49 protein-coding genes and 1 tRNA gene (2 of these 50 running past the window's edge) are annotated in these 57671 nt (G+C 64.9%); 22 read left to right on the top strand and 28 right to left on the bottom strand.

The genetic code is table 11. From position 1 onward, the window contains the following. Together U1738_RS06980 and U1738_RS06975 are read right to left on the bottom strand one after the other, a co-directional pair. Positions 1-1404, bottom strand: partial view of an AMP-binding protein gene (locus U1738_RS06980; protein ID WP_332788562.1) — the 5' portion only. 171 nt of this gene lie to the left of the window's left edge; the window shows 1404 of its 1575 coding nt (coding positions 1-1404); the start codon lies at positions 1402-1404; the stop codon falls past the left edge of the window. A gap of 12 nt (positions 1405-1416) precedes the next feature. Then, positions 1417-2181 carry an enoyl-CoA hydratase/isomerase family protein gene (locus U1738_RS06975; RefSeq protein WP_332788326.1) on the bottom strand — a complete coding sequence of 255 codons (765 nt, stop codon included), beginning with the start codon at positions 2179-2181 and terminating at the stop codon, positions 1417-1419. A 191-nt stretch (positions 2182-2372) separates the two neighbouring features. Between U1738_RS06975 and U1738_RS06970 the strand changes: the two genes are divergently transcribed. Beyond that, positions 2373-3131, top strand: coding sequence for an SDR family NAD(P)-dependent oxidoreductase (locus U1738_RS06970; RefSeq protein ID WP_332788325.1), 759 nt, complete (start codon positions 2373-2375; stop codon positions 3129-3131). Positions 3132-3138: 7 nt separating this feature from the next. Here U1738_RS06970 and U1738_RS06965 read toward each other — a convergent pair whose 3' ends face one another. The 8 genes from U1738_RS06965 to flhA all read right to left on the bottom strand — a co-directional run bounded on the left by U1738_RS06965 (position 3139) and on the right by flhA (position 14345). Further along, the gene (locus U1738_RS06965) at positions 3139-3660 is read right to left on the bottom strand and encodes a nuclear transport factor 2 family protein (RefSeq protein WP_332788324.1); all 522 of its coding nucleotides are present in this window, start codon (positions 3658-3660) and stop codon (positions 3139-3141) included. After that, entirely contained in the window at positions 3657-4787 is a 1131-nt protein-coding gene (locus tag U1738_RS06960; RefSeq protein ID WP_332788323.1) for an acyl-CoA dehydrogenase family protein, read from the bottom strand. Before U1738_RS06960 ends, U1738_RS06965 begins: the two co-directional genes overlap by 4 nt. A 9-nt stretch (positions 4788-4796) precedes the next feature. After that, positions 4797-5975, bottom strand: coding sequence for an acyl-CoA dehydrogenase family protein (locus U1738_RS06955; RefSeq protein WP_332788322.1), 1179 nt, complete (start codon positions 5973-5975; stop codon positions 4797-4799). Next, positions 5972-6859: an SMP-30/gluconolactonase/LRE family protein gene (locus tag U1738_RS06950; RefSeq protein WP_332788321.1), complete on the bottom strand. Its 888-nt coding sequence runs from the start codon at positions 6857-6859 to the stop codon at positions 5972-5974. Before U1738_RS06950 ends, U1738_RS06955 begins: the two co-directional genes overlap by 4 nt. Positions 6860-7028: 169 nt before the next feature. Next, positions 7029-7790: an IclR family transcriptional regulator gene (locus tag U1738_RS06945; RefSeq protein ID WP_332788320.1), complete on the bottom strand. Its 762-nt coding sequence runs from the start codon at positions 7788-7790 to the stop codon at positions 7029-7031. 155 nt (positions 7791-7945) lie between these two features. Then, positions 7946-9997 carry a M3 family metallopeptidase gene (locus U1738_RS06940; RefSeq protein ID WP_332788319.1) on the bottom strand — a complete coding sequence of 684 codons (2052 nt, stop codon included), beginning with the start codon at positions 9995-9997 and terminating at the stop codon, positions 7946-7948. 91 nt (positions 9998-10088) lie between these two features. Continuing rightward, the gene (locus U1738_RS06935) at positions 10089-12290 is read right to left on the bottom strand and encodes a flagellar hook capping FlgD N-terminal domain-containing protein (RefSeq protein ID WP_332788318.1); all 2202 of its coding nucleotides are present in this window, start codon (positions 12288-12290) and stop codon (positions 10089-10091) included. A gap of 75 nt (positions 12291-12365) precedes the next feature. Then, positions 12366-14345 carry a flagellar biosynthesis protein FlhA gene (gene flhA, locus U1738_RS06930; RefSeq protein WP_332788317.1) on the bottom strand — a complete coding sequence of 660 codons (1980 nt, stop codon included), beginning with the start codon at positions 14343-14345 and terminating at the stop codon, positions 12366-12368. A gap of 19 nt (positions 14346-14364) precedes the next feature. Between flhA and U1738_RS06925 the strand changes: the two genes are divergently transcribed. Then, a complete protein-coding gene (locus U1738_RS06925; RefSeq protein ID WP_332788316.1) occupies positions 14365-16233 on the top strand; it encodes a hypothetical protein in 1869 nt (622 codons plus the stop codon). 35 nt (positions 16234-16268) lie between these two features. Here the strand turns inward: U1738_RS06925 and U1738_RS06920 are convergent, their stop codons facing one another. Together U1738_RS06920 and U1738_RS06915 are read right to left on the bottom strand one after the other, a co-directional pair. Then, a complete protein-coding gene (locus U1738_RS06920) occupies positions 16269-17045 on the bottom strand; it encodes an L-fucose dehydrogenase (RefSeq protein ID WP_332788315.1) in 777 nt (258 codons plus the stop codon). Further along, positions 17042-17893, bottom strand: coding sequence for an amidohydrolase family protein (locus tag U1738_RS06915; RefSeq protein WP_332788314.1), 852 nt, complete (start codon positions 17891-17893; stop codon positions 17042-17044). The genes U1738_RS06920 and U1738_RS06915 overlap by 4 nt, the downstream gene beginning before the upstream one ends. A gap of 113 nt (positions 17894-18006) precedes the next feature. Between U1738_RS06915 and U1738_RS06910 the strand changes: the two genes are divergently transcribed. Genes U1738_RS06910 through lldD form a run of 5 tightly spaced genes read left to right on the top strand, consistent with a single transcriptional unit; the run spans position 18007 to position 22333 of the window. Then, positions 18007-18267, top strand: coding sequence for a hypothetical protein (locus U1738_RS06910; RefSeq protein WP_332788578.1), 261 nt, complete (start codon positions 18007-18009; stop codon positions 18265-18267). Then, positions 18261-19004 (top strand): SDR family oxidoreductase, encoded by a 744-nt coding sequence (locus U1738_RS06905; protein WP_332788561.1) that lies wholly within the window; start codon positions 18261-18263, stop codon positions 19002-19004. Before U1738_RS06910 ends, U1738_RS06905 begins: the two co-directional genes overlap by 7 nt. 32 nt (positions 19005-19036) lie before the next feature. Further along, the gene (locus U1738_RS06900; protein ID WP_332788313.1) at positions 19037-19885 is read left to right on the top strand and encodes a fumarylacetoacetate hydrolase family protein; all 849 of its coding nucleotides are present in this window, start codon (positions 19037-19039) and stop codon (positions 19883-19885) included. After that, the gene (locus tag U1738_RS06895; RefSeq protein ID WP_332788312.1) at positions 19882-21171 is read left to right on the top strand and encodes an L-fuconate dehydratase; all 1290 of its coding nucleotides are present in this window, start codon (positions 19882-19884) and stop codon (positions 21169-21171) included. The genes U1738_RS06900 and U1738_RS06895 overlap by 4 nt, the downstream gene beginning before the upstream one ends. Positions 21172-21178: 7 nt before the next feature. After that, on the top strand, positions 21179-22333 hold the full coding sequence (gene lldD / locus U1738_RS06890) for an FMN-dependent L-lactate dehydrogenase LldD (RefSeq protein ID WP_332788311.1): 1155 nt from the start codon (positions 21179-21181) through the stop codon (positions 22331-22333). A gap of 38 nt (positions 22334-22371) precedes the next feature. Here the strand turns inward: lldD and U1738_RS06885 are convergent. Beyond that, positions 22372-22446 (bottom strand) — tRNA-Glu (locus tag U1738_RS06885). Between the two features lie 171 nt (positions 22447-22617). Here U1738_RS06885 and U1738_RS06880 point away from each other — a divergent pair. Beyond that, positions 22618-22767 (top strand): lmo0937 family membrane protein, encoded by a 150-nt coding sequence (locus U1738_RS06880; protein ID WP_332788310.1) that lies wholly within the window; start codon positions 22618-22620, stop codon positions 22765-22767. A gap of 3 nt (positions 22768-22770) precedes the next feature. Here the strand turns inward: U1738_RS06880 and U1738_RS06875 are convergent, their stop codons facing one another. From U1738_RS06875 to rpoB, 7 genes are all read right to left on the bottom strand, one after another. Further along, a complete protein-coding gene (locus U1738_RS06875) occupies positions 22771-24150 on the bottom strand; it encodes a DUF1501 domain-containing protein (protein ID WP_332788309.1) in 1380 nt (459 codons plus the stop codon). A gap of 11 nt (positions 24151-24161) precedes the next feature. After that, positions 24162-25850: a DUF1800 domain-containing protein gene (locus tag U1738_RS06870; protein WP_332788308.1), complete on the bottom strand. Its 1689-nt coding sequence runs from the start codon at positions 25848-25850 to the stop codon at positions 24162-24164. A 111-nt stretch (positions 25851-25961) separates the two neighbouring features. Next, positions 25962-27548, bottom strand: a complete 1587-nt coding sequence (locus tag U1738_RS06865; protein WP_332788307.1) for a class II 3-deoxy-7-phosphoheptulonate synthase — start codon at positions 27546-27548, stop codon at positions 25962-25964. Between the two features lie 179 nt (positions 27549-27727). Continuing rightward, positions 27728-28663: a D-2-hydroxyacid dehydrogenase gene (locus tag U1738_RS06860; protein ID WP_332788306.1), complete on the bottom strand. Its 936-nt coding sequence runs from the start codon at positions 28661-28663 to the stop codon at positions 27728-27730. Positions 28664-28830: 167 nt separating this feature from the next. Further along, positions 28831-29556: a hypothetical protein gene (locus tag U1738_RS06855; RefSeq protein ID WP_332788305.1), complete on the bottom strand. Its 726-nt coding sequence runs from the start codon at positions 29554-29556 to the stop codon at positions 28831-28833. Positions 29557-29861: 305 nt separating this feature from the next. Beyond that, positions 29862-34148: a DNA-directed RNA polymerase subunit beta' gene (rpoC, locus tag U1738_RS06850; RefSeq protein ID WP_332788304.1), complete on the bottom strand. Its 4287-nt coding sequence runs from the start codon at positions 34146-34148 to the stop codon at positions 29862-29864. 125 nt (positions 34149-34273) lie between these two features. Beyond that, positions 34274-38428 (bottom strand): DNA-directed RNA polymerase subunit beta, encoded by a 4155-nt coding sequence (gene rpoB / locus U1738_RS06845; RefSeq protein WP_332788303.1) that lies wholly within the window; start codon positions 38426-38428, stop codon positions 34274-34276. Between the two features lie 471 nt (positions 38429-38899). Here rpoB and U1738_RS06840 point away from each other — a divergent pair, with 471 nt between their 5' ends. The 7 genes from U1738_RS06840 (at position 38900) to U1738_RS06810 (ending at position 45442) form a co-directional block, all read left to right on the top strand. Then, a complete protein-coding gene (locus tag U1738_RS06840) occupies positions 38900-40270 on the top strand; it encodes a hypothetical protein (RefSeq protein ID WP_332788302.1) in 1371 nt (456 codons plus the stop codon). Positions 40271-40850: 580 nt separating this feature from the next. Beyond that, complete coding sequence (locus U1738_RS06835; protein WP_332788301.1) at positions 40851-41516, top strand: hypothetical protein; 666 nt, start codon at positions 40851-40853, stop codon at positions 41514-41516. Positions 41517-41593: 77 nt separating this feature from the next. Then, positions 41594-43549 carry a CocE/NonD family hydrolase gene (locus U1738_RS06830; protein WP_332788300.1) on the top strand — a complete coding sequence of 652 codons (1956 nt, stop codon included), beginning with the start codon at positions 41594-41596 and terminating at the stop codon, positions 43547-43549. A gap of 90 nt (positions 43550-43639) precedes the next feature. Next, positions 43640-44155 carry a DUF2975 domain-containing protein gene (locus U1738_RS06825; protein ID WP_332788299.1) on the top strand — a complete coding sequence of 172 codons (516 nt, stop codon included), beginning with the start codon at positions 43640-43642 and terminating at the stop codon, positions 44153-44155. Continuing rightward, the gene (locus tag U1738_RS06820; protein ID WP_332788298.1) at positions 44155-44367 is read left to right on the top strand and encodes a helix-turn-helix domain-containing protein; all 213 of its coding nucleotides are present in this window, start codon (positions 44155-44157) and stop codon (positions 44365-44367) included. Before U1738_RS06825 ends, U1738_RS06820 begins: the two co-directional genes overlap by 1 nt. After that, positions 44364-45134 carry a hypothetical protein gene (locus U1738_RS06815; RefSeq protein WP_332788297.1) on the top strand — a complete coding sequence of 257 codons (771 nt, stop codon included), beginning with the start codon at positions 44364-44366 and terminating at the stop codon, positions 45132-45134. Before U1738_RS06820 ends, U1738_RS06815 begins: the two co-directional genes overlap by 4 nt. Next, positions 45131-45442, top strand: coding sequence for a hypothetical protein (locus U1738_RS06810; protein WP_332788296.1), 312 nt, complete (start codon positions 45131-45133; stop codon positions 45440-45442). Before U1738_RS06815 ends, U1738_RS06810 begins: the two co-directional genes overlap by 4 nt. Positions 45443-45718: 276 nt before the next feature. Here the strand turns inward: U1738_RS06810 and rplL are convergent, their stop codons facing one another. From rplL to U1738_RS06795, 3 genes are all read right to left on the bottom strand, one after another. Further along, on the bottom strand, positions 45719-46096 hold the full coding sequence (rplL, locus tag U1738_RS06805; protein ID WP_332788295.1) for a 50S ribosomal protein L7/L12: 378 nt from the start codon (positions 46094-46096) through the stop codon (positions 45719-45721). Between the two features lie 103 nt (positions 46097-46199). After that, entirely contained in the window at positions 46200-46715 is a 516-nt protein-coding gene (gene rplJ, locus U1738_RS06800; protein WP_332788294.1) for a 50S ribosomal protein L10, read from the bottom strand. A 436-nt stretch (positions 46716-47151) separates the two neighbouring features. After that, positions 47152-47298 (bottom strand): type II toxin-antitoxin system VapB family antitoxin, encoded by a 147-nt coding sequence (locus U1738_RS06795; RefSeq protein WP_332788293.1) that lies wholly within the window; start codon positions 47296-47298, stop codon positions 47152-47154. Between the two features lie 352 nt (positions 47299-47650). Here U1738_RS06795 and U1738_RS06790 point away from each other — a divergent pair, with 352 nt between their 5' ends. Further along, positions 47651-50146 carry a PhoX family protein gene (locus tag U1738_RS06790; RefSeq protein WP_332788292.1) on the top strand — a complete coding sequence of 832 codons (2496 nt, stop codon included), beginning with the start codon at positions 47651-47653 and terminating at the stop codon, positions 50144-50146. 309 nt (positions 50147-50455) lie between these two features. Continuing rightward, a complete protein-coding gene (locus U1738_RS06785) occupies positions 50456-51457 on the top strand; it encodes a hypothetical protein (protein ID WP_332788291.1) in 1002 nt (333 codons plus the stop codon). 60 nt (positions 51458-51517) lie between these two features. Here U1738_RS06785 and rplA read toward each other — a convergent pair whose 3' ends face one another. Beyond that, positions 51518-52210, bottom strand: a complete 693-nt coding sequence (gene rplA, locus U1738_RS06780; protein ID WP_332788290.1) for a 50S ribosomal protein L1 — start codon at positions 52208-52210, stop codon at positions 51518-51520. Between the two features lie 4 nt (positions 52211-52214). After that, positions 52215-52646 (bottom strand): 50S ribosomal protein L11, encoded by a 432-nt coding sequence (gene rplK, locus U1738_RS06775; protein WP_295666767.1) that lies wholly within the window; start codon positions 52644-52646, stop codon positions 52215-52217. A gap of 201 nt (positions 52647-52847) precedes the next feature. Between rplK and U1738_RS06770 the strand changes: the two genes are divergently transcribed. The 3 genes from U1738_RS06770 to arsB are packed head-to-tail and all read left to right on the top strand — an operon-like array spanning position 52848 to position 54702. After that, on the top strand, positions 52848-53180 hold the full coding sequence (locus U1738_RS06770) for an ArsR/SmtB family transcription factor (protein ID WP_332788289.1): 333 nt from the start codon (positions 52848-52850) through the stop codon (positions 53178-53180). Between the two features lie 11 nt (positions 53181-53191). Continuing rightward, on the top strand, positions 53192-53638 hold the full coding sequence (gene arsC / locus U1738_RS06765) for an arsenate reductase (glutaredoxin) (protein WP_332788288.1): 447 nt from the start codon (positions 53192-53194) through the stop codon (positions 53636-53638). Beyond that, complete coding sequence (arsB, locus tag U1738_RS06760) at positions 53638-54702, top strand: ACR3 family arsenite efflux transporter (RefSeq protein WP_332788287.1); 1065 nt, start codon at positions 53638-53640, stop codon at positions 54700-54702. The genes arsC and arsB overlap by 1 nt, the downstream gene beginning before the upstream one ends. A gap of 237 nt (positions 54703-54939) precedes the next feature. Here arsB and U1738_RS06755 read toward each other — a convergent pair whose 3' ends face one another. The 3 genes from U1738_RS06755 to U1738_RS06745 all read right to left on the bottom strand — a co-directional run bounded on the left by U1738_RS06755 (position 54940) and on the right by U1738_RS06745 (position 56697). Then, entirely contained in the window at positions 54940-55554 is a 615-nt protein-coding gene (locus U1738_RS06755; RefSeq protein ID WP_332788286.1) for a hypothetical protein, read from the bottom strand. Positions 55555-55669: 115 nt separating this feature from the next. Continuing rightward, a complete protein-coding gene (locus U1738_RS06750) occupies positions 55670-56227 on the bottom strand; it encodes a cysteine hydrolase family protein (RefSeq protein ID WP_332788285.1) in 558 nt (185 codons plus the stop codon). Beyond that, positions 56224-56697, bottom strand: a complete 474-nt coding sequence (locus U1738_RS06745; protein ID WP_332788284.1) for a GNAT family N-acetyltransferase — start codon at positions 56695-56697, stop codon at positions 56224-56226. The genes U1738_RS06750 and U1738_RS06745 overlap by 4 nt, the downstream gene beginning before the upstream one ends. Before the next feature lie 282 nt (positions 56698-56979). Between U1738_RS06745 and U1738_RS06740 the strand changes: the two genes are divergently transcribed. Both U1738_RS06740 and U1738_RS06735 read left to right on the top strand, forming a co-directional pair. Continuing rightward, a complete protein-coding gene (locus tag U1738_RS06740; protein ID WP_332788283.1) occupies positions 56980-57504 on the top strand; it encodes a hypothetical protein in 525 nt (174 codons plus the stop codon). Continuing rightward, a protein-coding gene (locus U1738_RS06735; protein ID WP_332788282.1) for a hypothetical protein crosses the window boundary here: on the top strand, positions 57474-57671 show its 5' end (the start). Its footprint extends 219 nt past the window's final position; the window shows 198 of its 417 coding nt (coding positions 1-198); its start codon is at positions 57474-57476; the stop codon falls past the right edge of the window. The genes U1738_RS06740 and U1738_RS06735 overlap by 31 nt, the downstream gene beginning before the upstream one ends.

Here is a 57671-nt window from a genome sequence, read left to right as displayed (position 1 = left end):
CAGCGCGACGATCACCTTGCCCCAGGTCGCATCGGGCACGCCGACGACCATTGCATCGTCGATGCCCGGAGCGCGCTTCAAGGCCTCCTCGACCTCTTCGGCGAACACCTTCTCGCCACCGGTGTTGATCACCTGACTGCCGCGCCCGACCAGCCGCAGGCGGCCATCGGGTTCGCGGATCGCCATGTCGCCGGGGATCGCGTAGCGGATGCCATGGACCACGCGGTAGGTCGCGGCGGTCTTGGCCGGGTCGCCATGATAGCCGACCGCGAAAGGCGGGCGGCGCGCCAGCCAGCCTTGGCCGGGTTCGTCGTCGGCGAGGATGCGATCCGTCTCCACATCGATGATCACGGTGCCGGGGCCGGGTTCGAAATAGCCGGTCGGCGTTTCGCGCGTCGCGTTGGTGATGGCGTAGCCGAAGCCGGACGCTTCCGATGCACCGAGAATATCGATCAACGTCACCTGCGGGAGCGCGGCGACGAGCGCCTGCTTCATCTCGCGGCTCCACATCAGGCCAGAGGAGGAGATGACGCGCAGGGTCGACAGATCCCAGCGACCGGCCCCGCGCTCCAGCGCCTGCACCATCGGCCGCGCGAACACGTCGCCGACGATCAGCACGCGGGTGACGCCGAGGCGCGCGACTTCGCCCCACAATTCGTCGGCGTCGAAGCGATCGCTCGGCATCAGGACGGCGGTGCCGCCGCTGACCAGTTCGGCCATCGAACTATTGAGGCCCGCGCCGTGCATCAGCGGGCAGGCGGGCATGACGCGGCCCGGCGCGACATTGGCCGTGATCATGGCGACATGATCGGCCATGGATAGCGGCACCGTCTTGATCGTCGGCGATTCGAGCTGCGTGGCGCGGGCATCGGCCGAGCGCCACACCACGCCCTTGGGCCGCCCGGTGGTGCCGCCGGTGTAGAGCAGATAGCCGTCGTCGCCGGAGCGTTTGATGGCGAGCGGCGATGCATCGCCCGCATCCACCAGTGCATCGTAACCGCCGCCATCGCCGATCATGACGCCGAATGTCAGTTGCTTCTGGGTGCCGAACAAAGGTGCGACGACATTGGCGAATTCCGCCTGATAGAAGATCGCCACCGCCTGACAGTCGCCCAGCACGTAATCGATCTCGGCCGTCGTATAGCGATAGTTGATGTTGACGCTGGACAGGCGCGCCTTGAACGCGGCGGCGGCGACCTCGACATATTCGGGGATGTTGCGCGCCAGAATGGCGACGCGCGCGCCGGTTTCCAGCCCCGACGCCAGCATCGCGCGGGCAAGGCGATTGGTGCGCGCATCGAACTCGGCCCAGGTGATGACCCGCTCGCCCCGGATCAGCGCCGGCCGGTCGCCGGGCACGTTCGCGGCGGTCGCATCGAGCAGGTCGCCGAAATTCCACTGCATGGCCGTCACCGGTCAGCGCCCCTCGAACACGGGCGCGCGTTTCTCGACAAAGGCACGCACTGCCTCCGCCGCATCGTGCGAGGTCGAGAGCTTGGCGGTATTGCCCTGTTCGTAGACATAGCCGTCACGCAAGGTCATGTTTTCGATCGTGCGCATGCTGTCCTTGGCGTAGCGCGTTGCCAGCGGGCTCTTCGATGCGATCTGGCGCGCGAGATCCATTGCCCAGGGCATCAGTTCGTCGTGCGGCAACGCCGCCTCGATGATGCCGCGACGATAGGCTTCCTCGGCAGGCACGCGGTAGCCGGTCAGCATCATGCGGCGGACCAGCGAGTGCGGGAACAGCCGCGCGGCATGCTTGCCGCCACCCATCAGCCCGACATCGATCTCGGGCAGGCCGAACACCGCGCGTTCCGATGCGACGATGATATCGCAACTGGCGACCAGCCCGAGCCCGGCGCCGAGCGCGGGGCCGTTGACCGCCGCGATCGTCGGCTTGGCATTGTCGGCGATGGTATAGGCGACCTCGCGCACCAGCCGGTTGCGGCGCGCGCGGGTTCCGGGGATCGAGAAATCAGGGCGCTGCTTCAGATCGGCACCGCCGGAAAAGGCCCGGCCTTCGCCGGTCAGCACGACGACACGGACATCGTCGCGATCGTTGAACGTATCGAAGATGTCGGTGAGTTCCTGGACGGTCTCCATCGGCAGCGCGTTGACCGGCGGATTGTCCAGCGTGACCACGGCCACATAGTCGGCCACATCGAGGCGGATCATGCTCATCGAACGTCTCTCCTGTTTTTTCGCCTTCTAGCCGTGGCCGCGCGGTTCGCGCGCGGCGACGCACGTTCGCGCCGCTTAATCGCATACGGGATATGCCGCCGTCGGACGGCACCGGAGCGTGTCACCGGTGCGCGATCGGGGCAGGATATCGGCAACGGGGCGATCGACGCCGCGATTGCGGGAGAGGATCGATGGGCGAACTGGACGGGCGCGTGGCGCTGGTGACGGGCGCATCGCGCGGGCTGGGCCGGGGCATTGCGGAACGGCTGGCGCGCGAAGGGGCCAAGGTCGCGGTGATCGACCTGAAGCAGCCCTGGGCGCAGGCGACGCTGGATGCGATCGTCGCGGCGGGCGGGCAGGGGATCGCGCTGGCGGCCGACGTATCGGATCGCGAGACCGTGCATTCCGCCGTGGCGGAGACGGTGGCGGCGCTAGGCGGGCTCGACATCCTCGTCAACAACGCGATGTGGAACAGCTACGGTCCGATCGACGCGATCACGCCGGCGACGTTCAAACGCATGGCGGGCGTCGGCATGGCGGGTGTCGCCTGGGGCATCCAGGCTGCGGCGCCGGCGATGCGGGCGCGGGGCGGCGGATCGATCGTCACGATCGGGTCGATGGCCGGGCGGCTGGGGATGGCGGGCGCGATGCTGTATTGCGGGGTGAAGGGCGCGGTGGATGCGATGACGCGCTCCGCCTCGGTCGAACTTGGGCCGGACGGCATCCGCGTGAATGCGGTCGCGCCCTCGACCGTCGCGACCGAAGGCGTCCGCGCGATCCTGAGCGAAGCGACGTTCGCCAGGCGCGTCGCCGACACGCCGATGCGGCGGCTGGGCGAGGTGGAGGACATCGCCGAGGCGGTGCTGTGGCTAGTGTCCGACCGATCGCGCTTCGTCACCGGCCAGTCGATCGCGGTCGATGGCGGGATCGGCCACGCCTTTCCGCGATGAGCGTGGCCTATTCTAAGAAGGCGTAGAGCGGATCGTCGGGGAAGCGCCCGCCGATCGGGGTGCGGCCGCCGAAACGCTCCGCTTCGGTGCCCGGTGGCAATGGCATCAGTTCGGCCCAGTCGAACACGACGACGCGACTTTGCACGCGCCATTCGTCGCCGCGCTTCGTGAACCGGTCGAGATAGCGGCCCTTCATGTCCCATTGCGTCATCGTGCCGTTGGCATCCGGTTCGCGCTGGAACGCGCTGAACTGGCTTTCGACGCGCGCGCATTGTCCGTCATCCTCGAACGCGATCAGCACGTTGTGCACCTCGTGGATCGATCGCTCGGCGCGGCGCAGGCGCGGCATGGCCATGTCGATGAAGCCGCTCGCGCTGCCTTTATAGGGTCCGTGATCGTCGGTCGCGTCGGGCCAATAGGATGCGCGCAGCGCCGCCTCGTCGGCGCGATCGATGCCGCGGCAGTAGAGATAGAGGCAGTCGCGGATCGCCTCGCGGTCGAGCAATTGCCGTAGCTGCGGATCGGTCATCGCGTTTCCTCATGATGTGACAGTGCGGCGTAGCGCGCGCGGTGATGATCGGGCGCGCCATGCGCCAGATCGAGCATCATCAGGCGGCGCAGATGGTGGCTGACGATCAGTTCGTCGCTAAAGCCGACGCCGCCGTGCAACTGCACCGCCTGCTGCCCGACATAGAGGCCGCTCTGCCCGACTCGGACCTTGCCGGCGGACACCGCGCGGCGGCGCTCGTCGGGGTCGCGACCGAGACTGAGCGTGGCGTGATAGGTCATCGCGCGCGCTTCCTCACAGGCGATGGTCATGTCGACCATGCGGTGCTGGAGCACCTGAAAGCTGCCGATCGGGGCGCCGAACTGCTGGCGCGTGCGCAGATAGTCGAGCGTCGCGGCGGCGGCGGCCTCCATCGATCCGGTCGCCTCGGCCAGGTACGCGCAGATTGCGCGGTCGATTGCCGCTTCGATCACCGGCAGCGCATCGCTGGGATCGCCGATCGCGATCGCGCGCGCCGCATCGAGCGTGAGGCGCGCGTGGCGATGCGCGTCGATCGCGCGGAAGCCTTCGACCGTCAGGCCGGGCGTGTCGCGCGCCAGCAGGAACAGGCCGATCCCCGAAGGGTCGCCCGCCGCGCCTGCCGTTCGCGCCGAGACGACGAACCAGTCGGCATCGGCGCCATCCTCGACCTGCGGTTTGAGGCCGGTCAGCCGCCAGCCGTCGCCATCACGTTCGGCGCGGGTCTCGACCCAGGACGGATCGTCGCCGCCGTCCGCATCGATCAACGCCGCCGCCGCCAGTGCATCGCCCGCACCGATCGCCGTCAGCAGATCCGCCGCCGCCGGATCGCCGCCGATCAGCGCGGGAACGAGGACGCACGAGGAGACATAGGGCGCGGCGATCAGGTGGCGGCCGAAGCTTTCCATCACCGCCATCACCTCGACCGCGCCGCCGCCAAGGCCACCGTCGCGCTCGGCGATCGGCAGCATCAGCCAGCCGAGGCCCGCCATTGCGCACCAACGCCGGCGCGCGCCGTCAGATCCTTGAGCGAGGATCTTCAGGCGGTCGGCGGCGGGCCATTCGTCCTGCCCGTACCGATCGACGCTGTCGCGCAGCATCGCCTGTTCGTCGCTATAGGCGAAATCCATCGTCTTCCCTCAGAGCCCGAGCGCGCGGCGCGCGATGATGTTGTGCTGGATCTCGCTGGTTCCGCCATAGATCGAGGTGACGCGCGAATAGAGCGCGCCCTGCAATGCGTAGGGCATGTCGGCAGGCAGGGACGCGCCGTCGAGCCCCGCGAAATGCGCCGCCTCCGACCCCAGCGCCTCGACCCACAAAGCGGTGCCGGCCTGTAGCAATTGCGACCAGCGCAGCTTGACCATCGATCCGCGCGGCCCGGAATCCGCGCCGCGCGCGGCATCGTCGAGCAGCCGCAGTACCATCGTCTGCAACGCGGTGACCTCGATCTCGTATTGCGCGAGCTTGGCGGCGAAACCCGACGTCTCGATCAGGGGCACGCCACGTACCCGCCGCCGCCGGGCCGCCGCCACGATGCCGCGCACCGTCTGCGTCAGGAAGATCGCGGTCGCCGCCGTCACCATCCGCTCGCGATCGAGCAGGACCTTGCCGTAGGCCCAGCCTTGTCCTTCCTCGCCCACCAGATTGGCGACGGGGACGCGGGCATCGTCCATGAACAGTTCGTTGGTGTGATATTTCTCGTCCATCGTCGGGATCGGCGCGATGCGGAAACCCGGCGTGTTCATGGGCGCGAGGATCAGCGAGATGCCCTGTTGCCGCCGCGCCTCGGCCGAGGTGCGTGCGAGCAGGAAGACGTGGCTGGCGACGTGCGCATAGCTGGTCCACATCTTCTGCCCGTTCAGGACGTAATCGTCGCCGTCGCGATCGGCACGGCTGCGCAGGGCGGCGAGATCGGATCCGGCACCCGGCTCCGAATAACCCTGGCACCACCAGTCGTCGGACTGAATGATGCGCGGCAGATATCGCGCCTTCTGTTCCGGCGTGCCGTAGGTGAAGATGATCGGGCCGATCAGTTCGAGGCCCTGATGGAATTGGTGCGGTGCATCGGCGCGCGCCGCCTCCGACCAGAAGATGTAGAGCTGGGTGGGCGACCAGCCGGTGCCGCCATGCTCGACCGGCCAGGTGGGAGCACCCCAGCCGCGATCGGCCAGGCGCTTCTGGTGCGCGACCAGATCGGCCGGGTCGATGCGCAGCCCGGCGCGGATCTTGGTGCGCCAGGCGTCGGGAACGCCGGTAGAGAAGAATTCCCGGACCTCGTCCCGGAAGGCGAGATCGGCGGCGTCGAAGTCGAGGTTCATGCGTCGATTCCGGGAAGAGGGGCGTAGGGCGTCTCGGCCAGCCCGGTCGCGCCGAGGCCGGTGATCTTGAGGATACGCCCGGCATCGGGGTGGTCGCTGACGAGCGCATGCCCCGAATTGCTGATCGTCGTGACGTAGAGCGTGGCCAGATCGTCGCCACCGAAAGCGGGGCAGGACGGATAGGGGATCGGCACATGGATCGTCCGCAGCAGCGCGCCGTCCGTCGCGAAGCAGGCGATTTTCTGCGCGAGCACCAGCGCGACCCAGATATTGCCGTCCGCATCGACCGTCGCGCCATCCGCGCCGGAGCCGTGGACGCGGCAATCGACCAGATTCTCGCGCGGGCCGATCATGCCCGTCTCACCGTCATAGCGATAGCGCCGCAACATGCCGTCGAGGCTGTCGGCGACATAGAGCGTGCCGCCGTCCGGCGAGAAGCAGATCGCGTTGGTGATGCCCAGTCCGTCGATCAGCCTGTGCGCGGTGCGATCGCCATCGAGCCGCCAGAGTTCGCCGGCGGTGCCGCCGGCGGGGTGCATATGGCCGCTGAGGAAGCGTCCGAACCGGTCCGCCTTGCCGTCGTTCAGTCGGGCACCCGGCGCGGGCTGTGCGACCGGGGCGATCAGGTTGGCCGCGCCGGTGACGATATCGATGTGGTGGAAGCCATCGGCGAGTGCCGCGACCAGCCCGTCCTCAGCCGGCGCGATGCTGCCGACCGGCTGGTCGTAGTGCCAGTCGATGAGTTGCGCGCCATCGGCATCGGCCGCCCGGATCGCGTTCGCCGCGGCATCCACCCACCACAGCCTTTGCCGTGCCGAGTCCCACACGGGACTCTCGCCGAGCAGGTTGCGACCGTCGCCGAGGAATTCGACGCGCGCGGTCACGATCGGCGATGCCGCAAATGCTGCTGGTGCGCTCCGGCCATGTCGTCCTCTCCGCTTTTATCGCGCGAGCCTTGGTCGGGGCGCGGCGTGGAGCAAGCGGTTCGCATCCGCCGCCGCGCAAATCACCCATGAGATGACGCGAGGCCGGTGTGCGGCGGCGAGGATCGTTTCAGCCGGTTTCCGACTCCATCTCGCGGCGTCGCGATTCGTTGAAGTCGGTGATCACCTCGCGCAGCGCGGTGAGGATCGGCAGCTTGTTGCGCTCGATCCGATCCGCCATCCCGCCTACGCCGAGTGCGAGGGGAATGCCGTGCAGATCGGCGTCCAGCGCCATCGCGATCGCCGACACGTCGGGCGTCGGGCGCTTGGGGGAATAGGCATAGCCGACCTGCCGGATCCAGCGGATCTCGCGCATCATCTCGTCGAGCGACACGCGGTCGCTGCCGGCCATTTCGTAATAATTGGTGTAGCGGCAGATCGTGTCGATCTGGCGGTCGCTCATCCGGCTGATCAGCGCCAGCCCGCCGCACGCATCGACCAGCATGCGCATGCCGCCGTCGATCGGCGGACGCTTAAATTCGTGATCCGGCGCTTTGACGAACAGATATTGGATGAACAGGTCGTTCTGCGTCATCAACACGGCGGTCTCGTCGGTCCGCCGTTGCAGCGTCTCGACCAGTTCGCGATACCGGCCATCGGCATGGGTGTAGCTGGCGACCCAGCTGCCCAGCGCATTGACGCGCATCGTCGGCAGATACGTGCGCGTGGCGCGATTGTAATTGAGGTATCCGAGCAGCGCCATGCTCTTGAGAAGATTGGTCGTGCTCGACTGGGGATAGCCGAGCGCGAGGTAGATCTCGTTGAGGTGCAGCGGCTGACGACGTTCGGCGAACAGCTCCAGCACCTCGAACGTCCGAAGGGCGGACTTCACCGCACGTCTTTGCATCCTCGCCTCCTGCACCGGCGATGGGGCCGGCATCGTCGTTCGTTTTGCCACATCCTCATGCTGGATCGGCACCGAGGCAATGGCGGAGGGGACTATCTCATATGTGATGACGACCGTCAGGCGGATTCAGCGGAACGCCCTCATCCCTCCACCTCGGCCAGCCCGTGCCGGCGCAACATCGCCGCCGGATCGGGATCGCGACCACGGAATGCGCGGAAGCTGTCGGCGGCAGGACGGGTGGCACCGCGCGCGAGCACTTCGTCACGGAAACGATCACCGGTCGCGCGATCGACCAGCCCGGCCTCGACAAACGCCATGAAGCCATCGGCTGCGAGCAGTTCGGCCCATAGATAGCTGTAATAGCCCGCCGCATAGCCGCCCGAGAAGATGTGGCCGAAGGCATGCGGGAAACGGTTCCATGCCGGCGGGCGGATCACCGCCACCTCGTCGCGCACCGCCTCGATCACCTCCATCGGATCGGAGCCCATCGTGCCGAGATGGAGCAGCAGATCGAACAAGGCGAACTCGACCTGGCGGACGATGAACAGGCCGGCCTGGAACCGCCGCGCATTCACCAGCCGGTCGAACAGATCGGCGGGCAGGCGTTCGCCGGTCTTGTAATGCCCGGACATGCCGGTCAGCACGCCCCGGTCCCACGCGAAATCCTCCATCAACTGGCTCGGCAGTTCGACCGCGTCCCATTCGAACCCGCTGGTGCCGGCGATCGAGGGCCGGTTCACGCGGGTGAAGAGGTGATGGAGGCCGTGGCCGGTCTCGTGCAACAACGTGGTCACGTCGTCATGGCTGAGCAGAGCGGGCGCGGCGCCCTCCGCGCCGTCGGCCGGCTTCGGCGCGAAATTGCAGACCAGATAGGCGACCGGCACGCGCACCGCATTGCAGTCGTTGAGGCGCGGGCGGGCCTGCGCCATCCATGCGCCGCCACGCTTGCCGGGGCGGGCGTGGAGATCGAGATACAGGCCGGAGACCACCACGCCACCCTCGTCGATCACATCGAAGAAACGTGCATCGGGATGGGCCAGCGCGACGTCATGCCGCTCGACCAGGCGGATGCCGAACAGGCGGGTGAGCAAAGCCTGCCACCCCTCCATCACGCGATCGACCGGGAAGTAGGCGCGTACGGCCTGTTCGTCGATCGCATAGCGTTCCTGTCGCAACCGGTTCGAGGCGAAGGCCACGTCCCATGGTTGGAGGTCTGCTATTCCGAGGCTTTCGGCGGCGAATGCGGTCAGCTCGGCCAGGTCGCGTTCGGCGGCGGGTTTGGCGCGCCGCGCGAGATCGCGCAGGAAGGCGAGCACTTCACCGGCATTGGGCGCCATCTTAGTCGCCAGCGACCGGGCGACCGGATCGGCGAAGCCCAGCAAAGCCGCCGCTTCGTGGCGCAGTTCCAGGATGCGGGCGATGCGGCCCGAATTATCGAATGTGCCGGCGTTCGGCCCCTGATCCGAAGCGCGCGTGGCGTTGGCATGATAGACGCGCGCGCGCAGATCGCGATCGTGCGCGAAGGTCAGGATCGCGCCGACGCTCGGCTGCTGCAAAGTGATGCGCCAGCCCTCCGCGCCCTTCGCTTTGGCGGCCTCGCGGAACATCGCCTTGTCCGCGTCCGAGATGCCGGCGAGTGCTGTCTCGTCGGTGACTATCTCGTCCCATGCCTCGGTAGCGTCGAGCACGGCGCTGCCGAACGCTGTCGACAGGCCCGACAGTTCGATCGAGATTTCCTTGAACCGCGCGCGCTGGTCTTCATCGAGGGCAACACCCGACAGCGTGAAATCGCGGATCGCATGCTCCACCGCGACGCGATCGGCGACGGCCAAGTCGGCGAACTCGGGCGATACCGACAGCGCGACGAACACGTCGTAAAGGTCGCGATTCTGCTCCACCTTCATGCTGTTCTCGACCAGCCGCTTCTGCCCTTCGGCATGCGCGGCGCGAAGCTCCGGCGTGTCGGCGACGCCGTGCAGATGCGACACGGCCGACCACAAGGCGTCGAGTGCATTGTCGGCGCGCTCGAACGGCAGCCATGCTTCGGCGAACCCGGCCGACCGGGTCGCGGTGAGCATCGCCACCACCGCCTCATGCTCTGCGATCGCAATATCGAGCGCCGGCAGGATCGCCTCGGGCGTGATCTCCGCGAAATTCGGCAAAGACAGCGGGTCGAGCAGGGCGGCGGTCATCGGAATCCTCTTCTTTGATGCTCCGATGCGATATGCGTGTGGGCGCCTTACGGCAATCGCCTGTCTGATCGCCGCGCCGCGCCGAAAGCGCTTAGCCCTGCAACTTGAGCAGCTTGGCCATCGGGATCTGCACGCCGTTGACGCCGAGCGTTACCGTGCCGCTGCTACCGATCACCTCGTCGACCCGGCCGCTCGTGGTGATCGCGATCGGCACCGTGGCGCCGGTGTCGGTCGTGCCGCTCAAGGCCAGCGTATAGGCACCGGCCGGGGCCTGCGTACCGTTCGCCAGTTTGCCGTCCCAGCTGAAGTCGCCCTTCTGATCCGGCGTGATCGTGCTGGTGGACATGACGCGCCCGGCGGAATCGGTAACCTTGGCGGTCAGCGCGGTGATCGGGGCGGTCGCGCTGTAGCTCCACTGCGCCGGCTTGTCGGCGGACAGGCCCGCGACGGCGGAATCGAACTGCGCGGTCTTGCCGATGAAGCTGGAGGCCTGGGCCACGTTCTGCGTCGACAATTGCGCGAGGATCTCGTCCAGCGTGCCGGACTGTTTCACCGTCTGCTGCACCTGCGTGAACTGCGCGAGCTGCTGGGTATATTCGGTCGAATCCATCGGCTTCAACGGATCCTGGTTCTGCATCTGCGTGGTGAGCAGTTTCAGGAACAGATCGAAATCGACTGCCGTCTGCTTCGCCGCGACGCTGCTGGCGGTCGTGGCGGTGGTGGCCGTCGTGGCGGTCGTTGCTGTGGTCGTGGTCATGTCAGTCTCCTCAGGCGACCATGTCGATCCCGCCGCGGGTGCGCAGCGGGCGATAGGGGGCGATGATGTCGTCGGTGGTATCGGCGGTGTCGTTCGACTGGCGCTGCCACGGCGGGCGGTCGTCGCCCCGGTGCCGCTCTGGCCGCCATGCTGGCCCGCATGCTGGCCGGGGCCGGACCTGGTGTCGAAGCGCAAGGTCTGGGCGTCGGCGCGCACTCCGGCATCGGTCAGCGCGCGGCCAAGATCGGCACCGTCGCGGCGCAGCATGTCGAGTGCGGCGGGATTGTCCGCGGACACCACCGCACGCAGCGTGCCGCTATCGTCGAACGACAGCTTCACCTCGATCCGCCCCATATCGACCGGATTGAGCCGCAGCGTGATCGTCTCGCCACCGCCGGTCGCGGCGTTGCCGCCCGAGACATGGTGCGCGATGGCGACGCCCAGTTCCTGGCCGATCCGCCCCGGTTGGGCGGTGATCGTGGCGATCGGAGCCCTGGCGATCTCGGCGATCGGCGTAGCGGCAGCGGCTGACGCGACCGTGGCCGGCGTGAAGGATGGGCTCGCCTCGCGCGCGGTGGCGCTCTCGGCGGTCTTGCCGGCCAGTGCGGCGTGGCGTGGCGTGGACGGTTTGTTGTCGCCCGAGCCGGCGTCGGATTTGCCGCCATGGCCCTCGACCGGGATCACCTGCTCACGCGCCGGAGCGATCGGGCCGGCGGAGGCCGGAAGCTGCGGACTGGCTTTGCGGGCGGCGGAGGTTGGTTCCGTCTTTGCTTCGGGGGCGGACACCGGCTGATCGGTCGAGACGGTCGGCATTGCGGGCGCGGCAGGTGGCATGACGCTGGCCGGCAGGACGAGGATCGCGGGCAGGTCGGCCTTGGCCGTCGGCGGCGCGTCGTCTTCCACGGGATCGAGCTTCGGTGCGTCCGCTTTCGATTTCTCCGCTTTCGCCTCCTCCGCGGCACGCGCGCTCGTATCGTCGGTCGACTCCGGTGCTGCTGGCGCGAGGGTGCTGATGATCGGTGGGGTTTCGGGTTTGCGGTTGCCAGGCAGCGGCGGCGAAGTATCCTTTGTCGCGCCCTTGGCCGGTTCGGTTGGAGCCTCGGGCGCGGCGGGGCATTCGGTCGGCGGCACGTCGGGCGCTTCTGTGATCACCGTCTGCGGCTGTGCGGTCGGGGTTTTGGATATCGGGCCCGCCAAGGGGGCTGGCTGAACGACGAGGATATCCGGGGCCGGATCCGTCGCCGTGATCGGCGTCGGGATCGGCTGGTCCCCAAGTGCGGCGGGTGCCGCAACCGATGTTGGGATCGGCTGGTTCGCGGGGGACGCGACCGACGCCGTCGCCAGCAAAGATGCCAGCGCGTTGACCGGTAATTTCAGCTCGCTCGTCGGCGTGGCGGTCGCAGTGGATGGCACGGTCGAGGCGATACCCACCATCGCACCGAACGCATCGGTATCCGGCTGCGCGGCCACATTACTGCCACCGGGTGACGGCGATGTCGTGAACGATGCGAACACGCTGGCGGCGACCGAGGTCATGCAATTCCTTTCCGGGCGAATGCGCGCAGGCATGCCGTTCCATTATAGGGGATATTCGTATCGTGGGGGCGGCGATCAGCCGATCGTGCCGAGCGAGCGAATGCGCGCGCGGGCGTGAATTTCGTTTTGCGACAGCACCACCGTCGCCGGGCGTACGCGCTCGATGATCGAGCGGACGAACGGGCGGATCGACGGGTTGGTGAGCAGGCAGGGGATTTCGCCTTCGCCCGCCAGCCGGTCCAGCGTCTCGCGCACCGCCGCCAGGAAGCTTTGCAGGGCGGACGGGGCCATGGCCAGTTGCCGGTCCTCGCCCTCGCCGACGATGCTGGTCGCGAACGCCTCGTCCCACGCACCCGACAAGGTGATGATCGGAATCGCCCCGTCGCGGGCCTGTTGCGCGGAAATCTGCCGCGCGAGGGGACCACGGACGTGCTCGGTGATCTGCGTCAGGCTGTGCGTCAGCGGGGCGGCCTCGGCGATGCCCTCCAGGATGGTCGGCACGTCGCGGATCGAGATGCCTTCGGACAGCAGATTCTGCAGAATGCGCTGCACGCCCGAGACGCTGATCTTGGCGGGAATGATGTCCGCGACCAGCTTCTCCGACTCCTTGTGCACCTCGTTCAGCAGCTTCTGCGTCTCGGTATAGCTCAGGAAATCGGCGATATTGTCCTTCACCAACTCGGTCAGGTGCGTGGTGATGATCGTGCCGCAATCGACCACGGTCAGGCCGCGCAGGCCGGCCTCGTCGCGCAGTTCGCGGTCGATCCACAAGGCGGGCAGGTTGAACACCGGCTCGCGCGTTTCCTCGCCCGGCAAGGCGAGCGGGCCGCCTTCGGGATTGATGACGAGCAGCCGGTCGAGCCGGATTTCGCCGCGCGCCGCCTCGGTCTCCTTGACGAACACGACATATTCGCTGGGTTTCAGCCCCATATTGTCGATGATCCGCACCGAGGGCAGCACGAAGCCGTAATCGGTCGCCATCTGGCGGCGCAGCGCGCGGACCTGATCGTCCAGGCGTGGTTCGCGCTGCGCGTCGTTGATGATCGGCAGCAATCCGTACCCGATCTCGATCCGGATCGCGTCGATCGCGAGCGTGCGGGAGATCGGTTCCTCGGCGACCGGTTCCTCGGCGATCGCGATCGCTTCGTCCGCCGCCGCCTTGGCGATCCTGTCCGCCGCGGTCTTGCTCAGATGCCAGGCGGCCCAGCCGCTTAGGCCCGAGAAGATCGCGAACGGCCAGAACGGCAGCCCAGGCAGCAGCGCCAGCGCGCCCATCAACGCCGAGACCATGCCGAACGCCTTGGGATAGCGGCCGAGCTGTTCGCCCAAAGCCGCGCCGGTCTTGCCGGCGACGCCACCCTTGGACACCATCAGGCCGGCGGCGGTGGAGACGATCAGCGCGGGGATCTGGCTGACCATGCCGTCGCCGACCGTCAGCAGGGTGTAGGTGTGGAACGCTTCGGCGAACGGCACGCCATGTTCGGCCACGCCGATGATCAGGCCGACCAGCACGTTGATCGCGGTGATGAGCAAGGCGGCAACCGCATCGCCCTTCACGAACTTGGAGGCACCGTCCATCGCGCCGTAGAAGCCGCTCTCGGCCTCGACGTCGGCGCGGCGGGCCTTGGCCTGCGCTTCGTCGATCGTGCCGGCGCTCAGATCGGCATCGATCGCCATCTGCTTGCCGGGCATGGAATCGAGGCTGAAGCGTGCCGCGACCTCGGCGATGCGGCCCGCGCCCTTGGTGATGACGACGAAGTTGATGACGATCAGGATCGCGAAGATCGTGAGGCCGATGACGGTATCGCCGCCGATCAGGAATTCGCCGAACGCCGCGATCACGCCGCCCGCCGCCTCCGGCCCCTCATGCCCATGGCCGAGGATCAGGCGGGTCGAGGCGAGGTTGAGGCCGAGCCGCAGCATCGTCGAGATCAGCAGGATCGTCGGGAAGGCGGAGAGTTGCAGCGGCTTTTCGATGAACAATGCCGTCATCAGGATCATCACCGAAAGGGTGATCGACAAGGCCAGGCCGAGATCGAGCATCCAGCCCGGCATCGGCAAAATGAGCCTTATGATGAGCGCGGTTCTGGCCGCGGCGTCCGCAGGGGGCGCCGCATCGCCGCCGCCGTCTGCTCCGCATTCGCCCCCGCCTGGTCATTCGGCTCCGTCCGCGCCTTCGCCAGCGCCGTCGATCCCGCCCGCGTCGGAGTCCGTCGCGCGGCCCGCGCCGTTCGCCCGTATTCCGGGGTTCGCGGCCTGGCTGGCCGACCAGCCGATCGAGACGGCGTTCGACGCGTGGCGCGCGATGCCCGATCTGGATGCCTGGCATGCCATTGCCGCCGCTACGCCTGCCGATTTGCAGGCGGCGCGATGGCTCTACGTCAAGAGCCTGATCGCCACGGCGCGCGGTACGGATGCGATCGGGGTGCTCGAGGTGATGATCGCGGACGATCCGGATCTGGCGCTGGTGCCGGCATGGCAACGCGCGAACGGCGTCGCGCAGATTCAGGCATGGCATCTGCCCGGCGGCATTGCGGCGTTGCGTCAGCCGGGGCTGGCGGACGATCCCGAAGCGTGTCTCTGGCGCATGAAAGCGCTTTCCGATCGGGGTGAAGCGCAGGCTGCGCTGGCCGATTTCAATTGTGCGGTGCCGGCCCTGAATGCGCGTCGGGGCGTCGCGCGCACCCCATTCATCCTGGCTGCAGCCCGTGCCGCCACCGGTGCCGGTCGCCATCAGGTGGCGCTCCAATGGCTGGCCCTGTTGCCGGATCAGAACACGACGGCCAACCTGTTGCGCGGCAAGGCCGATCTTGGGCTGGGTCTGGCGCAGGAGGGGCGGTTGCGGCTCGCCCGCGTCGATCTTTCCGGCAGCCCGGAAGAGCGCGCCGATGCCATTTTGACGACAATCGAGGATGGCCTGGCGAAGCGCACGCTGCCGGTCGCCGAAGCGCTGAAGCGCCTCGACATCCTCCTGATCGGCTGGCGTGGTGGTATGATCGAGCGTCGCGCTTTGTCGCTATCGATGCGGCTGGGCAATGAAACGCACGATGCGACCCGCGAATTGGGGGCGGGGTCGATCCTCACGCGCTATTTCGATCTGGGGGCCGAAGCAGGGCCGCTGGTCGAGACGCTGCGGGCACGGCTGGCCGTTTTGCTGGCACCCGGATCGGCCTTGCCGCTGACGCGGGCGGTGGGCCTGTTCTGGGACTATCGCGATTTCGCCCCCGGCGGGATCGAAGGCCTGCGGCTGGCCGAGATGCTGGTCACGCGGTTACAGGCGGCAGGCCTGTACGCCCGCGCCGCCGATCTGCTCGATCACCGTCTTTCCACCGCCGCCACCCGCGACGTCGAGCAGGGGCCGCTGTCGATCCGGATCGCCGGCCTGCGCATCCTTGCCGGTGATCCGGCGGCCGCGATCCGCGCGATCCGGGATACCGACGATGTCGCCTATCCTGCCGATCTGGATGCGCAGCGCGGGCGGCTCGAAGCGGTCGGGCTGACGTTGCTCGGCAAGAGCCGCGAGGCGCTGGCGGTGCTGGACGACGTGCCCGATGGGGTCGCGATCAGTGCGGAAATCTATTGGCGGGCGCATGATTGGGCGCGCTTGGAGGCGGTCGGCACGGCGCTGTTGCCGCCACCGGGGCGATTGACCGAAGTGGGGCAGGCGATCGTCCTGCGCCAGGCGATCAGTTCTGCGATGCTCGGCCACACCGATGCGCTGGTCCGCCTGCACCGGCGCTATGCCAGTGGGTTTGCGGGCCTCCCCGCCGGGGCCGCGTTCGAACTGCTGGCGGGCAATCCCGACAAGGTCGATCCCGCGGCGCTGACCCGGGCGATGGGGGCGATGCCGACGGCCAGCCCGATCGGGGCGATCGGCGACATGATGGATGCCGGCCAGGCGGCGATGGCATCGCGAACCGAGGGGGCGGCGGTGGCGGGGTAGGCGGGATCGCCCCGCGGCTCGTGGCCGCCGTCACATCACGTGAGCGTGCGGTCAAGATGCGTATAGCCGCCATCGGGCACGATCCATTGCCCCGTGGTGTGCGAGGAGCGGGGGGACAGCAGGAACACGACCGTATCGGCGATCTCGCGTGCCGTGGTCATGCGGCGGCCGAGCGGGATCTTGGCGCTGATCTCGGCCAGTTTGGCGTCGGGATCGTCGAAACTGTCGATCCAGGTGCGATATAGCGGCGTCATCACTTCGGCGGGCAGCACCGCATTGACCCGCACGCCTTCGTCGATCAGGGCCGCCGCCCATTCGCGCGTCAGCCCGAGTTGCGCGGCTTTCGCGGCGACATAACCGCTGGTCTGGCCTTGGCCGGTGAGCGCGGTCTTGGACGAAATGTTGACGATCGCGCCACGGCTGGCTTTCAGATGCGGCAGGCAATGGTGTGCCATGCCGTAATAATGCCCGAGATTGGCGCTGAGCGAGGCAAGGAATGCCGCGGTGCCGGCCTCCAGCCCGACATTGTCGTTGGCCCCGGCATTGTTGACGAGACCGTGGATGCCGTGCCCCTCGGCGACGATCCGCGCCACCGCCTGCGCGCAGGCGGCATCGTCGGTCATCTCGGTTTGGATGAAGATCGCTTTGGGTTGCAGCTCGCGAAGACGGGCCTCGAACGCGGGGGCTAGCGGACTGCGCCCGAGGATCGCGGGGATCGCGCCCTCTTCCGCCAGCACGGTCGAGATCGCGCCGCCGATCCCGGCACCGCCGCCGGTGACGATCACCACCTTGTCGTCGAGTTCCAACTTCACGAACCACTCTCCCCGAACCTGCCGCGCGCATAGACGCGGCGCGCGGTGTCGCCGAAGATCGCCGCGCGATGATCGGGGCAGGCGCGCGCGACGAACGTCTCGATCAGATCCACCACGCGGGCATAGTCCGCCGCGAGGAGGCATACCGGCCAGTCGGACCCGAACATCAACCGATCGGGTCCGAAACAGGCGAGCAGGTGATCGAGATAGCGCGCGATATCATCCGCCCGCCATGCGCCGTGATCGGCCTCGGTGACCAGTCCCGAAAGCTTGCAAACGACATCGGGACAGGCGGCGATCGTGGCGATCGAGCGCGCCCAGCATTGCCATTCGCCGCCGGCGATATCGGGCTTGCCGCCATGATCGAGTACCAGCGCGCCCGGGCCCATGGCGGCGACCATTTCGGGCACGAGATCCAGTTGCGCCGCCCCGCGCACGAGGATGTCATAGGCCAGGCCGCGCGCGAGAATTGCCTGCACGCCGCGGATCACATCGGCGCGTAACAGATAGCGCGGATCGGGTTCGTCCTGCGCGATATGGCGGATACCGACGAGCAGCTGCCCCGCGTATCGATCGAGCCGTACCGCAATATCCTCCGCCGTCAGATCGACCCAGCCGACGACGCCGAAAATCCAGCGATGCTCCTGCGCCAGCGCCAGCAGCCAATCGGTTTCCGCTGCATTATGTTGCGCCTGAACCGCGATGCAGCCGTCCAGCCGTGCGGTAGCGAGCGCAGGCAGAACATGGTCGGGAAACCGGTCGCGCGCCAATGCGCTGCCCGGCGCGATCCAGCCGAAATCGTCGGCGTTGTAGCGCCAGAAATGCTGGTGCGCGTCGATCCTCTCCATGGACGGGCGGTTTGCGTTCCCTTGCATCGTTAAATCACCTGTGACATAGATTTTCATATATGCAAGTTCGGCTGCGCGGTGCAGTGCCGTGCGCACGCGACGAGGAGGAGGCCGTGACGGGATTTGCGACCATCGTGTCGCCCGATGCATCGCCGACACGCGTGACGGAGGTTGCCGAAAGCCTGGCTCGTCTTGTCGTCATCCTCGGCTCGATGTTCATCGCCATCCTCTCGATCGTCATGCTGTTCGCCTTCTGGGCGATCGCCATCGGCCTTGGCGACCTTCTTATCCGCTGGCCCCGGAAAGCGCGCGATCTGATCGCGCGCACTGCCAGCGACCTCCCGCTTTCCTCGACAATAAGGACGATATCGTGAGATTGAATGGCAAACGCGCTCTGGTGACCGCCGCGGCACAGGGCATCGGCCGCGCGATCGTCGATGCCTATGTCGCGGAAGGGGCGACGGTGTTCGCCGCCGACCTCAACGGCGAGCTGCTGGCGGGCATAGCCGGCGTGACGCCCGTGGTGCTCGACGTGACCGACGCGGCGGCGGTCGCTGCGTTGCCGGCGCAGATCGGTGGAATCGATATCCTGCTCAACGGTGCCGGCTACGTCCATGCCGGTGACATCCTGGCGTGCGATGAAGACGCCTTCGCTTTCTCGATCAATCTCAACGTGACCGCGATGTACCGGCTGGCCCGCGCGTTCCTGCCGGGCATGCTGGCGCAAGGCGGCGGATCGATCGTCAACATCGCCTCGGTCGCGTCGAGCATCAAGGGCGTGCCGAACCGGTTCGCGTACGGCACGACCAAGGCGGCGGTGATCGGGCTGACCAAGGCGATCGCGGCGGATTATGTCGCGCGCGGCGTGCGCTGCAACGCGATCTGCCCGGGCACGATCGATTCCCCGTCGCTGCGCCAGCGGGTCGCCGAACAGGCGGTGGCGTCGGGCATCCCGCTCGCCGATGCGACCGCCGCCTTCGTCGCGCGCCAGCCGGTCGGCCGCCTCGGCCTGCCCGAGGAGATCGCCGCCTTGGCCGTCTATCTCGCCTCGGACGAGAGCGGCTTCACCACCGGGACCACGCACGTGATCGACGGCGGCTGGATCAACTGACGCTTTCTGCTTTTCGATAAGGACCTGTCTTCGTGAAACTCCTCCGCTACGGCCCGTTGGGCCATGAAAAGCCCGGTATCCTCGACGCCGACGGTGCAATCCGCGATCTTTCCGGCATCGTGCGGGATATTGCCGGCGAGACGCTGACCCCGGCGGGGCTGGCCGCGCTGGCCGCGATCGATCCGGCCACGCTGCCGCTGGTCGAGGGCAATCCCCGCTACGGCGCATGTGTCGGCGCGGTCGGCAAGTTCGTCTGCATCGGCCTGAACTATAGCGACCATGCCGCCGAAAGCGGGATGGACGTGCCGAGCGAGCCGGTGATCTTCAACAAATGGACCAGCGCGATCTGCGGCCCGAACGACGATGTGGAAATGCCACGCGGTTCGACCAAGCTCGACTGGGAAGTCGAACTGGGCGTCGTGATCGGCAAGCCCGGCCGCTATATCGACCAGGCCGACGCGCTGGATCACGTCGCCGGCTATTGCGTCATCAACGATGTCAGCGAGCGCGAATATCAGCTCGAACGCGGCGGCACGTGGGACAAGGGCAAAGGTTGCGACACCTTCGGTCCGATCGGGCCGTGGCTGGTCACCGCGGACGAGGTGGCAGACCCGCAGGCGCTGCGCCTGTGGCTCGACGTGGGCGATCACCGTTTTCAGGACGGCAGCACCGCGACGATGGTGTTCGGCGTGGCCGAAATCGTGTCGTACCTCAGCCGCTTCATGAGCCTGCAACCCGGCGATGTCATTTCAACCGGCACGCCGCCCGGCGTCGGCCTGGGCCAGAAGCCACCGCGCTATCTGGCGGTGGGCGAGGTCATGCGTGTCGGCATCGAGGGCCTGGGCGAACAGACCCAGCGCGTGGTGGAGGCTCGCGCGTGACGCGGATCACGGGCCTGCGCATTCGCGACGTTCGTTTCCCGACCAGCCTGTCGCTCGACGGATCGGACGCGATGAATCCCGATCCGGATTATTCCGCCGCCTATGTCGTGCTGGAAACCGACACGCCGGGTCTGGAGGGGCACGGCCTGACCTTCACGATCGGGCGCGGCAACGAGATCTGCGTCGCCGCGATCGGCGCGCTGCGCGATCGCGTGATCGGGCTGGACCTGGATTGGGTCGCCGAGGATGCCGGCCGCTTCTGGCGGCACGTCACCAGCGACAGCCAGTTGCGCTGGATCGGCCCGGACAAGGGCGCGATCCATCTCGCGACGGGCGCAGTGGTCAACGCGGTATGGGATCTGTGGGCGAAGAGCGTCGGCAAGCCGGTATGGCAGTTAGTCGCCGACATGACCCCGGAGGAATTGGTCCGCACGATCGATTTCCGCTACATCACCGATTGCATCACGCCGGACGAGGCGCTGGCACTGCTCACCGCGCGCGCAGAGGGCAAGGCGGAGCGGATCGCGACGCTGAAGGCGGAGGGCTTCCCCTGTTATACCACGTCGGCGGGCTGGCTCGGCTATTCGGACGAGAAGCTCTATCGGCTGGCGCGCGAGGCGGTCGATGCCGGGTTCGATCATATCAAGCTGAAGGTCGGGCGCGATCTCGACGACGATATCCGCCGCCTGCGCATCGCGCGCGAGGCGATCGGGCCGGACGCCAAGTTGATGATCGACGCCAACCAGATATGGGAGGTCGATCAGGCGATCGAATGGGTCAACGCGCTCGCCTTCGCCAAGCCGTGGTTCATCGAGGAACCGACCAGCCCCGACGACGTGTTGGGCCACGCCAAGATCCGAAGCGCGATCGGTGACGTGAAGGTCGCGACCGGCGAGATGTGCCAGAACCGCATCCTGTTCAAACAGTTCATGGCGGCGGGTGCGATCGACGTGGTGCAGATCGACGCGTGCCGGCTGGGCGGTGTCAACGAGGTGCTCGCCGTGCTGCTGATGGCGGCCAAGTATGGCCTGCCGGTGTGCCCGCACGCCGGCGGCGTGGGCCTGTGCGAATATGTCCAGCACCTGTCGATGATCGACTATCTCTGTTTCTCCGGCACGCGCGAGGGCAGGGTGATCGAATATGTCGATCATCTCCACGAGCATTTCGTCGATCCCTGCGTCATCCGCGACGCGGCCTATATGCCGCCGGAGCGGCCGGGCTATTCGATCGAGATGAAGCCGGACTCGCTCGAACATTATGCGGTATCGGCGGAAGTGCGATACTGAGCGCATCATGATCATCGCCTCGACGTTCGACTTCCGCGAGGCCGCCCGGCGGCGGCTACCGCGCTTCCTGTTCGATTATGCCGATGGCGGTGCCTATGCCGAGCGCACCCTGAAGCGCAACGTGGACGATCTGGCCGATATCGCGCTGCGCCAGCGCGTGCTGCGCAACGTGGCCGATATCGACCTGTCGACCGAATTGTTCGGACGCAGGATGGCGCTGCCGATCGGCCTCGGCCCCGTCGGCATCGCCGGCATGTATCATCGTCGCGGCGAGACGCAGGCGGCGCGCGCGGCGACGAAGGCGGGCGTGCCGTTCTGCCTGTCCACCGTGTCGATCTGCCCGCTCGCCGAGGTGAAGAAGGCCAGCGGCGCCGGGGCCTTGTGGTTCCAGCTCTACGTCATCCGCGACCGTGCCTTCATGCGCGACCTGATCGCCACCGCCAAACAGGTGGGGGCCGAGGCCCTGGTCTTCACCGTCGACATGCCGGTACCCGGCGCGCGCTACCGCGATGCGCATTCCGGCATGTCCGGGCCGGGGGCACCGCTGAAACGCGTGCTGCAGGCGATGGCGCATCCCGGCTGGGCATGGGATGTCGGCCTACGCGGCCGCCCGCACAAGCTCGGCAATCTCGAACCCGTGCTGGGCAAAAATAGCGGCCTGAACGATTATATGGGCTGGCTCGGCGCGAATTTCGATCCATCGATCGCCTGGGCCGATCTCGACTGGATCCGGTCCGAATGGGACGGCCCGCTGATCATCAAGGGTATTCTCGACGTTGAGGATGCCCGCGAAGCGGTGAAGATCGGCGCGGACGGCATCGTCGTGTCCAACCATGGCGGGCGTCAGCTCGACGGCGTCCTTTCCACCGTGCGCGCCTTGCCGCCGATCGCCGATGCGGTGCGCGGGCAGGTAACCGTGCTGGCCGATTCCGGTGTGCGATCGGGGCTGGATGTTGTGCGGATGCTGGCGCTCGGCGCGGAGGGCGTGCTGCTCGGCCGCGCTTGGGTCTATGCGCTGGCGGCGCGGGGCGAGACTGGGGTCGATCTGTTGCTCACGCTGATCGAACGCGAGATGCGCGTGGCGATGGCGCTGACCGGCGTACGCAGCATCGCCGAGATCGATCGGTCGATCCTGGTCCCGGCACGCGACGGATCGTTCTGATCGACCGAGCACCGGTCTGCCAAAAATATCGCTGTCGCTGGTGACCCCTACGAGAATCGAACTCGTGCTTACGCCGTGAGAGGGCGTCGTCCTAACCGCTAGACGAAGGGGCCGTAGCGCGAAGCGAGCGCACTACGGGGCAGAGGCGCGGGCGTCAAGCGGGTCTTGGTTTCGCAGGCGGAACCATCTGCGCGCAACGCTCGTTTCTGTCGCGGGAATGCCCTGAAGATCAGGGCAAGGCGGCGTTTTCGGACGTTCGCCGGAAGGTGGAAGAGGATCAATCGATGCTTTGGACGATCGCGGTAATTTTGCTGGTACTGTGGGTACTCGGCTTCGGTGTGTTCCATGTCGCGGGCGGACTGATCCATCTGCTGCTGGTCATCGCTGTCGTCGTCGTGCTGTTCCGCCTGATCACCGGCCGCAAGCCGGTCTAGCTTTCAGACGAAACCCAGATTCCATGTCGACGGATTATAGTTGCCGATGTTGGGCAACACCGTCGACATGTCACTCGGGCTGACCCCGAACCAATTGGCCAGCGTGGCGGCATATTGATCGACCGAGATGGTCGGCAATAGCCGCCCCTGGCCGACATCGTCGGGGGTATTGTTGCCGATCGCCGGGGGCGTGCCGTAAAAGCGCTGCCCGGCGACCGCGCCGCCCGTTACGAAGTGCATTCCGCCCCAGCCGTGATCGGACCCGTCGTCGTTCGACTGCAGCGTGCGGCCGAAATCCGATGCCGTGAAACTCGTGACCTTGTCCGCGACGCCGAGCGCCACGGTAGTGTCGTAGAACGCCTTGATCGCGTTGGCGACCAGACCGATCTGCGTCGGATGGTTGGCGACCAAGGCATCGTGCATGTCGAACCCGCCGAGCGACACGAAGAACACCTGCCGTTTTGCGCCCAATTCCTGCGACACGGAGATCATCCGCGCCACGACCTTCAACTGGTCGGCCAGGCTGTTGCCGGTCGGGAAGAGCGGGAAATTGGCCGCCGGTGCGCCGCCCAAGGCGGTGTTGACCTGAGCATAGGTGTCGAGCGCGCGCTTGCTCACCTTAGCGTGTTCGTTCGCGATCAGATGGCTCGAACTGCCCGTCATCAGGCTGCGCAGCGTGCTGGCTGCGGTCGTCGATCCGTAGATCGAGGAAGCGTTGTTGAGCAATGCCACCGGGCCGTTGGTGCTGATCGAATATTGCACTGCCGTCTTGCCGGTGAGGTACACGGCATTGCCGGTGGCGTTGATGCAGGTGAGCGTGGAGCTGCCGTTGCCGCTCTGGAACAGATCGCCGATCCGTCCGCCCCAGCCCGAGGTCGCGCCTTCCGGGTTGCTGGCCTGGAAATAGCTCTGCTGATCGTTGTGGCTGAACAATTTGGGCGGCAGCTTGACCGAATTGGCGGAATATTGCGCCTTGGTCGTCGGCTGCACCAGCGTGCCGACGTTGAGCACCACCGCCGTCTTGCCCGCCGCGAACAGCTGCGCCATCGGCCCCATCGTCGGCGCCATCGCATATTGCCGCCCGCCGGCCAGCGCGACGGTCGGCGTCAGCACCGTCGCGGTCAGCGCATCCCGGGCGTGCGCGATGTTCGATCGTGCCGCGAGATATTGCGCATAGCTCGCCGCGTCGTAAGGCGGCAGCGTGTTGGCGTAATCGTTGCCGCCATACAGGAAGATGCAGACCAAGGCCTTGTAATCGGTCGCGGTCGCCGCCGCCGCCTCGCCGATCGCGCCCAGGCTGGTGACGAACGGCGTCGCTACGCCCGCCAGCCCGAGCGCGGTGCTGCGTTTCAAAAAGGCGCGGCGCGATTGATCTTCGGTCATCCCGGCGTCCTTCACTTAAGCGTCAGATAATCGGTCGAGGCGAGCGTCGTCAGGATCGCGACATAGACCCGGTTGAGCTGCCCGGCGGCGGTGGCGGCCGAGATGCTGTCCACCGCCGCGCGGATCGCGGTGACGGTCGCCGCGCTCAACTGCCCGGCGGCCAGCACAAGGTTGATCTCGTCGACCAGCGCCGCGCTGTCGCTCGCCTTGGTCAATATGTCGGTATAGTCCGCCTTCGCGTCGCCGGTGCCGTTGGAGATCAGGCCGGACATATAATTGATGTACGCCACGACCGAGAGTTCGTTGGTGATCTGAAACTCCGGCGCGAGCAGCCCGGCGCTCGAGATCGCTGTGTTGGGCGGCGAATAGCCCGGGCGGAAATAGTTGAACACCGTCTGGCTGCGCCCGATCGACTGGCCGAGCCGCGTGCTGCTGCTGCTCGTGTCGCCGATCGCCCAGGCGCTGGACAGCGATGTCACGCCGAACGCGCGTGCCCAGCCGGTCAGCCGCATCACCGGTTCGCGCAACTTGCCGGCGGTGGTGCTGGTGAGGTTGGCATCTGCGCGCGCCTCGGTATCGAGCAGGATCGCGCGGATCACCGCCTTCATATCGCCGCGCGTGCCCGATCCATTGTCGGCGAAGACATTGGCGACGCGCCCGATATAGGCCGCCGACGGGTTGCTGGTGACGAGGTGCTGGATCAACTGTTTCGACACGAACGGCGGCATGTTCGGATGCGCGAAGATCGTATCGAGCGCGACCTTGATCGCCGCCATCCCACCGCCGGTGACGGTCGCACCCAGGAAGGTCGCGCTGCCCGTTTCGTTGATCGACGCGTTCATGATCAGCGGCACGCGGTACCGGTCCGGCGTGGTCGAGACGCTGGTCGCTAGACTGAGCCCGGTGAACACGCGCGCGAGTTGCGACACGTCGGCCGGCGTATAAGTCTCCAGCGGAACGCCCGCCGACATCTTGATGCTGCCGTCGATGTTGAGCTGGTACAGGCCGAGCGTGAACAACTGCATCAGTTCGCGGGCGTAATTCTCATCCGGCTGCGCGCCGGTCGTGGAATTGGCCTTGCGATTGCCAAGGAAGGTGAGGAAAGAGGCCATCGCTGCATTGGTAGTGATTGCGTCGAGCAGGGTGCGGTAATTGCCGAACGCATTGTCGAGCAGCACGTCGATGTAACCGGCGGCGGCGAATTGCTTCCAGTTGAGCGTCAGCCCGTCGATCCCGACCACCAGCATATCGAGCAGCGCCATGCCGACCCGCTGGCGCAACTGATCCGGCTCGACAATCGCCTGGCGCCATACGGTCGGATCGAAGCCGGTGGTGGAATTGATATTCGCGGCAGCGGCATAGCCGTTCGCGGTCAGCCAGTCCCAATGCGAGGTCGCGCGGGGCAGGGCCATCTGCGCCGTGATCCATCCGGCATAGCCGCTGGAAACGACGTCGGCGATCATCGGCTTGGTCGCGCCCATCGTCGATTGCGCGAGGAAGCGGCTCGCCTGCGCGTTTGTGATCGTAGCGGTAGGCGTCGGCGTGGCCGTCGGGGTCGGCGTGGGTGTCGAGGAACCGCCACACGCGGCAAGCGTCGCCGCGCCGCCGATGATCGTGCCGATATCGCGCGCGACGATCATCGGCGCAGGCGCATCGTCCTCCGCCGCGATTGGTCGCTCGAACGCCTGAAGCTGTTCCATGTCCCCGTCCCCGATCCCCGGCTCAACCTTGCGCTAATTCCTTAATAACGACAATAGTTTGGTGGTTAAGGTGCGATCAGTGACGTAAAGCGCAAGACGAAATGACGAATACTATGCGGCCACGCGCCGACGTTCGGCCATTTCGACGTTGAGCATCTCGGCCAGCAGGAACGCCAGTTCCAAACTCTGCCCGGCGTTGAGGCGCGGGTCGCAATGGGTGTGGTAGCGATCGGCGAGGCTCTGTTCGGTCACGTCCACCGCGCCGCCGGTGCATTCGGTCACGTTCTGCCCGGTCATCTCGGCATGGATGCCACCGGCGATGCTGCCTTCCGCACGGTGCACAGCGAAGAAGCCGCGCACTTCGGCCAGGATGCGCTCGAACGGGCGCGTCTTGTAGCCGTTGGCGGCCTTCACGACGTTGCCGTGCATCGGGTCGCAACTCCACACCACCGGATGCCCCTCGCGCAGCACAGCGCGGACCAGCTTGGGCAGGCCGGTTTCGATCTTGTCATGGCCGTAGCGCGTGATCAGCGTCATGCGGCCGGGCACGCGGTTCGGATTGAGCGTGTCGAGTAGGCGCAGCAATGCGTCCGGCTCCAGGCTCGGGCCGCACTTCATGCCGATCGGGTTGCCGATGCCACGCAGATATTCGACATGCGCGCTGCCCTCGAACCGGGTGCGATCGCCGATCCACAGCATGTGCGCGGAGGTGTCGTACCAGTCGCCGGTCAGCGAATCCTGCCGCGTCAGCGCCTGTTCGTAGCGCAGCAGCAGCGCCTCGTGGCTGGTGTAGAATTGCGTCTGGCTCAGCTGCGGCACCGTCTCCGGGCTGATCCCGCACGCCTCCATGAAATCGAGCGCCTCGCCGATCCGATCGGCGGTCTCGGTATATTTCTTGGTCCAGGGCGAACGGCCCATGAAATCGTGCGTCCAGCGATGCACCTGATGCAAATTCGCATAGCCACCGGTCGCGAACGCGCGCAGCAGGTTCAGCGTCGCCGCGCTCTGGCTATAGGCGCGGATCATGCGCTGCGGGTCGGGCGTGCGGCCTTCGGGCGTGAAAGCGATGTCGTTGACGATGTCGCCGCGATAGCTCGGCAGTTCGACGCCTTCTTCCGTTTCCATATCGGCGGAGCGCGGTTTGGCGAACTGGCCGGCCATGCGGCCCAGTTTCACCACCGGCAGCTTGGATGCGAAGGTGAGGACGACGGCCATCTGCAACAGCACGCGGAACGTGTCGCGGATGTTGTTCGCGCTATGCTCGGCAAAGCTTTCCGCGCAATCGCCGCCCTGCAACAGGAACGCCTCGCCGCGCGACACCTTGGCGAGATCGGCCGTCAGATTGCGCGCCTCGCCGGCGAACACCAGCGGTGGATAGGAGGCGAGTGCGTCCGTCGCCGCATCCAGCGCGGCGGCATCCGGATAGGTCGGCAATTGCCGCGCTTCGGCCTTGGTCCAGCTGTCGGGGGCCCAGGTCGTCATGTCGTTCTCCGTGCGTATCGTGATGTACCAGTCGGCATGCGTGGCGATGCCGTTCGCGGCGATTTGATTGACGACCGGGGAATTGGCGCGCTTGCCGTCTTCCTCCCAGCCCTGCACCGTGCTGCCCGGCGCGTCGTACCACGCACCGAATGCCGCCCGACTGAGGCTGCGCTCTTCGCGGAAACGCTTGATCTTGATACCGGCGAGTGTCGTCATGCGGCACTCTTACCCACGCAGGGTAAGTGGGGCAAGCGAGATTTTCCCGGACGGGGTAAATTGTTTCACCGTCATCCTTACGAAGGTCAGGATCCATCGCGCGTGTCAGGCGATCGTCAGTGAGGCACGATGGATCCTGAAACAAGTTCAGGATGACGGTGTGTTCGGAAAGGAAGGCTTCAATACCCCGCGTCGAAATCCACCACATTCTTCATCGGCTGGCCCGCCAGAAACGCGCGCAAATTCTCGAGGAACAGCAGGCCGGCGCGCTGATACATCTTCGTCTGGCTGCGGCCCGACAGATGCATCGACTGGATCACGTTCGGCGCACCCCATAAAGGATCGTCGGCGGGCAGGGGCTCGGGATGCACCGTATCGAGGAAGGCGCCCGCGATCCGCTTCGTCGTCAGCGCGGCGGTCAGCGCACTCTGGTCGACCATATCACCGCGCGCGATGTTGATCAGCCAGGCGGTCGGCTTCATCGCCGCGAGTTCCTCCGCGCCGATCATCGCCTTGGTCGCATCGGTCGAGGGCGCGGCCAGGATCACCCAATCGAATGCGCCGAGCTTCGCCTGCCATTGATCGGGCGTCAACGTGCCCTCGCGTCCGCTACGCGTCACGCCCGTCACCGTCACCCCGAACCCCGCCAGCCGATCCGCGATCATTCGCCCGATCGTCCCCATGCCGACGATCAGCGCGCTGGTCTCGAACAGTTCGACCTTGCCCGGCGCGTCGGCCGGCCATTCCCGGCGATCGGCGATCCGCACCACCTCGTCGAAGCGCTTGGCGGCGGCCAGCACGCCCATCACCGCATATTCCGCCACCGCGATCGCGTTGATCCCCGCGCCATTGGTCAGGATCGTGCCGCGCGCCTTTAAATCCGCGATCGGAAAGGAATCGATCCCCGCATAGATCGTGCTCAGCCATTTCAGCTTAACGCCCCGCGCCACCGTGTCTGCGGTCCATTGCGGTCGCATCTGATCGACCCACGCGATCTCCGCCTCCCCGACCAGCGCGTTCGCCTCCTCGTGATTGGCGAACCAAGACACATCCAGCCCGGCAGGCAGATGCGGTTCGAGCAACGGGCGGGCGGTGGCGGGGAACAGGGCTTTCATGTTGCTTGGCTAAACTGGCACGGGCGGGCCGTCCAGCCGCGCGAAAGCATTGAATGGGAGGGCGGACAATTGGTGAATGCAGAATGCGCCTAGGACGTACTATGCGGGGCGTCCCCGTCGTTCGATCGGTTTATGCTTTGACTTGCCAAGCCGCTGGCAAAGCGCCGTCAAAAATCCATGCCCGCCTCGTGCCGATATACAACATCAGCAGAATCAATTGCATACTTGCCCTGATCGGCTTCTGCAGGACGCTCTCCCAAAATGAGTAAAAGGCGCCAAGAGAGAACTAACATCGTTGTACCCGCCGCATGGACGGACTGTGCATATGCCCTTACCGCTGACGGCTCATCAATTAATGCCTTCCAACTGAAGCTAGGATCGTCAGCGCTTTTCAGTCCTTCCTCGGCCCGGTCTCTGAGCCAGTTAAGGTTCACTATGGCACGAACCGACCATTTAGATTTTACTAAAGCGTCTTGCTGAATGCTCTTTTGAATGATCACCGCCTCGGCGAATGCCGATCGGATCTGAATTAATAGACTGATGGCTGTGGAGTTGGCGTCATCGAACGTTTCATCTTCAAATTCTTTGACCCACAACGTTATTAATGAAGCCAGCTTTTCTGTTCGCCGCACACAATCGATTATGAAAAGGCGATCGCCTTCTTCCACTCTGTCGAAGCGGTGGCGCTCAACCCAGATGGCTCCGCCGATCGTCATTACCGCGCCAACAAAAGCGCCTGCAAAGCCGAGCAAATCACCCACATCGGCGATCTGGTGAGCTGCTAAAACAAAAGAAGATGAGGTTAACCCGGCTGCCACAGAGGCGAAAGACAGTTCGACGAGGGACCGCCGGTTCAGTCTGCAAGGCGTCCGCTTAGGTCGATCGATTGGCATTATGCTAAGCTGGCACCGCTGACAAAACCTGGCAACGAAGAACTCTGTCAAGCAGCCGGCTTCGCTGGGTTGCTGTGCTAATTTAAAAGCGGCCCTCGGCGAGAACCCCGTCAAAACAGAAAACAGTTTTCTGGGGCGCTGCTCGGCTATTCAAACGGCAAATTAGGCGGAAACGCTGGAGATAATACGGACGTAAGAACAGCCTTAAGCGGCGAAATCAGAAAAAATTGTATTTCACAAAAAAACCGCCGCCCGGTTGCCCGGACGGCGGCTCTTTCAACTCGGTCCCGACAGGGACGGGGCGATCATTCCTTGATCAGGTAATCGCCCGCATCCGCATCGGTGCCCGTGCCGCTGGTCGTCACAGCGCCCAGCGCGTCGTCGCCCGTATCGTCCGCCACGTTGCGCAGCTTTTCGGCGGCACGTTCCTCGGCGGCCGAATTGGCCATCGCGATCGACACTTCGGCCATCTTGCGCTGCGATACGCGCATCGCCGCGTCACGGCTGGAGGCCGCGATGCGCATGCGGCCCATGCCGGCACCCGTACCCGCCGGGATCAGGCGACCCACGATCACGTTCTCCTTGAGACCGGTGAGCGTGTCCTTCTTGCCCTGCACCGATGCTTCGGTGAGGACGCGGGTGGTCTCCTGGAACGACGCCGCCGAGATGAAGCTGCGGGTCTGCAGCGACGCCTTGGTGATGCCGAGCAGGACGGGCTTGCCCTGGGCCCGGACCTGCTTCTTCTCCAGCTTCTCGTTAATCTCGTCCATCTCGTTGCGATCTACCTGTTCGCCGGCCAGCAGGGTGGTGTCCCCGCCATCGGTGATCTCGACCTTCTGCAGCATCTGACGAACGATCGTCTCGATGTGCTTGTCGTTGATCTTCACGCCCTGCAGACGATACACTTCCTGGATTTCCGAAACGAGATATTCCGCCAGCGGCTCGATGCCGAGCACTTCCAGAATATCGTGCGGATCGGGGCTGCCGCCGATCAAATTATCGCCGCGCTTGACGTAATCGCCCTCCTGCACGTCGATCACCTTCGACTTCGGCACCAGATACTCCACGACCTCGCCACCATCCTCGGGCTGGATGCCGATCTTGCGCTTGGCCTTGTAGTCCTTGCCGAACACGACGCGGCCGGAGACCTTTGCGATGATCGCATTCTCCTTCGGCTTGCGCGCCTCGAACAGCTCGGCAACGCGCGGCAGACCACCGGTGATGTCGCGCGTCTTGGCCGATTCACGGCTGACACGAGCCAGAACGTCGCCGCCCTGAACCGTAGCGCCATCCTCGACCGACAGGGTCGCACCCGCCACCAGCATGTACCGGCCGGCCTCTTCCGCGCTGTCCCCGGTGAGGGTCAGGCGCGGACGGAGATCTTCCTTCTTGCTGGCGATGCCGCGGTTTTCGGTCACGACACGCTGCGAGATGCCGGTCGCTTCGTCGGCCTGTTCGGTGAGCGTCTTGCCCTCGATCAGATCGACATACTTCACGACACCCGGGTTTTCCGTGATCACCGGCATGGTGAACGGATCCCATTCGGCCATCCGGTCGCCCTTGCTGACGATATGGCCGTCGTCGAACAGGACGTATGCGCCGTACGGGATACGGTGCACCGCGCGCTCGCGGCCGTCCATGTCGATGATCGCCACTTCGCCCGAACGGCTCAGCACGACGCGACGGCCACGCTGGTCGACGATCACGCGCAGGTCACGATATTCCATCGTGCCGTCAGCCACCGCTTCCAGGTTGGACGTTTCGTTGAGCTGCGCCGCGCCGCCGATGTGGAACGTGCGCATCGTCAGCTGCGTGCCCGGCTCGCCGATCGACTGCGCGGCGATGACGCCGACAGCCTCGCCGATGTTCACCGGCGTGCCGCGGGCGAGATCGCGCCCGTAGCACTTGCCGCACACGCCGATCTTCGTCTCGCACACCAGCGGCGAACGGATCTTGCACGATTGCGTGCCGATCGCCTCGATCTGCACGATCATCGGCTCGTCGAGCAGCGTGCCCGACGGGATCACGACTTCACCCGTCTTGCTGTCGATGATGTCCTCGGCCGTGGTGCGGCCCAGGATACGCTCGCCCAGCGACGCGATGGTCGAACCGCCCTGCACGATCGCCCGCATTTCCAGCGCACGTTCGGTGCCGCAATCCAGCTCCATGATCACGCAATCCTGGCTCACGTCGACCAGACGGCGGGTCAGGTAGCCAGAGTTCGCCGTCTTGAGCGCCGTATCCGCCAGACCCTTGCGGGCACCGTGGGTGGAGTTGAAATATTCGAGGACGGTCAGGCCTTCCTTGAAATTCGAGATGATCGGCGTCTCGATGATCTCGCCCGATGGTTTGGCCATCAGGCCGCGCATCCCGGCAAGCTGCTTGATCTGCGCCTGCGAGCCACGCGCACCGGAATGCGCCATCATGTAGATCGAGTTGATCGGCTTCTCGCGGCCCGCATTCGGGCCGTCGGTGTACTTCTTGACCGACTTGATCTCGTCCATCATCGCGTTCGCCACCTGGTCGCCGCAACGGCTCCAGGCGTCGATCACCTTGTTGTACTTCTCCTGCTGCGTGATCAGGCCGTCCTGATATTGCTGCTCGAAGTCCTTCACGAGCGCCTTGGTCTCATCGACCAGGCCGACCTTTGCGTCCGGAATGATCATGTCGTCCTTGCCGAACGAGATGCCCGCCTTGAACGCGTGCTTGAAACCGAGCGCCATGATCGCGTCGGCGAACAGCACGGTCTCCTTCTGGCCGGTGTGGCGATAGACCTCGTCGATCACGTCGCCGACGTCCTTCTTGGTCAGCAGGCGGTTGACGGTGTCGAACGGCACCTTGCTCGACTGCGGCAGGCATTCGCCCAGGAGCATGCGGCCCGGCGTCGTCTCGTAGCGCTTGAGGTACGGCTTGCCCGCCTCGTCGGTCTGCGGAACGCGGCTGATGATCTTGGTGTGCAAGGTCACCGCACCGGCTTCCAGCGCCTGATGCACTTCCGACATGTCGGAAATCATCATGCCTTCGCCCGGCTCGCCTTCCTTCAGCATCGACAGATAATACAGGCCCAGCACCATGTCCTGCGACGGCACGATGATCGGCTTGCCGTTCGCCGGCGACAGGATGTTGTTGGTCGACATCATCAGGACGCGCGCTTCCAGCTGTGCTTCGAGGCTCAGCGGAACGTGCACGGCCATCTGATCGCCGTCGAAATCGGCGTTGAACGCGGAGCAGACCAGCGGGTGAAGCTGGATCGCCTTGCCCTCGATCAAAACCGGTTCGAATGCCTGGATGCCGAGACGGTGCAGGGTAGGGGCGCGGTTCAGCATCACGGGATGCTCGCGGATCACCTCGTCCAGGATGTCCCAGACTTCCTTGCGCTCCTTCTCGACCCACTTCTTCGCCTGCTTGAGCGTCATGCTCAGGCCCTTGGCGTCGAGGCGAGCGTAGATGAACGGCTTGAACAGTTCGAGCGCCATCTTCTTCGGCAGACCGCACTGGTGCAGCTTCAGTTCGGGACCGGTCACGATGACCGAACGACCGGAATAATCGACGCGCTTGCCCAGAAGGTTCTGGCGGAAGCGGCCCTGCTTGCCCTTGAGCATGTCGGACAGCGACTTCAGCGGACGCTTGTTGGCACCCGTGATCGTACGGCCGCGACGGCCGTTGTCGAACAGCGCATCGACCGCTTCCTGCAGCATGCGCTTTTCATTGCGGACGATGATATCCGGCGCGCGCAGTTCCATCAGCCGCTTCAGACGGTTGTTGCGGTTGATCACGCGACGATACAGATCGTTCAGATCCGACGTCGCGAAGCGGCCACCGTCCAGCGGCACCAGCGGACGCAGTTCCGGCGGGATGACCGGCACGACTTCGAGGATCATCCATTCCGGCTTGTTGCCCGAATCGATGAAGCTCTCGACGACCTTTAGCCGCTTGATGATCTTCTTGGGCTTCAATTCCGACTTGGTGACCGCCAGTTCTTCCAGCAGTTCCTTGCGCTCGCCCTCGAGATCGAGGTCCTGCAGCATGATGCGCACGGCTTCCGCGCCGATCCCGGCGGTGAAGGCGTCCTCACCATATTCGTCCTGCGCGTCGAGGAGTTCGTCCTCGGTCATCAGCTGATACTTTTCGAGCGGGGTGATGCCCGGCTCGATCACGATATACGCCTCGAAATACAGCACGCGCTCGAGCTGCTTGAGCTGCATGTCGAGCAGCAGGCCGATGCGCGACGGCAGCGACTTCAGGAACCAGATGTGCGCAACCGGTGCGGCCAGCTCGATATGGCCCATACGCTCGCGGCGGACCTTCGACACGGTCACTTCCACGCCGCACTTCTCGCAGACGATGCCCTTGTACTTCATGCGCTTGTACTTGCCGCACAGGCATTCGTAATCCTTGATCGGACCGAAGATGCGCGCGCAGAACAGGCCGTCACGCTCGGGCTTGAACGTGCGATAGTTGATGGTTTCCGGCTTCTTGATCTCGCCGAACGACCACGAACGGATCTTGTCCGGAGAAGCGATGCCGATCTGGATCTGGTCGAAAGTCTCCGGCTTGGCGACCGGATTGGCGAAGTTTGTAAGTTCGTTCATTCTGATTCTCCAATTCCCCTCCCGCTTGCGGGAGGGGCTAGGGGAGGGGATGTCTTGAGGAAGTGCCTGACCCTACAGGCCCTCCCCCGACCCCTCCCGCAAGCGGGAGGGGGGGAAGAAGGTGCTTACTCCGCCGCGATCGCGACGCCGTCGGTGTCGAATTGCTCGACCGTCGTCAGCTCCACGTTCAGGCCCAGCGAGCGCATTTCCTTGACGAGCACGTTGAAGCTCTCCGGAATGCCCGCCTCGAACGTGTCGTCACCCTTGACGATCGCCTCGTAGACCTTGGTGCGGCCGACCACGTCGTCCGACTTCACCGTCAGCATTTCCTGCAAGGTATACGCCGCGCCGTAGGCCTGGAGTGCCCAGACCTCCATCTCGCCGAAGCGCTGTCCGCCGAACTGCGCCTTACCACCCAGCGGCTGCTGCGTGACGAGGGAGTACGGCCCGATCGACCGGGCGTGGATCTTGTCGTCGACCAGATGGTGCAGCTTGAGCATGTAGATGATGCCCACGGTCACCTTGCGGTCGAACCGGTCGCCGGTGCGTCCGTCGAACAGATCCGACTGGCCCGACGTATCGAGACCGGCCAGCGATAGCATCGCCGAGACGTCCGCCTCGCGCGCACCGTCGAACACGGGGGTGCCCATCGGCACGCCGGTCCGCAGGTTCTGCGCGAGTTCGATGATCTGGTCGCTGTCACGCGCTTCGATCTCGGACGCATAGTGATCGCCGTAGACTTCGAGCAACCGCGCCTTCACCGCGTCGGGCATCGCGCCTGCCACCGGCTCCGGATTGGCATCGCGCCAGTCTTCCAGCGCGGCATAGACCTGCTGGCCGAGATTGCGCGCGGCCCAGCCGAGATGCGTCTCGAAGATCTGCCCGACGTTCATGCGCGATGGCACGCCCAGCGGGTTGAGCACGATATCCACCGGCGTCCCGTCGGCGAGGAACGGCATGTCCTCCGCCGGCAGGATGCGGCTGATCACGCCCTTGTTGCCGTGACGGCCGGCCATCTTGTCGCCCGGCTGCAGCTTGCGCTTCACCGCCACGAACACCTTGACCATCTTCAGCACGCCCGGCGGCAACTCGTCGCCGCGCTCCAGCTTCTCGCGACGATCCTGGAACTTGTCGACGATCACCTTCACGGCATCGTCATACTGCACCTTGACCGCTTCGAGATCGCTCTGCGTCTTGTCGTCGGCAACCGCGAACTTCCACCATTCGTGGCGATCCACACCGTCGAGCACATCGGCATCGATCACGACGCCCTTTTTGGGGCCGTTCTTCGGCACGGCCGTCGCGGTCTGCCCTTCGAGCATCTCGCGCAGGCGGCTCCAGGTCGCACGGTTGAGGATCGAACGCTCGTCGTCCGAATCCTTCTTCAACCGCTCGATCTCCTCGCGCTCGATGGCCATCGCGCGCTCGTCCTTGTCGATGCCGTGGCGATTGAACACGCGCACTTCGACGACCGTACCGGCAACGCCAGGCGGCAGACGCAGCGACGTATCGCGCACGTCCGATGCCTTCTCGCCGAAGATCGCGCGGAGCAGCTTCTCTTCCGGCGTCATCGGCGATTCACCCTTGGGGGTGATCTTGCCGGCCAGGATGTCGCCCGGCTCCACTTCGGCGCCAATATAGACGATGCCCGCTTCGTCGAGGTTGCGAAGCGCTTCCTCGCCTACGTTCGGGATGTCGCGCGTGATGTCTTCCGGCCCGAGTTTGGTGTCGCGCGCCATGACTTCGAATTCCTCGATATGGATCGAGGTGAAGACGTCGTCCTTCACGATACGCTCGGAAATGAGGATCGAATCCTCATAATTGTACCCGTTCCACGGCATGAATGCGACCAGGCTGTTGCGGCCCAGCGCGAGCTCGCCGAACTCGGTCGACGGGCCGTCGGCGAGCACGTCGCCGGCACGGATCACGTCGCCCACCTTCACCAGCGGACGCTGGTTGATGCAGGTCGACTGGTTCGAGCGCTGGAACTTCATCAGCGTGTAGATGTCGACGCCCGACTTGCCGGCATCGACCTCACCGGTCGCGCGGATGACGATACGGGTCGCATCGACCTGATCGACGATGCCCGCACGCTTGGCCGAGATCGCCGCGCCGGAATCCCGTGCGACCGTCTCTTCCATGCCGGTGCCAACGAACGGCGCCTCGGCCTGTACCAGCGGCACAGCCTGACGCTGCATGTTCGACCCCATCAGCGCGCGGTTGGCGTCATCGTTTTCTAGGAACGGAATGAGCGATGCGGCGACCGAAACGAGCTGCTTCGGGCTGACGTCCATCAGCGTGATGTTGTCCGGGATCGCCATCAGGAATTCGCCCGCCTGACGCGACGAGACGAGTTCCTCGGTGAAGCCGTTATCGCTCGCCAGATCGGCGTTGGCCTGCGCGATCGTGTGCTTGGCCTCTTCCATTGCGGAGAGATACACGACGTCGTCCGTCACCTTGTGATCGACGACCTTGCGGTACGGCGTCTCAATGAAGCCGTATTTGTTGACGCGGCTGAACGAGGCGAGGCTGTTGATCAGGCCGATGTTCGGGCCTTCCGGCGTCTCGATCGGGCAGATGCGGCCATAATGCGTCGGGTGAACGTCGCGGACTTCGAAGCCGGCGCGCTCACGCGTCAGACCACCTGGCCCAAGTGCGGACACGCGGCGCTTGTGGGTGACTTCCGACAGCGGGTTGGTCTGATCCATGAACTGCGACAGCTGCGAGGAGCCGAAGAATTCGCGCACCGCGGCAACCGCCGGCTTGGCGTTGATCAGGTCGTTCGGCATCACCGTGGACACGTCCACCGAAGACATGCGCTCCTTGACCGCACGCTCCATGCGCAACAGGCCGACACGATACTGGTTCTCGAGCAATTCGCCCACCGAACGCACGCGACGGTTGCCGAGATTGTCGATGTCGTCGATCTCGCCCTTGCCATCCTTCAGGTCGACCAGGGTCTTGATCACGGCGAGGATGTCCTCGCTGCGCAGCGTCGTCACGGTATCCTCGGCATCAAGGTCGAGACGCATGTTCAGCTTCACGCGGCCGACCGCCGACAGATCGTAGCGATCCGGATCGAAGAACAGGCCCGAGAACAGCGACTCCGCCGTCTCCAGCGTCGGCGGCTCGCCGGGGCGCATCACGCGGTAGATGTCGGACAGGGCCTGCTCGCGCTCCTCGGCCTTGTCGACCTTCAGCGTGTTGCGGATCCATGCACCGGTCGCGATGTGATCGATGTCGAGCAGTTCAATCCGCTCGATCCCCGCCTTGTCGAGCAGTTCGAGATTCTCGGCCGACACTTCGTCGCCGGCTTCGATATATATCTGGCCAGTCGTCTCGTTGACAAGATCATACGCGCTGTAGCGGCCGAAGATTTCCTCGGTCGGGATCAGCAGGTCGGTCAGGCCGTCCTTGGCCGACTTGTTCGCCGCACGTGGGGAAATCTTCTGGCCCGACGGGAACACGATCTCGCCGGTCTTCGCATCGATGATGTCGAACATGGGCTTCTGGCCACGCCAGTTCTCGGCCTGAAACGGGATGATCCAGCCACCCTGGCCGCGCACGAAGGTGACGCGGTTGTAGAAATGGTTGAGGATTTCCTCGCCGGTCATGCCCAGCGCGTACAGCAATGCCGTCACCGGCAGCTTGCGCTTGCGATCGATGCGGACGTTGACGATGTCCTTGGCGTCGAATTCGAAATCGAGCCACGAACCGCGATACGGGATCACGCGCGCCGCGAACAGATACTTGCCCGATGCGTGAGTCTTGCCGCGATCATGGTCGAACAGGACGCCCGGCGAACGGTGCATCTGGCTGACGATCACGCGTTCCGTGCCGTTGATGATGAAGGTGCCGTTGCCCGTCATCAGGGGCATGTCGCCCATATAGACGTCCTGCTCCTTGATATCGAGCACCGAGCGGGCATCGGTATCGGCATCCACCTCGAATACGATCAGGCGCAGCGTAACGCGCATCGGCGCCGCATAGGTGATGCCGCGCTGGCGGCATTCGTCGGTGTCGAACTTCGGCGGCTCGAGTTCGTAATTCACGAAGTCGAGTTCGGCGGTGCCGGCGAAATCGCGGATCGGGAACACCGAGCGCAGGGTCTTTTCGAGACCGGAGACATAGCCGATCGAGGGATCGGACCGCAGGAACTGTTCGTAGGATTCGCGCTGAACCTCGATCAGGTTCGGCATCTGCACCACTTCGTGGATGTTGCCGAACACCTTGCGGATGCGGCGCTTCAGCGTGCCGCCGTCATATGCCTTGGTTGCCATATTGGTCTTTTGCCCTCGGTCTTGGCCTGAGACAGGCCGAAATTAGGTGCCCGGTTCGCCCGGGCGGGCACGCAGAAAACGCAAAAAGCCGCGTGTCGTCCGTGCTCGGATAACAGCAGCTTTCGGCGTCTTGGATACCGGCAAACCCCAATACGATCGACATGCTGCGCGACGGCACGTCATTTCCCGAGGTCTGTGGTGAGAGCGCGATATAGGCGGCGTGTTGGATTTAGTCAACGCGGGCTGACGCTACGGCCGCTTTTAAAGTTGGATTTGCGGCGATATTTAAATGGCGGTGGTCGATGCACCTATTTGCGATCTCTAGCATGCGTCATCGGAGGTATCTCGCATGTGCGTTTCGTGTGACTTTGTGTGAACTTCGGTGCGAGTTATCGATAAAAAAGAACGGTTCGCCTTGAAAATGAGTCATTCGCGGGTCCGAATCGGAGTTCCCTTCATTGAGTCTCCGTTATGAAAACCATCATCCCCCCGCATCGCCGCGCGTTGGTCGCGCTTGTTCCAGCAGCCCTGCTGATCGCAGGCCCGGCTTTTGCGCAGGAGGCGGCCGCCCCGCCGCCAGCCGCCGCTGCGCCGCCGGTCCAGACGACGGTGACGCCCCCGCCGGTCGTGCCGACGCTAACGCAGGCGACCGCAGCCGCACCCGCCAGCCAGGGCGAAACATCGCGCAACGGAATCGGCGATCCGAACAGCCGGACACCGATCGCGCCGGAAGCTTTGGCTCAGGCCGAAGCAGCCCGCGCCGAGGCCGGACCGCGTCGCGCTCCTGTTCGTAATGCACGCACTGCACCTGTCAGCCGCCCTGCTCCGGCACGCGCCGAAGCAGCGCCCGCCGCCCCGGCACCTGTTGCTGCCGCACCCGTAACCGAAGTTCCCGCTCCGGCCCCGATCGCCGCCGCTCCCGCCGAAGTAACGCCTGCCCCCGTACAACCCGCCGCCGAAACCCAATCGACAGCCGCAACCCAAACCAGCACCGTGTCCGAAAGCGCACCCGTGTGGCCGTGGATCGTCGGTGGCCTCGTCGTCCTCGGCGGTCTGCTCGCCTTTTTCCTGATGCGCCGCCGTCGCGCGGATGAAGAGGTCTATCACGAGGAAAGCTATGTCGAGCCGATGGCCGAACCGATTGCCGGCCCAGTCGCCACGGCTGCTCCGATCCGCGCCGAAACCCCGGTAGTGGCCGAACAGCCGCAATATCTGCGTGCCGCCCCGGTAATCGCACCGATCGCTGCCGCAGCAGTAGCGAATGATGAGATCGCCCCAGTTGCGACCGAGGATGCCAGCCTAGCCACCGCTGAGGCCGCCGATGTCGAAGCGCTCACCGCTGGCGATGCCCCGGTCGCCGATCGCCCGTGGCTCGAATTCGCCATGCGTCCGGTCCGCGCCGGCAGCAACGTCGATGAGGCTTTGGTCGAGATCGAACTGACCGTCGGCAATGCCGGCAATGTCGCCGCCGAGGACGTGCGAATCTCGACCTTCATGTTCGCCGACGGTTCGGCCAGCGAAGCCGAGATGGAGCGTCTGTTGATCGAACGCGGCAACGATGGCGTCGCCCCGGTGACGATCGAGCCGGGCGAGGGCACGCGCGTCGATGCGACGCTGGCGATGCTCAAACGCGATCTTGGCGACCATGTCGATTTCTCGCCGGTGATCATGGCCGATGCCCGTTATCGCTTGCCCGACGGCAGCGAGGGCCGCACCTGCGCGACCTTCACGATCGGCGTCACCGATGACGACGGTGCGCATATCGAGCCGATCTCGATCGCCCGCCCGCTGATGCGCGAAGATATCGCGGCGCATCTGAAGGGCGTGCCCGAACACGCCTGATCCCGTCGAAGGTGAACCGGCCCGTCCGCTCCGAAAGGGGAGGGCGGGCCTTCCCTTTGTCCGGCCTCCGCACCGGCTTGCCGCAAGCGGAGTTCGGAGCATATGGCACGGATCATTCTTTCGATAAGGCCCGTCTGTGCGAAACTCGATCATTCCGGCCATCCTGCGATTGCCCCTCCTGGCCCTGTTCGGCCTCACCGGCGCGGCGCAAGCCCAGAACGAAGCGTCGCCGCTGATCCCCAATCTCAATGGCTTTTCCCTGCCCGCCAGTCGTCCGACGAGCGACACCCCGGTGTCCACTCCGACACCGACCCCCACGCCAGTCGCGCCGGAGCCGACTCCGGTCAGCACACCCCGCGCTCCTGTTCCGAGAGCCACGCCAACACCGCGCGCCACGCCCACCGCAGCACCGCGCCAAAACCCCGTCGCTCCTCCAGTGGCAACGCCAAAGCCTGCTGCTCCGCCAGCAGTCGAACCTAGCCCGCCCCCCGCTGCAACGCCCACAGTCGCCGTACCCGCTCCGGTATCAGACGCGCAGCCCACCGCTTCGAACGGAATATGGCTCTGGCTCGGCCTCGGCGTGCTGGTACTGGCCGGATTGCTCTTCGCCCTGTTCCGCTTCCGGTCACGTCCCCGCCGCGAGGTATTCGAAGATTCGCGCATAATCGACATCGGCGGCGATGAAGTGGCGGTGGCACCGGTTCCCGCTCCGGCTCCGGCTCCCCCACCAGCCAAGCCGGAAGCCCGAGCACGCATCGATATCACGATGCGCCCTGTGCGTGCCGGCACCAACCTGACCAGCGGCGCGGTCGATTACGAGATCGGCCTGCGCAACTCGGGTGACGTGGCCGCCAACGACGTCCGCGTCGATATCCGCCTGATGAACGCCAGTGCGGATCAGGCCGCGATGCTGAAGGTCCTGTTCACACAATCGATCGAAAAGCCGTTGGTCGCCCGGTTCGATCTCTCGCCCGGGCAAGCGATCACGCTCGGCGGCATGGCGATGATCCCGCAGGAAGGGATCGTCCCGGTGTCGATCGCCGGACGCGATTTCTTCGTGCCGATGTTCTCGGTCAATGTCCTCTATGGCTGGCACGGCGGCGGGCAGGGCCAGACCGCCGCGGCCTGGGTCGTCGGCATCGAACGCGCGCCCGGCGAGAAGATGGTGCCGTTCCGCCTCGATGCCGGGCCGCGCATGCACGACGCGGTCGGCCAGCGTCCGCAAGGCTTTGCAATCACCCGCTGATTAAGCGGGGTGCCGATTGATCTTGGACCGTCCCGCGCGCAAAGCAGGGCCATCCGAAGATCAAGGAATCGCGCTCCATGAAGATCACGCTCGCCCTTCTCGCAATTGCCGGCCTCGCGGTGGCCGCCCCCGCCCAGCAGACCCCAACCAAGAGCGCGGATGCCGCGCCCGCTGCTTCTGCGTCCGGCGGGGATATCCCCGCCAAGTTCACGCCACCCACGATGGCCGACGATTACCAGCGCCGCGAAGTGATGATCCCGATGCGCGACGGCACCAAGCTGTTCACCGTCATCGTCGTCGCGAAGAATGCGAAGAACGCTCCGATCGTCCTGACGCGCACGCCCTATGACGCGGGCAGCCGCGCCAAGCGCACGACCAGTTCGTCGATGCTCTCCACACTCCCGCTCGCCGACGAGATGTTCGTCCGCAACGGCTATATCCGGGTCTATCAGGACATTCGCGGCAAATACGGATCGGAAGGGGATTACATCGTCACCCGTCCCGTAATCGGCCCGCTGAACCAGACCAAGGTCGATCATGTCACCGACGCCTATGACACGATCGATTGGCTGGTGAACAAGGCGAACCTGCCGGAATCGAACGGCAGGGTCGGGATGATCGGATCGTCCTACGAGGGCTTCACGGTCGCGATGGCGCTGCTGAACCCGCACCCCGCGCTGAAGGTCGCGGCACCCGAAAGCCCGATGATCGACGGTTGGATGGGCGACGACTGGTTCCATTACGGCGCGTTCCGCCTCGCCAACATCGCCTGGCTCGGCGGGCAGACCGGCTACAAGTCCAAGGGTAGTGTTCCGCCTACCGGCGGATACGACGATTACGACAATTTCCGCGATATCGGATCGGCCGGAGCCTGGGCCGACAAGTCCGGCTATTCGCAACTGCCCTATTGGCAGAAGATGCTCGCGCACCCGTCCTATGACGCCTTCTGGCAGGGTCAGGCGCTCGACAAGCTGCTTGCCGCCAATCCCTCGAACGTGCCGACGATCTGGGAACAGGGGCTGTGGGATCAGGAAGATATGTATGGCGCGATCACCGCATGGGAGGCGCTGAAGGCGAAGGGCAAGACCGGCAACAACTTCCTCGTCATGGGGCCATGGCGCCACAGCCAGATCAACCGCGAAGGCCGTAGCCTCGGCCCGTTCCAGTGGCGCGGCGACACGGCGCAGCAGTTCCGCGAGGAAATGGTCCTGCCGCTGTTCAACCAATATCTGAAGGACGGCCCGGCGGTCGCGCTGCCGGCGGCGACGATCTACAATACCGGCGAGAACCATTGGGATCGCTTCTCGCAATGGCCGCTTGCTTGCGACAAGGGCTGCGCGTCGCCGCTCAAGCCGATCTATCTGCAAAGCGCGGGTGGCCTCGGCTTCGAGAAAAGCGGGTCGGGAGAGGACAGCTACGTCTCCGATCCCGCCAAGCCCGTCCCACATCTGCCGCGCCCGGTGAATTTCGATGACGGCCGCTGGGGCGACTGGCTGGTGAGCGATCAGCGCGGCGTCGATGGTCGTACCGACGTGATGACGTACGAAACCCCGGTCCTGTCCGAAGCCGTGCGAGTCTCCGGCGCACCGATCGCCGATATCTTCGCGAAGACGACCGGCACCGACGGCGATTTCGTGGTGAAGGTGATCGACGTCTATCCGGACGAAAACGCCACCGATCCCAAGATGGGCGGCTATCAATTGCCGATCAGCCTCGACATCTTCCGGGGCCGTTATCGCGACAGCTTCGCCAAGCCCTCGGCGATCCCGGCGGGCAAGGTGCAGCGCTACAAGTTCCGCCTGCCGACCGTGAATCACGTGTTCCAACCCGGCCACCGCATCATGGTGCAGGTCCAGTCCAGCCTGTTCCCGCTCTACGATCGCAACCCGCAGAAGTTCGTGCCGAACATCTTCCTGGCGAAGAAGGCCGATTACACCAAGGCGACGGTGACGATCGAGCGCGGCGGCGCGCAGGCGAGTGCGGTGTGGCTGCCGGTGGTGGCGGTGGACCAGAGCGCGGTGATGGTGAAATAATGGAAGTTGGCGAAGGTGGCGCACTTCGCTGTCTGTAGCGATTGACCTTATCGATAAACGATAATATCGTTTATCGATAAGGAGTCGCGCATGAAGGATCGTTTGCTCGGGATTGCCGGCACCGTGCTGGGGATCGCCAATGTCCTCAACTGGATTGCCGCCGCGGGCTTCGTGATCGCGTTGGCGCTATCGGTGCCGTTCGCCCCGGAGGTGATGGGGCGGCTGGCGCTTAAATACACGACGCAGCCGGTGGCACCTATTCTGAACGCGATGCGGCTGATGCTCGTGCTGGGCGTGCTGGTCGCCTACCCCGCCCATGTCATCCTCACCCGGCTTGGGGCAATTATCGGTACGGCGCAGACCGGCGATCCCTTCGTGGCGATCAATGCCCGCCGGTTGCAGGCGGTGGGATGGGCGTTGCTCGCCGTCCAGTTGCTCGACATCGCGTTCGGCATCGTCATCGTGTCGCTGGCCGTGCGGCACGTCGATACGACCGGCTGGTCGCCATCGGTCGGCGGATGGATTTCGGTGCTGATGATCTTCGTGCTCGCCCGGGTCTTTGCGATCGGGACCCGGATGCGTGACGATCTCGAAATGACGGTCTGATGCCCGTCGTCATCAAGCTTGACGACCTGCTCGCCACGCGCGGCATGACGCTGACCGAATTGTCGGCGGCGGTCGATATCACATTGGCCAATCTGTCGATCCTGAAGACCGGCAAGGCGAAGGCGATCCGCTTTTCGACATTGGAAGCGATCTGCTCCGCGCTCGATTGCCAGCCGGGGGAGCTATTACATTTCGAGGGGGAGGGTGAATGATCCGCGCATTTTTCGCGAATTGGGCCGGGGCGTTCGGTGACGGGTGGCGGATGGCGCGGGTGTTGCCGTTGCTGATCGTCGCCATTGCGGGGATCGAGTTCGCGCAGCATGTCGTCGAGCTGCATCTCGGCTTCTTCTCCGTCGATCCGGTGGTGCGCAAGGCGGCGTCGATGCAGCCGCTGCGCATGGCGTTCGGCTGGCCCAAGATGCTGACATTATGGGCGGTGGGCTTCATCGCGATGCGATATTGCGTCACCGGAGATGCGCGGGCAGCGTTGCGGCCCTCGGCGATCGCGTTCCGCCGCTATGCCTGGGTGGTGGTGTTCCAACTGATTCCGTTCACCGCGATCCTCTATGCCGAACAGATCCTTGCCGCCCTCGGGCTGCCGGCAGACCGGGTGATGACGTTCCGTGGCGTGTTCGGTCTGGGGCAGCAACTGATCGAGCCGGCGCTGATGCTGTGGTTCGTCAATGCGGCAATGGGCACGAAAGCATTCGGCCCCGTGGCGTCGGCCCGGGCGACCCGCTGGCTGTATTTCTGGGCGCTGGTACTGATGTTCCTGACCCGCACTCCGGTGGGGGCGTTGCACCAATATCTCAATCGCTGGCCGGCAGGGCAGAGCGCCGCCGTGCAGTGGACATTGCTGGCGATCGATGCGCTGGTCGTGGGTGTGCTGGCGGTGATCGTGCCGGCGGTGCAGGTGCGTATTGCGCGTTACGTGGCTGAACGAAGGAGTGTGGGCGTGTTGGGGGGCGAGGCACGATGACGCCTGAAAAAATGCTGCTTCTGTTCGCGTTGCTGGCCGGAATAGCGGTATTCGTCGCCGCGCCTGCCGCGATCGCCCTGATCCGGAGGCATCCTGATCGCGGGCTGATCTGCAAGCTCAGTCCGCTGGCGTTGCTATCGTTCGTCCTGTGGTTCTTCCTGATGGCATGGGCCTGCACCGGAACGCGGAATGACGCGGTGATATCAAGGTACGTGACGAAGCTGCGGGATAACCGGCACCTTCCCCTGGTGATTGCGGGTCTGGTCGTCCTGGGGTTGGTCGGGAGCCTTGTTGCGGTGTTGCGGTGATCGGGGGTGTGCGATTTCGGTGATGTTGTCCGGCCTTAAACCAGCCTGACAGATAGTTTTCCGCCAATAAGAAAAGGGCGACCCCATTGCTGGGGCCGCCCTTTATTTTCGCATTGGCCAGCATGGGCAAAGCCAGTTTCAGATCGATCAGGCTCCCAGCCTGATCTACGGAATGCGGGGCATTCCGTACCTGAAACTCTCGTCGGACAGCCCGGGGGCTGCCGGCCGGCCTTGCGGGGAGTGCGGGCCAGGATGGCCCGTCTCTCCCGCTGCGGCTTACTTGATTTCGACGGTCGCGCCGGCTTCTTCAAGCTGCTTCTTGATCTTCTCGGCTTCGTCCTTCGAAATGCCTTCCTTGATGGCCTTCGGAGCGGACTCGACCAGCGTCTTGGCTTCGGTCAGGCCGAGCGCGGTGATCGCACGGACTTCCTTGATGACGTTGATCTTCTTGCCGCCGTCGCCCGTCAGGATGACGTCGAATTCGGTCTGCTCTTCAGCGGCCGGAGCGGCTGCGCCGCCGCCAGCTGCCGGAGCGGCTGCGACAGCTGCTGCTGCCGAAACGCCCCACTTCTCTTCGAGCAGCTTCGAAAGCTCGGCTGCTTCGAGGACGGTCAATGCGCTCAGGCTGTCTACCAGTGCGTTCAGGTCTGCCATGTGTAGTCTCCATTGTCGGGGCCGTGAAAATCTGGCGGCCCCATCGGGTTCAGTTCAAACGAATAGTCTCGAAAAGCTCTGATCCCCTTCTTATCGAAGGGTCTCAGGCTGCTTCCTTCTCCGCATAGGCGGACAGGACGCGCGCGAGCTGTGCCGCGGGAGCCTGCGTGATCGTGGCGATCTTCGTTGCCGGGGCAACGATGAGGCCGACGATCTTGGCACGCAGTTCATCCAGCGACGGCATCGTCGCGAGCGCCTTGACGCCGTCTACGTCGAGGGCAGTCGCACCCATCGCCCCGCCGACGATTTCGAACTTGTCGTTCGTCTTCGCGAAATCGACAGCCACCTTGGCGGCTGCGACCGGGTCGATCGAAGTGGCAAGGCCCACCGGCCCGGTGAGCAGATCGCCCAGCGAGAGGTAGTCGGTGCCATCCAGTGCGATCTTGGCAAGCTTGTTCTTCGAGACCTTGTAGGTCGCCCCCGCGTCACGCATCGCGTTACGCAGCTTGGTCGACTGGGCCACCGTCATGCCGAGGTTGCGGGTGACGACCACCACGCCGACTTCGGCAAACGTCTGGTTCAGTTCGGCGACGAGCTCGGTCTTTTGAGCACGATCCATGCCATTCTCCACGTGTCTGACCTGCGTGCCGAAACACACAGGCCGGTTGAAACCGGAGGCACGACTAACCGTGCCTTCGGGTTGTCCGTCGATTGGGGCATGGGACAGGGCCGCTTATAAAAGCGAACCAAAGCAGACCGCGCGGGCGAACCCGACAGCGGCGTGAAATTCCATTCCCCGTCTAGGCAGGATATTAAGCCGGAAGCCGGCCCCTGCTGTCTCGGACGGTATCCCGGCGCGGGCGAACCCGAACCGGAAGAGAGCGCGCCATTAGCGGGATATGGGCGAGAGTCAAGTTTTGCGGTTCATGTGCTCTCGGCATCGGCGATGCCCAGAGTTTCGGCGGCCGTCTTCAGCCGTCGATCGCGGAGGAGGTCTCGCCCAAGATCATCACATTACATTTCCCTGACGGGGGGCGGCGATCGCATTCGGGTCGCTACCGCCGAACAGGGCCAAGCGACGCGCACTCTCCCGCTCGATGAGTGCCCTCAGCCTCGCGAACCAGTGCGGACTTCCCTTGGAGACCTGTGAGCGCATGGGCAATCGAGACGAGGCCTTCGTCGAGGGCAAGGGTTGTTCGCATGTCGATCTCCGGCTTGAGGCACGAATATAGCATCGTTTGACGCCTGACCCATTAAATGAATGGGTGCTTATCTCTTTCGAATATTGATGAAACTGTCATCCCCGCGCAGGCGGGGATCCATAAGCTCCGACGCCGTTTATGAAGCGAGAAGTAAGTCAGTATGGATTCCCGCCTGCGCGGGAATGACGAATACGTGGCGAGGGTAAAACATCGAATGAAGGGCGGATGGTTATGAGCTGTCTCAAAACCGTCGCGAAAGAGTCGTGCATTCGACATGGTCAAGCCATGTGGCTTTCATGGTTCGCCTCCACAGCACCGGCAACGTCGAAAACTCGACTCCGGGGAACCAGCCATGACGACCGTAACCGACCTCTCGATCGCCTATGATGACGGCGATATCGACACCAACCGTACGGCCAATCCGCATCTGAACGATCTGATCGGGGTGCGCTATTCGCGTCGGCAGACGCTGTTCGGCGGGATTTCGGCGGCGGCGACCGCGGTGTTCGGCGGGGCTTTGCTGTCGGCTTGCGGATCGGACAATGTCGAGCCGGCGCCCGTCGTGTCCGCAGGATCGGCCGTTACGACCAGCGCGGGCAGGCTCGTCACGCTCGTCGCCACGGTGTCCGGCACGACGACCAATGCGGTGTGGACCCAGGTCAGCGGCCCGGCCGTGACGCTGGCGGTGATCGACAAGACGACCGTCACCTTCACCGCGCCGGCCGTCACGGCCTCCACGCCTTTGGTGTTCCGCTTCACGGCGGTCGGCAGCGGCGGGGCGGGGGCCAATGCCGATACGACCGTCACGGTGACGCCGGCAGTGCTGGGCTTCACCGCGGTCGCCAAAAACCGGGACGATATCGTCACCGTACCCGCCGGCTATAGCGTCACCGTTCTGTACCGGCTCGGCGATCCGATGCTGTCGGGCGTCGGCGCCTATGCCAATGACGGCAGCGACACGACCTTCTCGCGGCGGGCGGGCGATCATCATGACGGCATGACCTATTTCGGCCTGTCCGCCACCGGCAATGCGCCGGATCCCACCAGCAGCACGCGCGGCCTGCTGGTGATGAATCACGAGAACATCACCCAGGTCTATCTTCACCCCAACGGCCCGACGACGGTCGGCGGGGCACGTCCCGAGGGCGAGGCGCTGAAGGAGATGGAATGCCATGGCGTCTCGGTGATCGAGATCAACCGTGCGACGACATGGAGCTACGCGCCCACCGGCGCGCTCAATCGCCGCATCACGCCGCTGACGCCGATGGCTTTCAGCGGCCCGGCCAAGGGCGCGACCCAGTTGAAGACGCGCTTTTCGACTGATGGCTCGGCCGGGCGCGGTACGATCAACAATTGCGCCAACGGCACGATGCCGTGGAACACTTATCTGACCGCCGAGGAGAATTGGGCCGGGTATTTCCGCCGCACCGCCGGTGACGCCGCCGTCCGCACCGCCGCCGGCGCGGCCAAGGAGAACGCCTCGCTCACCCGCTATGGCATTTCCGAGGGGCGCACGGGCAATTATGGCTGGTCGACCGTCTCGCCCGCCGACACGAGCAGCACGATCTATGCGCGCTGGAATGCGACCGCCAATGCCACCGCACCCGCCGATGGCAGCGGCGATTTCCGCCACGAGCCGTTCCAATATGGCTGGATCGTCGAGATCGATCCGTTCGATGCGGCCTCCACGCCGCGCAAGCGCACCGCGCTCGGCCGCATGAACCACGAAGGCTGCGTGATCGGCCGGACGATCGCGGGCGTGAAGCCGGCTTTCTATATGGGCGACGATGCGCAGAATGAATATCTCTACAAGTTCGTCTCCAGCGCCACCTGGTCGGCGGCGGATGCCACCAACGCCAACCGGCTGGCGATGGGCGACAAATATCTCGACGCGGGAACGCTGTATGTCGCGCGGCTGAACTCCGATGGGACCGGCACGTGGATGCCGCTGGTGTTCGGCACCGGGCCGCTGACCTCCGCCAATGCGACCTATGCCTTTGCCGACCAGGCCGATGTGCTGATCAACACGCGCCTTGCCGCCGATGCGCTGGGCGCTACGCGGATGGATCGGCCGGAATGGACCGCGGTCAATCCCACGACCGGCGAGGTCTATCTGACGCTGACCAACAACAGCTCGCGCACCGTCGCCAATACCGATTGGGCCAATCCGCGCGCCTATGTCGATCAGCGCAACGCGGCGACCAACCCGACCGTCACGGCGGCGTCGATCACCGGCAATCCCAACGGCCATGTCATCCGCCTGCGCGAGACCGGCGACTCGTCGGAAGCGCTGAGCTTCACCTGGGATATCTATGCGTTCGGCGCTGGTGCCGATCTCGATCCCGTCAACATCAATCTGTCCGGGCTGGATGCGACCAACGATTTCTCCTCGCCCGACGGGCTGTGGTTCGGGCTGCCGAGCAACGTCACCGGCAATGCGAGCCCGCTGATGTGGATCCAGACCGACGACAGTGCCTATACCGACGTCACCAACTGCATGATGCTGGCGGCGATCCCGGGCGTGGTCGGCGATGGCGGGGTGAAGACGATCACCAATACGATCGGCACGACCAGCGGCACCCAGGGCACGCGCGTCGGCAAGGCACCGGGCACCACGCTCCGGCGCTTCCTGGTCGGGCCGAAGGAGTGCGAGATCACCGGCATCTTCTCGACGCCGGACGGCAAATCGGTGTTCGTCAACATCCAGCATCCGGGCGAAAACGGCACGGCCGCGGCGATCAGCAGCAGCTGGCCCGCAAGCCAGGCCGGAACGCCGGCCACGCCGGTGCGCCCGCGGTCTGCCACGATCGTCATCACGCGGACCGACGGGGGCATCGTCGGTCTCTGAGTCTTTGGGGAGTGCGACAGGGGAGTTGGACGTGAAAAGGGCCGGGAGCGATCCCGGCCCTTTTTATGTGAGCGGGGAAGTCCTTCATCCAGAGCGGGGAGGCGTCCAATTCCTCCGGCGTCTCCGGCGGATAGAAAAACCGGTTGTTCCGCCTGGTTAATATCGCGGGTGGCGCATTGCTTTCTCGGGATATTTCTCACAAACAAGACTGTCGTTTTCATACAATCCCGGTCGATCCGGGAGATGAAGACATAAGGCCGGGGGCGGCCATCATCCGGCACCGTGCAGGTGGCGGGAAAAGGGGCTTGTGTGGAGGCAAAAGGTACTGATGCGCCTGGCGTAACGGATGTGTCGCGCGCGATCGCCGAGGACTGGATCGTCGGTGGCACCAACGCATCCGGCATCGCGCCCCACGTCTTCGATATGCCGCCGGGCCTTACGATACGGTACGATCAGCCCGCTCCCGATCTGGCCGATTACATCACGGGTTATCATGTCTACACGGCGCGCGGGCCGCATGCGGTGGGGCAGGTGGACTGGTTTCTGCCCGGCACGGCCAATGTCCGCATCGCGCTCGACGCGGCGCCCTTTTCGGTTGCGATCGGCAAGAGCGTGTTCGATCCGGTGCCTGACGTCAGCCTGTTCGGCCCGACCAGCCAGGCGATCCGCGCGACCACCAATGGCGGGGTTTTGATCGGGTTCGGCATCAGCGCGCTCGGCTGGAGCCGGTTGTTTCCCGGCAAGGCCGCCGACGTGCGCGATCGGGTGCTGCCTCTGGAACAGGCGATGAAGGGGGATTTTCCCGCTCGTTTGCTGGCGGCGCTGTATGCCTGCGAGCGCGAGGACATGGTGGCGCCGGTGCTGGACGGATTGCTCCGCGCCGAACTAGGCCCGGCCAGTCCGGACGAGCCATCGATCCGCCGCCTGATGGCGCTCATCACGCGCGATGGCCCGGTCGAAATCCCCGCCGCAGCGGCAGAACTGGGCATCGAGCAGCATTCGATGCGTCGGCTGTCGATCCGCCATTTCGGTTTTCCGCCCAAGCTGCTGCTGCGCCGCGCACGCTTCCTGCGGTCGTTTCTGCGCATCAGCGCTTCGCGCGACGCGGCGGATTATTCCCTGCTCGACGGCAGTTATTTCGACGTGTCGCATTTCCTGCGCGATGCGAATGCGTTTCTCGGCATGACGCCGCGGCGCTTCGTCAGCCTGAACACGCCGTTCCTCGACGCCAGCCTCCGCGCGCGCCAGGCCGTGCTGGGCACCGCGACGCAGGCGCTGCACGATCCGAACGCCGTGCCGCACGCCGTTTGAACATACAAAAAAAGAGCCGGGATTTCTCCCGGCCCTCTTCGTGTCGGTTCTAGGCTTGGCTTAAGCGGCCGCGACTTCCGCCACGTCCACCTTGATGCCGGCGCCCATGGTCGAGCTGACGGCGACCTTGCGGACATATTTGCCCTTGGCGCCCGACGGCTTGGCCTTGACGATCGCATCGACCAGCGCGTCGAAGTTCGCGCGCAGGTCTTCGGCCGGGAAGCTGGCCTTGCCGATCCCGCTGTGAATGATACCGGCCTTTTCGACGCGATATTCGATCTGGCCGCCCTTGGCGGCCTTCACGGCTTCACCGACGTTCATGGTCACGGTGCCGAGCTTCGGGTTCGGCATCATGCCCTTGGGACCGAGAATCTTGCCGAGACGACCGACGACGCCCATCATGTCCGGGGTTGCGATGCAGCGATCGAAATCGATCGTGCCGCCCTGAACGAGCTCCATCAGGTCTTCCGCACCGACCACGTCGGCGCCGGCTTCGCGTGCCTCATCGGCCTTCGCGCCCTTGGCGAACACGCCGACGCGGACGGTTTTGCCGGTGCCCTTGGGCAGGGTGACGACGCCGCGGACCATTTGGTCGGCGTGGCGGGGGTCTACGCCGAGGTTGAGGGCGACTTCGATCGTCTCGTCGAATTTCGAGGTCGCGCCGGCCTTGGCCAAAGCGATCGCTTCGTCGATCTTGTGGAGCTTCTCACGATCGATCGTGATGGCTTTCTGCTTCTTGCTTACGAATGCCATGATCTCAGCCCTCCACCACTTCGAGGCCCATCGCGCGGGCGGAACCTTCGATGATGCGGGTCGCCGCTTCGAGGTCGTTGGCGTTCAGATCCTTCATCTTCGCGGTGGCGATATCGGCCAACTGCGAACGCTTGATCTTCGCGGCGACGATCTTGCCCGGCTCCTTGGAACCCGACTTCAGGTTCGCGGCCTTCTTGATCAGATACGATGCCGGCGGCGTCTTCGTCTCGAACGAGAACGAACGGTCGGCATAGACGGTGATCACGGTCGGCAGCGGCGTGCCGACTTCCTGATCGCCGGTCGACGCGTTGAACGCCTTGCAGAATTCCATGATGTTCACGCCGCGCTGGCCCAAAGCGGGGCCGATCGGCGGGGAGGGGTTGGCCTTGCCTGCAGGCACCTGCAGCTTGATATAGCCGGTAATCTTTTTAGCCATGTCACTCTCTATGTTGGCCCGGCACCCGAAAGCGCCCAGGCCGGTTCAAGTCTAGCGGTACAAGCGGACGCCCGAAGACGTCCTCCCGCAGGGATTTCCACAGCGATAGCGTTGGAAGCGCCGCGCGTTAGCGGAAGGGACGCCAACTTGCAATGTTGGATTTGAGATTGCAGTCATCCATATATCCGGTATTATGGATATATGGATGAAGATACCGCGATCACGGCGTTCGGCGCATTGGCGCAACCCACCAGACTCGACACGTTCCGTTTGCTCGTCCGCCACGAACCGGACGGACTGCCCGCCGGGCAGATCGCCAAGCTGATCGACGTGCCGCAGAACACGATGTCGGCGCATCTCGGCATTCTGTCCCGCGCCGGACTGATCAAATCCGAGCGGCAAAGCCGGTCGATCATCTACCGCGCCGATATCGACGGACTGCGCGATCTGACTTTGTTCCTGATCAAGGATTGTTGCGGCGGTCGCGCCGAACTGTGCGCGCCTTTGATCGCAGAACTCGCGCCGTGCTGCTGAAGGATCTGCCCGTGCCCGCCCATGACCTGCCGCCATGCGATATCGTCATCTATCACAATCCCGACTGCGGCACGTCGCGCAACACGCTGGCGATGATCCGCAATGCCGGGCTGGAGCCGCACGTCGTGGAGTATCTCCAGACGTCGCCGGCCCGCGCCTTGCTCGTGCAACTGGTGGAGCGCGCCGGAATGAGGCCGCGTGACCTGTTGCGGGAAAAGGGCACGCCGTACGCCGAACTTGCCCTGAGCGACCTGAGCCTGCCCGACGACGCGCTGTACGATGCGATGATCGCGCACCCGATCCTGATCAATCGCCCGCTGGTCGTATCGCCGCTGGGCGTCAAACTGTGCCGCCCGTCCGAGACCGTGCTGGATCTGCTGCCGATCGGGCAGCGGACCGCCTTCATGAAAGAGGATGGCGAACGCGTGGTGGACGATCGCGGCGATCGGATCGCATGATGGCGGCGGCGAAGCCCGGGCGGCTGTCCTTTCTCGATCGCTACCTGACGTTCTGGATCTTCGCGGCGATGGCGCTGGGCGTCGCGTTGGGCAGTTTCACGGCGCTCCCCGCCGCGCTCGATCGCATGTCGATCGGCACGACGAACGTTCCGATCGCGATCGGCCTGATCCTGATGATGTATCCGCCGCTGGCGCGCGTGCGCTACGAGGATTTGCCGCGCGTGTTTGCCGACAAGCGCGTGCTGGCACTGTCTCTGGTGCAGAACTGGCTGATCGGCCCGGTCTTGATGTTCGCGCTCGCCGTGATCTTCCTGCGGCACGAACCGGCCCATATAACGGGGCTGATCCTGATCGGGCTGGCGCGCTGCATTGCCATGGTGCTGGTGTGGAACCAGTTGGCGAAGGGCGACACTCATTATGTCGCTGGATTGGTCGCGTTCAATTCGATCTTCCAGATCCTGTTCTTCAGCCTGTATGCGTGGCTGTTCCTCGCGGTGCTGCCACCGCTGTTCGGCCTGCAGGGCAGCATCATCCATGTCGGGTTCGGCACGATCGCCGAGGCCGTGGCGATCTATCTCGGCGTGCCGTTTCTGGCGGGCTATCTTTCCCGCCGGGTGCTGGCGGCGAAGTTCGGACCGGAATGGTACGAAAGCAGTTTCATCCCGCGCATCGCGCCGATCACGCTGGCGGCGTTGCTGTTCACGATCGTCGCCATGTTCAGCCTGAAGGGTGGCGACGTGATACGACTGCCATTCGATGCGGTGCGGATCGCAATCCCGTTGACGATCTACTTCGTCGTTCAATTCGTCATCAGCTTCGCGATGGGCAAGCTGATCGCGGCGGATTATCCCCGGACGACGGCGATCGCCTTCACCGCATTCGGCAACAATTTCGAACTGGCGATCGCCGTCGCGATCGCAGCCTTCGGGCTCGCCTCGCCGGTGGCGTTCGCTGCCGTGATCGGGCCGCTGGTCGAGGTGCCGGTGCTGGTGATGCTGGTGCACGTCGCGTTATGGCTGGGGCGGCGCTGGTTTTCTGACACTGCGCCGTCGGCGGTATTGTGACGCGCCTGCGCACCCTGCCTGGCAGACGTCGCCACACATGAAAACTCAAGCCAGCAATCCAAGCCACCGGAACCAGCCATTTGTTCAGCGCGAGTTTCCCCGTTTCTACATCTGCGAGTGATGATTTCGGGATAGAGCAATCGGGAACAGGTTACGGGAAAGCCGAACCCATGGATGGCCGTTAGCGCATAAGCTGGGCGGTATTCTTGTGGAGGGTTCCCAATCGGGAAGAGGGGGTTAACCGCCCGCCTTGATTACCCGGATCGGTGTCGCACAGGTCGTGTAGGCCTCCTTATATGGCTTATCCCAGCAACGTGCGAAGCCATCGAGCACGTTGAGGTTCATTGGCCAGCGGATCGCGATTGGCTTCCCATCGGGTCCGCGCGGATCGAAGCCATCTGGCTTGGGCAACACCGCGAGCGCGGCATGCGACTTGTTGAAAGCGGTGCGGTCGCGACGGAGGAACGCGATGCTACCGTCGACATAGAGGTTCCAGCCCATGCCACGATCCTCCTCGACCGTCTTGCGCGACCGTTCGAAAAGCGCGATCGCAGCGGCGCTTTGGCCTAAATTGGCGCGCAACTGGCCCTCATGCCAGTAAAGAATACTGACATTGCGCTGGGGTTTGTTAGTCCCGCGCCAGTCGCGGATTAGGTCCGCCGCTTCCGCCTCGCAGCCGCGCATCGACAGTTCGCGCCAGCCACCAGTCATGTTCTGATCGAACGCTTGCTGGGACAGCGTCATCATTGCAGCGCGGTCGTAAGTGCAGTCGGGAGTGGCAGCAACGAGCAGGATAGCGATCAGCATGGCATCTTGTGATGCATAAGAGGCTCCAACGGCAAGTGCGACCAACCTCGCGGTGGTGCTGGGGGAAAGTTCGCGTCGGCGTTTGCCCGATCCACCATCCTTTCGGAAAGGTCCCGGCTACCCTGATCGTCCCTCGTTTCTGGGAAAAGCTCGCCCCCTATTACCAACAGACCGACGAAGACGGCACGACCCGAACCGCTTTAGGCCCCGCATCGAAGCCTGACAGAAGCCGATTGTGGTGGTCGATTATCTGCTCGGCGGTAAGCGGCCCGAGATCGGCGGTGGTGTGGCCGTCTTCGAGGAGCGTCACGTCGAACCCCATCGAGACGGCGCGCCGGACGGTGGTATCAACGCAGAACTGTGTCATGCACCCGCCGATCACGAGCTGGTCGATACCCAAGGTTTCCAGGCGCTCGCCGAGGTCCGTGTCGTGGAAAGCATCGCAGCTCCGCTTGTGAACGATCACCGTTTCAGGCCCAGGTGCAACCTCGCTGCGAAATTGCCAGCCAGCGGTTGCGACCTCCAGCCGATGCCCGGCATCGCCGTCGTGCTGGACGAGGACGACAGGTGCACCGGCCGCTTCAGCGTTGCGCTTCAACTCGCCCAAGCGACCAGCCAGCTCGCCCAACTTCGCATCAATATCGGGCTGTCGATCCGGATCAGCCAGCCCGGCGAGGATCGCTTGTTGCATGTCGATGATGAGAAGGGCCGTCGTCATTGCTTGTTGATCCATACTGCCATGCCAAGGGAACGGGGCGCGACGGGTTCAAATCCGAACTGTGCATAGAGCCGGTGAGCGTCTCCGTCCGCCATAAGACTGACGTGAACTTCCGCCGGGACGTTCGCTTCGATGTGCGCAATCAGCGTCGCCATGACCACCTTCCCGAGGCCGTGTCCCTGATGCTCAGGATCGACCGCGATATCTACAATGTGGAGGAATAGTGCTCCATCTCCGATGATGCGTCCCATGCCGATCGTCTGGCCGGCATGTCGAATCGTGACGGCAAACACGGTGTTGGGGAGGCCGGCTTCGGCAGCGGCGGCACTTCGGGGCGTCAGGCCGCAGATTCGGCGCAAACGACGGTAATCTCCGATTTCGGGAGTTTTGTGGTGGGCCGTGTAACCAGCGGGAAGATGCACGTCGTTCGCCTGTCCTCGCGGGATCTGCCCCTCCTTAGCCGGATGCATACCGATGGGAATGGCCGACGAGCAATTCCCGATCAACCATCCTTTTCGGGAAAGGCAGCAGTAACCCTGCGAGGTCAATTATCGTCACCTAACATTCCCTAAAAGCGGACAGGCCGCTAACGCCCATTCATCGCCAGAAAGCCCCGTTCTTCATCAAGAAGCTTCGGCGATTCCGAGGGCCATGATATTATGGGTGGGGAGCAATTCGCCCACTAGGCGACGCCGTCCGGCGTGCCCGCCCCCTTGCAATGTAGGAAATCGCCTGCAAGCTGCGGACGGGTCATGGCCCGTCCGCTCACCCGCAATCAGGCGCTGGAGAACAGTGCCTTTCTGAAGGCCTTGCGCCGCACCGGCAATGCGCGGCTGGCGGCGCGCGAGGTGGGGGTGGCGTATGGTACGTTGCAGCATCGGCGCGGGGTGCATCCGGCGTTTGCAGCGCGCTGGGCGACGGCGGTTGCGGTGGCTCAGGCCCGGCTGAACGCCGGCGGGGGGTGCCGGGGGCCTGTCGTCAGACCGGATGCGACCTCCGGCGGCGTGGCGCATCGTACGCGCGGCGGGGAGACGGTGGTGGTTCGGCTCAAGGACGGATCGTGCCAGATCCGCGCCGCGCAGCCGGGCAAACTGACCAAGGCGTGCGAGCAGGCATTCCTCTCCGCATTGTCGGCGACCGCGAACGTGCGGCTGTCGGCGGCGGCGGCGGGGGCTTCGCCGCGGGCCTTCTATCGCCGCCGTCGGCAGAGCCCGGCCTTTGCGCGCGAGATGCGGCTGGCGCTGCAATGGGGTACGAGCAGGTCGAGCTGGCGCTGATCGAGAGCTTCACCGCCGCATCCGGTGAGGACGATGCGTGGCGCCACAACGATCAGCCGCCGATCCCGCCGATGGCCCCCGCCGAAGCGCTGCAATTGCTGTATCTGCACCAGAAGGAGGCGCGGTTGCAGGCCGAACCGCCGCACCTGAAGCGCCGCAGGGGCCAG

It is taken from the genome of Parasphingomonas caseinilytica, from assembly GCF_036663755.1.
Lineage (GTDB): Bacteria > Pseudomonadota > Alphaproteobacteria > Sphingomonadales > Sphingomonadaceae > Sphingomonas.
This window is presented reverse-complemented; position numbering and strand designations above follow the sequence as displayed.

Excerpts from the sequence above, each read along its gene's own strand:
- arsB (WP_332788287.1), top strand. The coding sequence starts at position 53,638 with ATGGCGGCGGCGAAGCCCGGGCGGCTGTCCTTTCTCGATCGCTACCTG.
- U1738_RS06855 (WP_332788305.1), bottom strand. The coding sequence starts at position 29,556 with ATGCCAATCGATCGACCTAAGCGGACGCCTTGCAGACTGAACCGGCGG.
- U1738_RS06935 (WP_332788318.1), bottom strand. The coding sequence starts at position 12,290 with ATGACCTCGGTCGCCGCCAGCGTGTTCGCATCGTTCACGACATCGCCG.
- rplK (WP_295666767.1), bottom strand. The coding sequence starts at position 52,646 with ATGGCTAAAAAGATTACCGGCTATATCAAGCTGCAGGTGCCTGCAGGC.
- U1738_RS06925 (WP_332788316.1), top strand. The coding sequence starts at position 14,365 with ATGAGCGCGGTTCTGGCCGCGGCGTCCGCAGGGGGCGCCGCATCGCCG.
- U1738_RS06865 (WP_332788307.1), bottom strand. The coding sequence starts at position 27,548 with ATGACGACACTCGCCGGTATCAAGATCAAGCGTTTCCGCGAAGAGCGC.
- U1738_RS06820 (WP_332788298.1), top strand. The coding sequence starts at position 44,155 with ATGCCCGTCGTCATCAAGCTTGACGACCTGCTCGCCACGCGCGGCATG.
- U1738_RS06970 (WP_332788325.1), top strand. The coding sequence starts at position 2,373 with ATGGGCGAACTGGACGGGCGCGTGGCGCTGGTGACGGGCGCATCGCGC.
- rplL (WP_332788295.1), bottom strand. The coding sequence starts at position 46,096 with ATGGCAGACCTGAACGCACTGGTAGACAGCCTGAGCGCATTGACCGTC.
- U1738_RS06940 (WP_332788319.1), bottom strand. The coding sequence starts at position 9,997 with ATGACCGCCGCCCTGCTCGACCCGCTGTCTTTGCCGAATTTCGCGGAG.
- U1738_RS06750 (WP_332788285.1), bottom strand. The coding sequence starts at position 56,227 with ATGACGACGGCCCTTCTCATCATCGACATGCAACAAGCGATCCTCGCC.
- U1738_RS06965 (WP_332788324.1), bottom strand. The coding sequence starts at position 3,660 with ATGACCGATCCGCAGCTACGGCAATTGCTCGACCGCGAGGCGATCCGC.
- U1738_RS06740 (WP_332788283.1), top strand. The coding sequence starts at position 56,980 with ATGGCCCGTCCGCTCACCCGCAATCAGGCGCTGGAGAACAGTGCCTTT.
- U1738_RS06745 (WP_332788284.1), bottom strand. The coding sequence starts at position 56,697 with ATGCATCCGGCTAAGGAGGGGCAGATCCCGCGAGGACAGGCGAACGAC.
- flhA (WP_332788317.1), bottom strand. The coding sequence starts at position 14,345 with ATGCCGGGCTGGATGCTCGATCTCGGCCTGGCCTTGTCGATCACCCTT.
- rpoB (WP_332788303.1), bottom strand. The coding sequence starts at position 38,428 with ATGGCAACCAAGGCATATGACGGCGGCACGCTGAAGCGCCGCATCCGC.
- rplJ (WP_332788294.1), bottom strand. The coding sequence starts at position 46,715 with ATGGATCGTGCTCAAAAGACCGAGCTCGTCGCCGAACTGAACCAGACG.
- U1738_RS06870 (WP_332788308.1), bottom strand. The coding sequence starts at position 25,850 with ATGGAACAGCTTCAGGCGTTCGAGCGACCAATCGCGGCGGAGGACGAT.
- U1738_RS06825 (WP_332788299.1), top strand. The coding sequence starts at position 43,640 with ATGAAGGATCGTTTGCTCGGGATTGCCGGCACCGTGCTGGGGATCGCC.
- rplA (WP_332788290.1), bottom strand. The coding sequence starts at position 52,210 with ATGGCATTCGTAAGCAAGAAGCAGAAAGCCATCACGATCGATCGTGAG.
- U1738_RS06790 (WP_332788292.1), top strand. The coding sequence starts at position 47,651 with ATGACGACCGTAACCGACCTCTCGATCGCCTATGATGACGGCGATATC.
- U1738_RS06830 (WP_332788300.1), top strand. The coding sequence starts at position 41,594 with ATGAAGATCACGCTCGCCCTTCTCGCAATTGCCGGCCTCGCGGTGGCC.
- U1738_RS06880 (WP_332788310.1), top strand. The coding sequence starts at position 22,618 with ATGCTTTGGACGATCGCGGTAATTTTGCTGGTACTGTGGGTACTCGGC.
- U1738_RS06975 (WP_332788326.1), bottom strand. The coding sequence starts at position 2,181 with ATGAGCATGATCCGCCTCGATGTGGCCGACTATGTGGCCGTGGTCACG.
- U1738_RS06810 (WP_332788296.1), top strand. The coding sequence starts at position 45,131 with ATGACGCCTGAAAAAATGCTGCTTCTGTTCGCGTTGCTGGCCGGAATA.
- U1738_RS06955 (WP_332788322.1), bottom strand. The coding sequence starts at position 5,975 with ATGAACCTCGACTTCGACGCCGCCGATCTCGCCTTCCGGGACGAGGTC.
- U1738_RS06875 (WP_332788309.1), bottom strand. The coding sequence starts at position 24,150 with ATGACCGAAGATCAATCGCGCCGCGCCTTTTTGAAACGCAGCACCGCG.
- U1738_RS06840 (WP_332788302.1), top strand. The coding sequence starts at position 38,900 with ATGAAAACCATCATCCCCCCGCATCGCCGCGCGTTGGTCGCGCTTGTT.
- U1738_RS06860 (WP_332788306.1), bottom strand. The coding sequence starts at position 28,663 with ATGAAAGCCCTGTTCCCCGCCACCGCCCGCCCGTTGCTCGAACCGCAT.
- U1738_RS06770 (WP_332788289.1), top strand. The coding sequence starts at position 52,848 with ATGGATGAAGATACCGCGATCACGGCGTTCGGCGCATTGGCGCAACCC.
- U1738_RS06915 (WP_332788314.1), bottom strand. The coding sequence starts at position 17,893 with ATGGAGAGGATCGACGCGCACCAGCATTTCTGGCGCTACAACGCCGAC.
- U1738_RS06960 (WP_332788323.1), bottom strand. The coding sequence starts at position 4,787 with ATGGATTTCGCCTATAGCGACGAACAGGCGATGCTGCGCGACAGCGTC.
- rpoC (WP_332788304.1), bottom strand. The coding sequence starts at position 34,148 with ATGAACGAACTTACAAACTTCGCCAATCCGGTCGCCAAGCCGGAGACT.
- lldD (WP_332788311.1), top strand. The coding sequence starts at position 21,179 with ATGATCATCGCCTCGACGTTCGACTTCCGCGAGGCCGCCCGGCGGCGG.
- U1738_RS06815 (WP_332788297.1), top strand. The coding sequence starts at position 44,364 with ATGATCCGCGCATTTTTCGCGAATTGGGCCGGGGCGTTCGGTGACGGG.
- U1738_RS06795 (WP_332788293.1), bottom strand. The coding sequence starts at position 47,298 with ATGCGAACAACCCTTGCCCTCGACGAAGGCCTCGTCTCGATTGCCCAT.